The 57,671-nt window shown below is 33.0% G+C and carries 49 protein-coding genes, 1 tRNA gene and 1 pseudogene (1 of these 51 cut by a window edge); 15 read left to right on the top strand and 36 right to left on the bottom strand.

The window, feature by feature from the left end; all coding sequences use genetic code 11:
* Positions 1-11: 11 nt before the first annotated feature.
* On the bottom strand, positions 12-176 hold the full coding sequence (locus AB8P06_RS04875) for a hypothetical protein (RefSeq protein WP_369838662.1): 165 nt from the start codon (positions 174-176) through the stop codon (positions 12-14).
* 242 nt (positions 177-418) lie between these two features.
* Between AB8P06_RS04875 and AB8P06_RS04880 the strand changes: the two genes are divergently transcribed.
* Positions 419-6,454 (top strand): NACHT domain-containing protein, encoded by a 6,036-nt coding sequence (locus tag AB8P06_RS04880; RefSeq protein WP_369838665.1) that lies wholly within the window; start codon positions 419-421, stop codon positions 6,452-6,454.
* A 187-nt stretch (positions 6,455-6,641) separates the two neighbouring features.
* On the opposite strand, the gene AB8P06_RS04885 is transcribed toward AB8P06_RS04880, so the two are convergent.
* The gene (locus tag AB8P06_RS04885) at positions 6,642-7,250 is read right to left on the bottom strand and encodes a type I phosphoribosyltransferase (RefSeq protein WP_369838668.1); all 609 of its coding nucleotides are present in this window, start codon (positions 7,248-7,250) and stop codon (positions 6,642-6,644) included.
* On the bottom strand, positions 7,240-7,914 hold the full coding sequence (locus AB8P06_RS04890; RefSeq protein WP_369838671.1) for a DNA-processing protein DprA: 675 nt from the start codon (positions 7,912-7,914) through the stop codon (positions 7,240-7,242). The genes AB8P06_RS04885 and AB8P06_RS04890 overlap by 11 nt, the downstream gene beginning before the upstream one ends.
* 629 nt (positions 7,915-8,543) lie before the next feature.
* On the opposite strand from AB8P06_RS04890, the gene AB8P06_RS04895 reads away from it, so the two are divergent.
* Both AB8P06_RS04895 and AB8P06_RS04900 read left to right on the top strand, forming a co-directional pair.
* Positions 8,544-9,617 carry a DUF932 domain-containing protein gene (locus AB8P06_RS04895; protein ID WP_369838674.1) on the top strand — a complete coding sequence of 358 codons (1,074 nt, stop codon included), beginning with the start codon at positions 8,544-8,546 and terminating at the stop codon, positions 9,615-9,617.
* 463 nt (positions 9,618-10,080) lie between these two features.
* Complete coding sequence (locus tag AB8P06_RS04900) at positions 10,081-11,127, top strand: PIN domain-containing protein (protein ID WP_369838677.1); 1,047 nt, start codon at positions 10,081-10,083, stop codon at positions 11,125-11,127.
* Positions 11,128-11,299: 172 nt separating this feature from the next.
* Here the strand turns inward: AB8P06_RS04900 and AB8P06_RS04905 are convergent, their stop codons facing one another.
* From AB8P06_RS04905 to AB8P06_RS20690, 4 genes and pseudogenes are all read right to left on the bottom strand, one after another.
* Complete coding sequence (locus AB8P06_RS04905) at positions 11,300-11,446, bottom strand: DUF4138 domain-containing protein (protein WP_369838679.1); 147 nt, start codon at positions 11,444-11,446, stop codon at positions 11,300-11,302.
* The gene (locus tag AB8P06_RS04910; RefSeq protein WP_369838682.1) at positions 11,410-11,949 is read right to left on the bottom strand and encodes a hypothetical protein; all 540 of its coding nucleotides are present in this window, start codon (positions 11,947-11,949) and stop codon (positions 11,410-11,412) included. The genes AB8P06_RS04905 and AB8P06_RS04910 overlap by 37 nt, the downstream gene beginning before the upstream one ends.
* Entirely contained in the window at positions 11,942-12,730 is a 789-nt protein-coding gene (locus AB8P06_RS20665; RefSeq protein ID WP_440132423.1) for an AAA family ATPase, read from the bottom strand. The genes AB8P06_RS04910 and AB8P06_RS20665 overlap by 8 nt, the downstream gene beginning before the upstream one ends.
* 789 nt (positions 12,731-13,519) lie before the next feature.
* A pseudogene (locus AB8P06_RS20690) lies at positions 13,520-13,891 on the bottom strand (AbiJ-related protein); the annotation flags it as partial.
* Between the two features lie 624 nt (positions 13,892-14,515).
* Here AB8P06_RS20690 and AB8P06_RS04920 point away from each other — a divergent pair.
* The 6 genes from AB8P06_RS04920 to AB8P06_RS04945 all read left to right on the top strand — a co-directional run bounded on the left by AB8P06_RS04920 (position 14,516) and on the right by AB8P06_RS04945 (position 19,624).
* Positions 14,516-14,878 carry a DUF1304 domain-containing protein gene (locus tag AB8P06_RS04920; RefSeq protein WP_369838687.1) on the top strand — a complete coding sequence of 121 codons (363 nt, stop codon included), beginning with the start codon at positions 14,516-14,518 and terminating at the stop codon, positions 14,876-14,878.
* Positions 14,879-14,960: 82 nt separating this feature from the next.
* Positions 14,961-15,803, top strand: a complete 843-nt coding sequence (locus AB8P06_RS04925) for a DUF5777 family beta-barrel protein (protein ID WP_369838690.1) — start codon at positions 14,961-14,963, stop codon at positions 15,801-15,803.
* A gap of 1 nt (position 15,804) precedes the next feature.
* Positions 15,805-16,146 (top strand): c-type cytochrome, encoded by a 342-nt coding sequence (locus tag AB8P06_RS04930; RefSeq protein ID WP_369838692.1) that lies wholly within the window; start codon positions 15,805-15,807, stop codon positions 16,144-16,146.
* A 12-nt stretch (positions 16,147-16,158) separates the two neighbouring features.
* Positions 16,159-16,701 carry a YceI family protein gene (locus AB8P06_RS04935; RefSeq protein ID WP_369838695.1) on the top strand — a complete coding sequence of 181 codons (543 nt, stop codon included), beginning with the start codon at positions 16,159-16,161 and terminating at the stop codon, positions 16,699-16,701.
* Positions 16,702-16,716: 15 nt separating this feature from the next.
* The gene (locus AB8P06_RS04940) at positions 16,717-17,469 is read left to right on the top strand and encodes a T9SS type A sorting domain-containing protein (protein ID WP_369838698.1); all 753 of its coding nucleotides are present in this window, start codon (positions 16,717-16,719) and stop codon (positions 17,467-17,469) included.
* A 40-nt stretch (positions 17,470-17,509) separates the two neighbouring features.
* Positions 17,510-19,624, top strand: a complete 2,115-nt coding sequence (locus AB8P06_RS04945; protein ID WP_369838700.1) for a S8 family peptidase — start codon at positions 17,510-17,512, stop codon at positions 19,622-19,624.
* Positions 19,625-20,009: 385 nt separating this feature from the next.
* Here AB8P06_RS04945 and AB8P06_RS04950 read toward each other — a convergent pair whose 3' ends face one another.
* The 3 genes from AB8P06_RS04950 to AB8P06_RS04960 all read right to left on the bottom strand — a co-directional run bounded on the left by AB8P06_RS04950 (position 20,010) and on the right by AB8P06_RS04960 (position 23,351).
* Entirely contained in the window at positions 20,010-20,822 is an 813-nt protein-coding gene (locus tag AB8P06_RS04950) for a hypothetical protein (RefSeq protein WP_369838703.1), read from the bottom strand.
* A 246-nt stretch (positions 20,823-21,068) separates the two neighbouring features.
* On the bottom strand, positions 21,069-22,163 hold the full coding sequence (locus AB8P06_RS04955; RefSeq protein ID WP_369838706.1) for an alkene reductase: 1,095 nt from the start codon (positions 22,161-22,163) through the stop codon (positions 21,069-21,071).
* Positions 22,164-22,244: 81 nt separating this feature from the next.
* Entirely contained in the window at positions 22,245-23,351 is a 1,107-nt protein-coding gene (locus tag AB8P06_RS04960; RefSeq protein ID WP_369838708.1) for an alkene reductase, read from the bottom strand.
* 194 nt (positions 23,352-23,545) lie between these two features.
* Here AB8P06_RS04960 and AB8P06_RS04965 point away from each other — a divergent pair, with 194 nt between their 5' ends.
* Positions 23,546-23,812, top strand: a complete 267-nt coding sequence (locus tag AB8P06_RS04965; RefSeq protein WP_369838710.1) for a SemiSWEET family sugar transporter — start codon at positions 23,546-23,548, stop codon at positions 23,810-23,812.
* A gap of 174 nt (positions 23,813-23,986) precedes the next feature.
* Here AB8P06_RS04965 and AB8P06_RS04970 read toward each other — a convergent pair whose 3' ends face one another.
* The 15 genes from AB8P06_RS04970 to AB8P06_RS05040 all read right to left on the bottom strand — a co-directional run bounded on the left by AB8P06_RS04970 (position 23,987) and on the right by AB8P06_RS05040 (position 38,204).
* Positions 23,987-24,754, bottom strand: coding sequence for a type 1 glutamine amidotransferase domain-containing protein (locus tag AB8P06_RS04970; protein WP_369838712.1), 768 nt, complete (start codon positions 24,752-24,754; stop codon positions 23,987-23,989).
* 33 nt (positions 24,755-24,787) lie between these two features.
* Positions 24,788-25,576, bottom strand: a complete 789-nt coding sequence (locus AB8P06_RS04975) for a type 1 glutamine amidotransferase domain-containing protein (protein ID WP_369838714.1) — start codon at positions 25,574-25,576, stop codon at positions 24,788-24,790.
* 158 nt (positions 25,577-25,734) lie between these two features.
* Positions 25,735-26,901 carry an MFS transporter gene (locus AB8P06_RS04980; protein ID WP_369838717.1) on the bottom strand — a complete coding sequence of 389 codons (1,167 nt, stop codon included), beginning with the start codon at positions 26,899-26,901 and terminating at the stop codon, positions 25,735-25,737.
* A 46-nt stretch (positions 26,902-26,947) separates the two neighbouring features.
* Positions 26,948-27,421, bottom strand: coding sequence for a hypothetical protein (locus tag AB8P06_RS04985; protein ID WP_369838720.1), 474 nt, complete (start codon positions 27,419-27,421; stop codon positions 26,948-26,950).
* A 50-nt stretch (positions 27,422-27,471) separates the two neighbouring features.
* Positions 27,472-28,590, bottom strand: a complete 1,119-nt coding sequence (locus AB8P06_RS04990) for an L-dopachrome tautomerase-related protein (protein ID WP_369838722.1) — start codon at positions 28,588-28,590, stop codon at positions 27,472-27,474.
* A gap of 122 nt (positions 28,591-28,712) precedes the next feature.
* A complete protein-coding gene (locus AB8P06_RS04995; protein WP_369840031.1) occupies positions 28,713-29,156 on the bottom strand; it encodes a Rossmann-fold NAD(P)-binding domain-containing protein in 444 nt (147 codons plus the stop codon).
* Between the two features lie 14 nt (positions 29,157-29,170).
* Positions 29,171-29,623 (bottom strand): NAD(P)H-binding protein, encoded by a 453-nt coding sequence (locus AB8P06_RS05000; protein WP_369838725.1) that lies wholly within the window; start codon positions 29,621-29,623, stop codon positions 29,171-29,173.
* A 79-nt stretch (positions 29,624-29,702) separates the two neighbouring features.
* Positions 29,703-30,863, bottom strand: a complete 1,161-nt coding sequence (locus AB8P06_RS05005) for an iron-containing alcohol dehydrogenase (RefSeq protein ID WP_369838728.1) — start codon at positions 30,861-30,863, stop codon at positions 29,703-29,705.
* A gap of 112 nt (positions 30,864-30,975) precedes the next feature.
* Positions 30,976-31,281 carry a putative quinol monooxygenase gene (locus tag AB8P06_RS05010; RefSeq protein ID WP_369838731.1) on the bottom strand — a complete coding sequence of 102 codons (306 nt, stop codon included), beginning with the start codon at positions 31,279-31,281 and terminating at the stop codon, positions 30,976-30,978.
* A gap of 87 nt (positions 31,282-31,368) precedes the next feature.
* A complete protein-coding gene (locus AB8P06_RS05015; protein ID WP_369838734.1) occupies positions 31,369-31,932 on the bottom strand; it encodes a Crp/Fnr family transcriptional regulator in 564 nt (187 codons plus the stop codon).
* A gap of 62 nt (positions 31,933-31,994) precedes the next feature.
* Positions 31,995-32,558 (bottom strand): SRPBCC family protein, encoded by a 564-nt coding sequence (locus AB8P06_RS05020; RefSeq protein ID WP_369838737.1) that lies wholly within the window; start codon positions 32,556-32,558, stop codon positions 31,995-31,997.
* 96 nt (positions 32,559-32,654) lie between these two features.
* Positions 32,655-33,539: a T9SS type A sorting domain-containing protein gene (locus AB8P06_RS05025; RefSeq protein ID WP_369838740.1), complete on the bottom strand. Its 885-nt coding sequence runs from the start codon at positions 33,537-33,539 to the stop codon at positions 32,655-32,657.
* 822 nt (positions 33,540-34,361) lie between these two features.
* On the bottom strand, positions 34,362-35,507 hold the full coding sequence (locus tag AB8P06_RS05030; RefSeq protein WP_369838743.1) for a T9SS type A sorting domain-containing protein: 1,146 nt from the start codon (positions 35,505-35,507) through the stop codon (positions 34,362-34,364).
* Positions 35,508-36,150: 643 nt separating this feature from the next.
* Entirely contained in the window at positions 36,151-36,966 is an 816-nt protein-coding gene (locus AB8P06_RS05035; protein ID WP_369838746.1) for a helix-turn-helix domain-containing protein, read from the bottom strand.
* A gap of 215 nt (positions 36,967-37,181) precedes the next feature.
* On the bottom strand, positions 37,182-38,204 hold the full coding sequence (locus AB8P06_RS05040; protein WP_369838749.1) for a glycosyl hydrolase family 18 protein: 1,023 nt from the start codon (positions 38,202-38,204) through the stop codon (positions 37,182-37,184).
* A gap of 325 nt (positions 38,205-38,529) precedes the next feature.
* On the opposite strand from AB8P06_RS05040, the gene AB8P06_RS05045 reads away from it, so the two are divergent.
* On the top strand, positions 38,530-39,447 hold the full coding sequence (locus tag AB8P06_RS05045; protein WP_369838752.1) for a carbohydrate kinase family protein: 918 nt from the start codon (positions 38,530-38,532) through the stop codon (positions 39,445-39,447).
* A 139-nt stretch (positions 39,448-39,586) separates the two neighbouring features.
* On the opposite strand, the gene AB8P06_RS05050 is transcribed toward AB8P06_RS05045, so the two are convergent.
* From AB8P06_RS05050 to AB8P06_RS05065, 4 genes are all read right to left on the bottom strand, one after another.
* The gene (locus AB8P06_RS05050) at positions 39,587-40,114 is read right to left on the bottom strand and encodes an SRPBCC family protein (protein ID WP_369838754.1); all 528 of its coding nucleotides are present in this window, start codon (positions 40,112-40,114) and stop codon (positions 39,587-39,589) included.
* Between the two features lie 26 nt (positions 40,115-40,140).
* Positions 40,141-41,010 (bottom strand): SDR family oxidoreductase, encoded by an 870-nt coding sequence (locus tag AB8P06_RS05055; RefSeq protein ID WP_369838757.1) that lies wholly within the window; start codon positions 41,008-41,010, stop codon positions 40,141-40,143.
* Between the two features lie 166 nt (positions 41,011-41,176).
* Positions 41,177-41,986 carry an AraC family transcriptional regulator gene (locus tag AB8P06_RS05060; protein WP_369838760.1) on the bottom strand — a complete coding sequence of 270 codons (810 nt, stop codon included), beginning with the start codon at positions 41,984-41,986 and terminating at the stop codon, positions 41,177-41,179.
* Between the two features lie 269 nt (positions 41,987-42,255).
* On the bottom strand, positions 42,256-42,891 hold the full coding sequence (locus tag AB8P06_RS05065; protein WP_369838763.1) for a DUF2652 domain-containing protein: 636 nt from the start codon (positions 42,889-42,891) through the stop codon (positions 42,256-42,258).
* A 188-nt stretch (positions 42,892-43,079) separates the two neighbouring features.
* On the opposite strand from AB8P06_RS05065, the gene AB8P06_RS05070 reads away from it, so the two are divergent.
* From AB8P06_RS05070 to avs2, 3 genes are all read left to right on the top strand, one after another.
* On the top strand, positions 43,080-43,877 hold the full coding sequence (locus AB8P06_RS05070; RefSeq protein WP_369838766.1) for a DUF2971 domain-containing protein: 798 nt from the start codon (positions 43,080-43,082) through the stop codon (positions 43,875-43,877).
* 186 nt (positions 43,878-44,063) lie between these two features.
* The gene (locus AB8P06_RS05075; protein ID WP_369838769.1) at positions 44,064-44,984 is read left to right on the top strand and encodes a hypothetical protein; all 921 of its coding nucleotides are present in this window, start codon (positions 44,064-44,066) and stop codon (positions 44,982-44,984) included.
* Positions 44,985-45,149: 165 nt separating this feature from the next.
* Complete coding sequence (avs2, locus tag AB8P06_RS05080) at positions 45,150-49,397, top strand: AVAST type 2 anti-phage system protein Avs2 (RefSeq protein WP_369838771.1); 4,248 nt, start codon at positions 45,150-45,152, stop codon at positions 49,395-49,397.
* Between the two features lie 44 nt (positions 49,398-49,441).
* Here the strand turns inward: avs2 and AB8P06_RS05085 are convergent, their stop codons facing one another.
* The 6 genes from AB8P06_RS05085 to AB8P06_RS05110 form a co-directional block, all read right to left on the bottom strand.
* On the bottom strand, positions 49,442-49,669 hold the full coding sequence (locus AB8P06_RS05085; RefSeq protein ID WP_369840034.1) for a topoisomerase C-terminal repeat-containing protein: 228 nt from the start codon (positions 49,667-49,669) through the stop codon (positions 49,442-49,444).
* A gap of 1,543 nt (positions 49,670-51,212) precedes the next feature.
* Complete coding sequence (locus AB8P06_RS05090; RefSeq protein WP_369838774.1) at positions 51,213-52,343, bottom strand: hypothetical protein; 1,131 nt, start codon at positions 52,341-52,343, stop codon at positions 51,213-51,215.
* 256 nt (positions 52,344-52,599) lie between these two features.
* Positions 52,600-53,877, bottom strand: coding sequence for a phage integrase SAM-like domain-containing protein (locus AB8P06_RS05095; RefSeq protein ID WP_369838777.1), 1,278 nt, complete (start codon positions 53,875-53,877; stop codon positions 52,600-52,602).
* A 272-nt stretch (positions 53,878-54,149) separates the two neighbouring features.
* Positions 54,150-54,234 (bottom strand) — tRNA-Ser (locus AB8P06_RS05100).
* A 195-nt stretch (positions 54,235-54,429) separates the two neighbouring features.
* Entirely contained in the window at positions 54,430-55,488 is a 1,059-nt protein-coding gene (locus AB8P06_RS05105) for a 3-oxoacyl-ACP synthase III family protein (RefSeq protein WP_369838780.1), read from the bottom strand.
* A 222-nt stretch (positions 55,489-55,710) separates the two neighbouring features.
* The gene (locus tag AB8P06_RS05110) at positions 55,711-56,058 is read right to left on the bottom strand and encodes a winged helix-turn-helix transcriptional regulator (protein WP_369838782.1); all 348 of its coding nucleotides are present in this window, start codon (positions 56,056-56,058) and stop codon (positions 55,711-55,713) included.
* 133 nt (positions 56,059-56,191) lie between these two features.
* Here AB8P06_RS05110 and AB8P06_RS05115 point away from each other — a divergent pair, with 133 nt between their 5' ends.
* Complete coding sequence (locus AB8P06_RS05115) at positions 56,192-57,253, top strand: NADH:flavin oxidoreductase (RefSeq protein WP_369838785.1); 1,062 nt, start codon at positions 56,192-56,194, stop codon at positions 57,251-57,253.
* A gap of 85 nt (positions 57,254-57,338) precedes the next feature.
* On the opposite strand, the gene AB8P06_RS05120 is transcribed toward AB8P06_RS05115, so the two are convergent.
* Positions 57,339-57,671 carry the 3' portion of a helix-turn-helix domain-containing protein gene (locus AB8P06_RS05120; protein WP_369838788.1) on the bottom strand. The gene runs 9 nt beyond the window's last position, so the window shows 333 of its 342 coding nt (coding positions 10-342); its start codon lies beyond the right edge, outside the window; its stop codon occupies positions 57,339-57,341.

The following is a 57,671-nucleotide window of genomic DNA, read 5'->3' on the forward strand; positions in this document are numbered from 1 at the left end:
TGTAAGGTTTTTTATTCTATTTGTATTTCAATTTTTCTACAAATAGTTTCAAGCCGGTCAGCAAAAATCTTGTCCAACCCTTTCTCATATTTATCAAGTTCCTTCATTGCAATAACAAGACCTTGCAGAATATCAGAGAATTCCTGATATGTAAGCGTAATTGTTTTTTGTTCCATAATCAAATATAATAACCCACGCCAGTAACTGTCTACGGTTTTCCGTAATAATACCTTAAAAATATTTAATACATTTAAATTATGTAAGTAGATTAAATATGATAGTCACCATCAAAGAATCTTTATTTGGTAAAAATATATTTATTAAATCAATAAAATTTTCACTATCTGTTCTGCGATTTTTCACTACCATTTGAACCTTTTTTACTTATTCTTATTATTTTTGTTAGATAACTATTAGTATGGAAGGAAATCAAATTTCAGCAAAAGGAGAACGAGCTGCAATTGGTGGATATTTACCACAATTTGACGAATTTGCAAGATTTGTTTACATTAATTTATTCAACAAAACACTATCATGGATTCGAGTTGCTGATCCTGAAGCTGAAAAATTAGATGACATTCTCTATTCTACAAATACTGAAGTTCACGCCTACCAGATAAAATGGACAATTGCTGATAGTGTCATTACTTTCAAACAGTTTATGAATCTTTTTCCAAAAATTTTTGAAAGCTGGAAAAAATTAAAAGAAAAATACACCGGAAAAACTGTAGTTCCACATCTTATTACCAATAAGATAGCATCAGTTAACGATCAAATCAAATTGCAGGACGGGACCAGCGATAATTTCACTGGTTTTATAACATGTGTCCTGAACAAAATAAGGCAAGAAATACAACCTGATAAAAAATGGAATAACATTATTAAATTAATGCAAGACTGCTGTACCACCGAAATTGAATTTTGGGAATTCATAAAAGTATTTGATTTTCAGCATAACTATCAGCAGAAAAATTTTAGTATTCAAAATAGTAGATATGATAAAGAAGAACAAGATTTAACTGATTTAAGCAGGTTTATTATTGAAAAAGTTGCAAACCCTGATCGTCTTGTTGAGTTCTCTAGTTCTCAAATTATTAATGGGTTGGGTTGGGGAGACAGATTCAGAACCATGTTTAATCATGAACTTATCTATACAAATTCTGCCTATCAACCCATCAAAGCTACGATAGATGAGCTTGACCGAAAATTTTCTGAAGTAACCCAAGGATATCTGTATCTTATTGGTGGACCTGGATCAGGAAAATCTACGCTTCTTAACCAATGGTCTAAAACCATAAGTGAAAAGGTTGTTAAATATTATGCTTTTGACTTCTTACAGCCATCTTCTCCTAAAAATTTCTATGAAAGAGGAAATGCTGTAAATCTTTTTTATGATCTTGTATTACAACTGAAGGACGCAGGAATCTACAGTAGTGAAATTCTTCCTTATAAAGATATTATCTTTCTCAAAGATATATTTATCAAACAACTGGGGCTACTTAATGAAAAATTCAAAACAAACGGACAGAAAACAGTAATATTAATAGACGGACTTGATCATGTGCCTCGAGAATATCAGGAGGTAGCAAATACTTTTTTGAAAGAGCTACCTGTGCCAGACGCTATTCCGGACGGTGTTATATTTATCCTAGGCAGCCAATCATTTGAGCTGCGTGATATTCCGCAAGAGATAAAAAAGGTCTTTCAATCAGGTGAAAGGACAGTTCAAATGAGTAGTTTAACGAAGGAAGATGTTTATCAATATATTGAAGCTCTGCACCTTCCTATTAAATTTGGAAAAATTGAAAAGGATCTGATCTTTGAGAAGTCACAGGGGCACCCACTTTATCTCACCTATATTGCAGGATGGTTGGATAAGGGAGAATCCGTAAGCAATACTCTCGCTAAACTACCAGAAATTGATGGCAATATTGAAAATTATTACCAAAAATTGTGGGATCCGATCAGCAATAATTCGGAACTAATTGATTTAATGGGATTAATAGCTAGGATTAACGGTAGTATAAATACCAATTTTCTGCAGGAATGGAACTTTGCGCAAAGTGTTTATAAGGAATTTAGAGATAAGGCAAAGGCTTTATTTAATGAAGAAAATCAATCTCTTTACTTTTTCCACAATTCTTTTCGACAATTTCTTATCACTGAAACCGCTTTAAACTATTTTTCTAATCAGTTAGATCCCACTAGTGACAGCAATTATCATCTTAAACTTGCAGAACTATATTTAAAATCTCAAAAAGAAAAGTCTTGGAAAGCAAATTATCACCTATTCTATGCAGGAGACTATAATAAATTCCAAGCAATTGTTAATTCAGAGCATCTTACCGATCAGCTGCTGAACTTCAGACCAACAGAAGAAGTTCAACAGGATGCTAAATATGGAATTGAAATAGCGAGAAGAACTAAGAATATTAGTTTGTTACTAAGATATTTATTCTGTTTATCCGAAATTCGAAGCAGACTTTTCACATACAACCCGTCATCATTTGTCGAAGAACTTTTAGCATTAAATAATGTGGAGGAAGCTGTTGGAATTCTACGAAACGGTACATTTCTTAAGGTTGACAACTCAATAATACTAAAAGAATGTAGGTCTTTCATCGAAAGAGAACTTATATCCGAAGCTCAATTACTTTATAATTTAGCACAACCAGATTCTATAGTTGGACAATCAATCACTTTAGAGGATGACCACCTTTATGAGGAGGATAAAAATTCATTAGAAGAATGGGTGGAAACTGCAACCTACTTTGAGGACACCACCAAAATTGTCAATATAATAAGTCATATTATGTTGGCGAAAGATTACAATACTTATGCAACAGATGAACCAGCAGAGGATCTTACTAATTCATTATTCTTACAAATGGGAAGGAGTATTGTCTCACAAAGTAAATGGGAAGATTTTGAAATTATAATTACCAAACTTACAGATAGTAATATCACGAAAGAAAGTATCCTACTGCAGCTTCTTAAGGACGCTATCTTAAAATGTCTAGATGACAATGATAATAACCGTGCATTTTACTTTTTAGCGATTATAAAAAAAAGGTTTCCGATCGATAATGTCACGAATGATTATTGGCGAACCTACATTGCAGATCTTATTTACAGAGTGACAGCAGATTTACATGAAACCTTTTTGTGGATAGAACAGGTAAGTTACCCAACAACAGAAGAAATTTCAAAAAATCTTGGATATGACGATTCACTTTATGAATTTGAACATCAAATCAGACTTAACAAGTTACTTAATCTATGTCAAAAAAATAAAGTACTAACTCACGCAATACCCGATTCAGAAGGCGATAAGGAAATCTTAGTAAAATTTCAAAGAATATTATTTTTGATTACTAAGATTGAGACAGATATCATTGTAAACAAAGACATCGACCGCCTCAAAGATCGAATTTTACCAATAATCAAATTTTATTATAGAAATTTTCATCCTCGAAATGAATTTTCGTACAAACTTGGTAAAACTCGAAATGAAACACTTAAGTATCTCATTGATTCTATTAGCCCATTGGGTCAGGATGCTATTACTGAAACCGCAAAATTATTCTTTGATGAGTTCGTCAAAGAACCTTTATATTGGAGTTCAGATGCTAAACGAAATGTTATAAACTGTTTATTGATCAATGGTCTTACGCATGAATTGGCTCACGAGCAACTTAAAAAAATAGAAATCGATATGTTGGATAGTCTCGATCTGGAGGCTAGATTTCAGGAATGCCTCTCACAAGCAAGAGTGTACCAACTTATCAACAACTTAGAAAAATCTGAATATTGGCTACAACAAAGCTGCTTACAGTCTTTCGGTGTAGGTTACCGAAAAGACTATCAATACAGTAATTGGATAGACTGGCTTAAAGAAATTAACAGGGCTGAGCCTCAAGGTGCAGTTCAAAGACTATCATGGTTTTTAGGCAATTTACAACATCTAAAAGATACAACAGAAGGAAGAGCATATTGGAAGGCAACAGAAGATATTCTAGAAGCTGGCCTGCAATACGATTTACATACAGGATTACAAATTTTGACTTGGCAATTAGAAAACGGACTAATTGGCTTTATTGAATCCCTTCGACTGTTGATTAAAGCACTTTTACAAGATTGTCACTCTAAAGCCGATTACAATATGGTAATGCTTTTCTATAGTACCCTATTTTTAACAGTAGCCAAAGAAGAAACACCGGAACTTCTTAAAATAATACTAGAAAAAGGTTACAAAATATTAGGAGAAGAGCTTTTTGATATCCATTTAGAAGACTTAGTACATAAGATTAGGGCCAAATCTTTCGAAGCCGACCGACATGATTTCATTCAATGCATCAAAAAGTTTATTGATGAGAACAATATTAACCAAGCTAAAATAAAAGTTGATCTTGAGGTTCCGCCACTGGTAGGAAGAAGAGCCGATCACAGCTCTACAAATAATATTGTATTGAAAAATCCATATAGGAATTTTGATGAAAAAACAATCATATCATTAGTAAGTGATTATAAGTCATTACAAGAAATAGGGATGCAGGAAGATCATTCGAATTCGTATTTCGACTGGTCCAATGTAATTAATAATGTTGCTCCAAAACTAACCATAGAAGAGATTAAAGAAATTTCAGTCTCTGCCAAGGTAAGAAAGAGAGAATCAGGTTTTTATTCTAACCTAAGCACAGCCGCTTTGAATAAAGGTGATAAGATCTTAGCATATGAATTAGCTGAAAAAAGTCTAGAACTATCAGGAGAGTCCGGCTGGAGTGTTGGTTACGACGGAGGCAGCAGAATAAATGCATTCAAAGCCTTAAGAAAAATTAATCCGAAACAAGCCTCTGACAAAGCTTTTGAAATATTTTGTCAAGATGTGCTTGCAAGCACCTACCCAACATTTTTTGTTAGTGAGCTAAGCAATATTGTTCCTTTGTTAAGTGAGAATATCGTGCTAAGTAACATCTGGAACGAAGTATTTGATTATGTTAAGAGGTTGATGATAAACAGCAAAGTATCTAGTAATATTCCTAAATTCGATGACACAAAAATTGATATCAGCCAAACAATGGTTGATTATCTTTTGTATATAATATCTTTACCGATTCCATTTCTTCAGGAAAGTATTAAAATTTTACTCGCTGAATATATTCATCAAAAAAACAGTTATACTATAAAGATATTTAAAGATAAAAAAGTTGATCTTACTATTCTTTTTGATGTTATACAGCTTTTATTTGAACAAAATTCACCCACTTTAACTCTATTTATTGAAGAACTTAAATCTTATTGTCTTTCATCAAATTTAGAACATAGAATCATTGCAAGAAGAATACTTATTAAAATAGGAGAAAATATTCCAATACCTCCTGCTATTGCTATTCCAGGTATCTATTCATTACACCTAATTCATAATCCAAATGCAAGTATATATAGAAACGAAGCTGCTTACAATCCGGAAGAAGATTTATTTAGGCCCTTTAATTATCTTATTCGCATATTAGCCTCTACATCACAACTACCTGAGCAAAACATAAAAGCACGTATCGTTTCGATTAAAAAGGAAAATGCTACGAAAAGTAATCGTCAATATAAGCTTTCCGAAATAAAAAATCTACTAAACGACCTTGAACTTAACTACGCATTTATAAACCCTGAATTATCTGCAATTCGCAATGCCGTTATGATAACAGCGGGTGAATTAATAGACTGTCAATTGATAGATGAAAAAGAAATATCAAAATATTTTGAACTTGCAGATACTACACTTTCTTACTTTCCTGAAGAGGTAAAACCTAAATTCATTCATAGTACAAAGGAAGATGAGTATGGTGGTGTAAAAAATAAGTGGATTGAACGTTTGTCAGAAACATCCAGATTAAATGAAACAATCGCGAGTATCGATCAGAATTTTATATTGGCTGCTGAACATTCAGTATTAAAAAATTTAGGTTGGGATGTCCCAACAGAAATCTTTATGAGTCAGATATCTCATCAGCAAGATTCTTATAATTTTGGAACTGGTAATATCTATGAAACAATGATTGTTAACAATAGCAACGACTATTTTAATCTTACTGATTGCGGAAACTCAATCATTATCAAAAGAGCTCCCACTTTAAATTTTAGCACCAATAAAGCTAATTGGATAGCAGTTAATCCCTCCTTAGCAAAAAAACTGGGTTGGCGACCGGCCAAGCAACTTTTTAGCTGGGAAAACAAGAATAAAGAAATTATAGCAAAATCTGTCTATTGGATTGACGGCAATGTGGAAATGAGTTCAAGATATGATGGAGAAGTTGGAGATGGATGGTATGTTTGCTTTACAGCAAATGCACTAGAGCAATTAAAAAAGGAATATCCTCAGCTCTTTATACAGAAAAAAATAATTCGATTTAGTAATAAAGATATTGATGAGATAGAGATTACAAAGAAACTATTTTAAAGTATACTAAATCTATCATTTTCAATTTATATTTAAACTTGAGCAAATAATGAGAAGATTACTTAAACATAACAAAAGTTTGCATTCGCATTATAGTTCAAATTGTATGAGTTTCTAAATATATTACTGACAAAATATGGAACTAACCGTAGAATTAATTCAGTGAGAGTTAAAAGATAGGATTGTATTAGTCAGGCAATTGAACACCACCGTTGCTTGTAAGATACATACGTCCTTTACTTATATCTATAATATTTTCCAGGATTTTCCAACCTCTTGTTCTTACTGCGCAAAATATTTTGATTTCCTTGTCAGGATAAACTTTCTGAAGTTTTAAAACTGAAGCCATAGATGTTCTACCTAATGTTAGGATGTCATCAACAACAATAATTGTTGGCTCAGTGATTAATACTGGAGTTACTAGCAAACTGTCTTGATGTGTTTGTACAGTATTTCTTGTGTCAGCGTGAAATTCTCCACTTGATTTAGGTATTGCATATGCCCGGCTTAAACAATCAGCAACATTCTCTCCTAATCCGTTGTACACAAGTGTTTCACAGATTATTTTTGCCGGAAAAACGGCTCCCTCAACAAGAGGTGTACTTCTTGGAATTGGCACTAAAACTGCGTTTGTAAAATAATCCGATAAATCATTTTCTTTTATTCTTTGACTTAATCTTGTACTAAAGCTGACTTCACCATTTTTACAGGCACCAGCAACCGTACGTGAAGCAATTTCTATTTCAGACTTACCTCTTGGAGAATAGGCCAAAAAAGTAAGAAACTCAAAAGACATATTCTCTTTTTGTTGTCAAGAATGGAATACTTTCAATAAGGTATTCAAAATTTTCATGAGTTAAAACCTGTGCTCCATAACTTAGCATTTCCTCAGCCCAGGAAATCTTATCATTAAGAATATTTTCCATAATGAGAACTTGTCTTCCTAATCTTAGAGCCTCCCATCCTTGGTGCTTTGTTCCGCTTTTCTCACTCGCTTCAATGATGATGGTAGCATCACTGATCAATGCCATTGTTCGATTTCTGATGGGAAAGCTTTTAGGTGTTACGGGATAATTCGAAGGAAACTGTGAAATCAATAAGTGGTTTTCACCAATTAAATCCTGCAGATCTTTATTTTCTACCGGAAAATATTTATCAATAGGTGTTCCAATTACCCCTATTGTGTGACCTTGAAATTCGATGGCTGTCTTATGAGCAATGGTATCAACGCCAGCAGCTAATCCACTAACCACAGTAATATCATTTTGTACTAAAATTCTTGTAATCTTTCTTGCTCTTCGCACTCCTAGTTCGGATACTTTTCGTGAACCAACAACCGCTACTCTTCTCCCGTTTTCCAATAAAGAAAAGTCCCCCTTATAAAATAATTCTTTAGGACTATTTTTTTTCTCGACGGTTGTCAGTTTATCGTAGTAATCAATGAAAGTATTGATAGGCATAGGTAATTCAAGATTTAAATGAACATTGTAAATATAGTGTATTTACAACGTAAATACAAATGGAGATACTTAAAAAATCATGATATATATATATACATAGTTACCTTAAATTTTTTCATAATAAACCGGTAAAAAGGCAGCTAAGGTATTGTTGTCAGCCGCCTGCTTATCCTACCAAAAGACTACGGCATAAACGGTTTCCTCCCTAAAGGTACCCTCCAATTATTCCGTTTCCTTTTGGTTTTTATTCTTTGTCAACACTTCATATCTGCTTTCTTTTTTCCGGTTTTTCTTTTGAAAAATATCCAGCGAAGCCAAACGAGGCTTTTAGAGAGAAAACTAAGAAAAGATTGAAAACAAAACAAAATGTATAATCTTAAAAAAAGCAGTTATGAACATTATCGGAAGACTGGTAAGAGAGGCGAAGGTTCGCAACATGTCAAACAAAAAAAATAGCCATTTTTTCAATTGTAAAGCATGACATCTATCGCAACAAACAAGACGAACTAATAAAACAAACCACCTATTTTGATTATGCTTATAGGATTTCTTGAAAAGAATCTGAAAGCATAATGATCTTCCATTTTAAACCTATCAAAGAAAATATTTAACATTTAAAATTTACAATCATGGCACATCATTTAAATTTCAATGACAGAACAGGAAAATATTCATTTTTCAGTGTGAAAGAAAAAGCATGGCACAACTTGGGACAAATCGTACATGAACATCCAAAGAGTGAAGAAGCCATCAAATTTGCCGGTCTTGATTACGAGGTAGAAAAATCTCCACTTTTTACTAAAGGCTCTCGTATTATCGAAAATGAGAACGGAATAGAAATTACCAATTCTGAATTGGATGTACCCAACTACTTTGCTAATATTCGTACAGATAACAATACCGTTTTAGGCGTAGTCGGCAAAGATTACCATATTGTGCAAAATAGAGAAGCTTTTTCATTTTTTGATTCTATTGTAGGTGGTGGAAATGGTATTTTGTACGAAACCGCAGGAGCATTGGGGAATGGGGAAAGAATTTTTATTACCGCAAAACTTCCTGACTATATCCGTGTGGGAAATGGTGATGATATTACAGAAAAATATATTTTCCTTACTACCTCACACGATGGAAGCGGAAGCATTACAGCCGCATTTACTCCAGTGCGAATTGTTTATCAAAATACTTTAAATGCTTCACTTAAAAATATGAGCAATGTTGTAAGGATCAGACATACCTCAGGAGCAAAACAACGTCTAGAAGATGCCCATAAAGTAATGGGATTGGCTAATAAATTGAGCAATGAATTTGAAACCATTTTTAATCAGTGGGCAAAAATAACAGTTAACGACAATGAAATCAAAAAATTAATTCAATTGGCTTTGTGTCCAAACAAGGAGACCTTGCAACATCTACTGAAAGGAAATTTGGATGAGATCTCCACAGTATTTAAAAATACAGTTGATGATGCTTTTGCGTATGCAATGATGAATGACACCCAGCAAATGGCAACAACCAAAGGTACTCTATTCGGAGCATATAATGCGGTGACTGGTTATTATCAAAATGTAAGAACCTATAAAGACCAAGAAGCCAAATTACAATCCATTGTATTGGGTGGTACCGCTCAAATCAAATCTCAAAAAGCTTTCGATTTATGTGCTGCTTTTGCAAAAGAGGGAGAAAATGCTTTCAGTTTTAATTAATGGTATAAAGGCAACCTCTTTAGAAGGTTGCCTTTAATCTGTTGCTAAATTAATAGAGATAGAAATCTGAAGATATTTGCCATTTTTCTCTTATGGACCAGTCTGAGAAAATTGTGCAAAAAAACATTCCCGACTAATGGCCGGGAATGTCTTTTTGCACGATTAGTAGATCCATTTCTGTAACCAGCTCCTTCACTTCAATAAAGTATTGAATAATACTCTTTATCTTTGAAGAAATGCGGTATAAAAAGATAATTTCTCCCTACGATCGAAAATATCTTTTTTATCAGTACGGAAGCAACCTATTTGAATGCAAAATCGCTTTCCTCCTCGTCAAAAAAGTTGCTGCTAATTGTTAATAAGATAATAGATCCAATGAATATGATTTTAAGAAAATTATTTATAAAATTTCAGAATCCTACAGAATAATTACTTATTTTTCGATCTATAAAAACCGATAACAATGAACATTTTTTTAGATTCAAATATATTATATCACGACTATTTTTTTGAAAATAAATCCAACAGAAAATTATTGGAATATTGTAAAGAAGGACTTATCAATCTCTACATGGCCGAGATTGTAAAATTGGAATTAAGGAGGCAATTCATGAAAGAAATAGAAGAGATCAATACCGAAATAAAGAGAATAAAAAAAGATGCTTCCAGACTTAGGATTGAAAATGAACCGGCGATTATTCCAATCGATGCCCAATTAAAAAAATTCGATGACTTTTATAAGAAACTCCCACAAAATGAAAATTACCAAATTCTGCCTTATAGTAATGATTTTCTACCTGATATAATCAACCGTGCAGTTTATAGAAAAAAGCCCTTCACTGAAGAAAAATCAGAATTGAAGGATGCTCTGATTTGGAAGACATACTATGAATTTGTTGAAACTAACGTTATGTCTAACTGTATCTTACTTACGGATAATACTTCAGACTTTTGTTCGAAAAAAGATAGCTCTAAAATCCATTCTGAACTTCTGGCAGATACAAATAGGTTTACTGTAATCAACAAATCTTTTGAATTCGTTAAACTTCATGGACCTCATCTGGAAAGCCCTGAAAATAAATTCCAGATTTACTTCAACACAATTGAGATTAATGAAGAATTTGTTATCACAATTTTAATTGAAAATTTTAAAAAACTGATTGAAAGTAGTATTCATAAAAAAATTGATACTATGCACCCAAGTGATATTCTTTCCAACGAATACATTTTTGATGGCCAACTAGTGGGACATGGTTGTGAAATTTTAGATTGTGATTTTATTGAATATGAAGTGATTGGAGATAGAGCTCTTATTTCAGGGACTGTATTTGCAGCAGCCGAAGTAGAAGTCTGGCAATACAATCCAGCCCGAGACCCTGGTGAGGATCGCTATTCAACCATTGCCGAACGAGACGTTGTTTTTAGAATACAATTCAATTTTGATATGAGAATGGAAGAAGCGTACTCAGATTTTGAAATTACGGACATTAATGTCAATTCTATCCATTAATGTTGTAATAAGAGTTATAAAACCCCACTTATTTTTATTTTAAGTGGGGTCATCTTGTCAATTTGAAATCTCAAATCAATGTTTAATTTTACGCTCATTTCCGAAATTATCAGAAATCCAACTTTGAACTGATGGGATGCATAACTATATCATCATAAATAACTTGATTTTATCAATTGAGTTTCACAAGAATTTGATCAATCACTTTCGCTTTGACCAATTCCCTATTACTCAATTCAAGCTTTTGATTTCTACCTCCGTTATTTTCAAAAAGCTCAATTTCTAAAATCTGATCGTCCAACAAGGTAAACTGATCCAAAAGGAAAAATACTGTTCTTTCGGAAGAATATCTTTATATAGATTTAAAAACAATAACTTGCCGTCGTCTCTCCATTTATGATTCTTTAAAGAATTACATTCCGGGCAACAACAAAGTAAATTTTTTGGATGAATAGCAAATTCAGCAAACTCTCCTTTCGGAACAAAATGATCAAATGTATGTACTTTATTTAATGTACAATACTGACACACAACCATTCTCCCACTTTTTGTTGTTGTAAGTTCTGTTCGAAGATCCACAAAAGTCTTTGCAGAGTATTTATACAAATCTTGCAAATGAGTACAGATATCAGCTGAAAAATCGGTCTTCACTAAATTTGCTAATGAATTCTTATCAAAATTATCATCATATGATTTATATAAAACCTCTATTTCATCAGATACAGGAGTTAGAACACCTTTAGCTACTTTATCTCTTTTTCGGGCAAAAACTTTTTTATAAAAGTCAAAAGTAACACCAGTAAATTGTTTATAATTATTCATTATTGCTCTTAATAATATGTTTTAAATAAATGCGAGTATTCAGACTTAAAGGCATTTCATCAAACTCCAGAATACTTATAATCTCATCAAAACTTTTTCCATCTTCGACAAGCTTTGACAAAATTTTCTTATATTGTTTGGGAACTCCTCGATCACCAAAAACTTCTTCCGTCAAGACTCCTAAATTTTCTCCAAAACTTTCAATACCAATTCGTCTAATTACCGGGATATTATCTTCACGCTCCAATATATAAACATTTTTTGAAAACAACTCCCTAATTACAATAGGTGAATGTGTTGCAATAATGCAGAAAGATTCAAATTCATTGACGAGATCATAAAGGGTATTCATTAATTCTACTACTGCATTGGGATGCAAATGTGTTTCAGGCTCATCATAAAGAATCAGGGAATCAAATCTAATATTTGCAACTACCTGCGTAATAATATAAAGTAAAATACTTTGTCCAGAGCTAAGTCTATTCTTTACTTTATTAAATTCATCAACACTTACTGCCGGGATGTTTTCATCATATAAATAATCATCAACAATAAATTGGTCAATAATTTCACCATCTATAAAATTTAGTAAAATTCGTTTCCACTTTTTTATCCGATCCTGATCCTGGATTCTTTTCCAATTATGATGAAAACTTACAACAAGTCCCTTATTCGACCTTATGTCACCATCTGCATCTTTTAAACCACAATAAACATAATTGAGATTAACATTTTTTTGTGGTAAAGTAAAATTATCAAAAACACTATAAGAAATAGCAATGACTTTGCTGAATGAAGGTAATCTATTATCAAATTCCTCAAGCTTTTTTACAGATAGACTGTGAGGTAAATTATTTAACAATTGAGTTTTACCCGTTCCATTCTTTCCTATTATTGCAAAAATCCTATCTGCAATAGGCTCTTGGTTATTAAACCCAAAGCTGACTCTTGTTTTTTGTGTACTATATGCTGGTTTAAAATTATATTCAAAAGAGTAAAAATTATCCATATCAGCTCCATTAAGCAACGGGCGAACCTCTCTTAGATATCGTTCTGCTCTATCGGATCGGATCAAAGATTTGCTAAAATTATAAGTCTTTTCAAATTTTTCTTGAATATCTGAAAAGTAAGCAGCATCTTGAAGTGCAAAAAGTATAGAAATAGTATTATCAATTTTGAATCTATCAAGAAAGTTCACATAGAAATCATTAGTGTAACCTAATGAACAGAAATCATTACTCAATCGATCAAATTTATCTGGTATCTTTTCCCAAGTAATTAATTCTTCCTTATGAATGATACGCATCCCACCAATACCAGTGCTCTTTTGCCCAAAATCATAGTAATATGTCAAACTAAATGTTGATACAACACTGTAATCATTCCAACGCTTATTTGGTGTTAACACAAAATATTCACTTTCTTCCGCATCAATGTCACTATTTTTATCTACATAAAATGGTATATTATTTACTTTTACATTTTTAGGTAAATCCTGGAAATTTTTTACCTCATCAACAACCTGTATTGGAAAATCAAGTTCATCATAATCTATTATTACTATCCGCAGATTTTCTTTTAAAAGTTCATAATCAAGTAAGCTACTAAAAGCATATAGACTATCAGCATCATTAAAATTTCTGGGATTCAGTATTGCTTCTACAAATATTTTAATACTACTATATTCAAGAGAATATACCTTTAATACTTCTTCAAATAAATAGCTTGTTTCATAATCATTATTTCGTACGTAATGCTGTAATAGATCTTCTTTAACATCTTCAAATTTTCTCCCTAATAAAGAATCAGAAATATTGCTCCATACACTTTCTATAATATTAAATGCTTCATCAATATTTTCGTTTGCCAATAGCTCCCAACGTGGAATTAACAAGCTAAAAATTCTGCGAATTATTGTTTTAGATAAGTTGCTATTACTCATAAGTATCTTTGCTACATCTCAAATATAAAAATAATATATAAAATGCTTCTAGTTGATTATACTGACATTATTGAAAAAGAATAATAAAGCATTATATAATAAAAAACAACATACAAATGGTTTTTCAACTGTACATTAGTAGAAATCTAATGCTATACTTGGCTTTTCATTCAACATAAGCTTTAACGATCTCATTTCACACGTTTTTTCGCTGAAAATTAAATTCTACTACCCTATTAGAACATTTGAATTTTAGTATTTCTTCTTTTTAAATCTCTAATAATTCAAGAATCTCTAACAACAAGCTCTAATAAGATATGTATTTAGAATGAACGTATTTTAAAGACAATCTAACAAGAAGCAAATTCTATTAGTTAATTCGGAAAATTCATAAGTCTATTCAGGTAATTTGAAACAGTAATAAAAAAACGACCGCTAATTTAGCATCAGCAAAATGAGAAAAAAAAGAAGCTCAAATTAGAAAGAAAGTTGAAAGTAGTAATTGAGCAATTTATTATTCGCACGATTCAAGTCTTATCTGATAATATTATTACCACTTCTTTCTTTATAAACGCAATGTGTACAGCTCATCTGCACATATTCATTCAATTTTAATTTATTAATATGAATACACTAGCATTTTTTCTTACAGCATTCGTATCTCTTGAACATTTGTACATATTCGCCATGGAAGTGTTTGCTTGGGAAACTCTTGGAAAGAAGACATTTAAAACCTTACCTGAAGAGCTATTTGAACCTTCTAAAAAATTAGCCGCCAATCAAGGGGTATATAACGGTTTCCTTTCCATCGGACTTGCTTGGTCATGTTTTATCGATGATCCAATATGGTCAGAGAATATTGGAATCTTCTTTTTAAGCTGTGTGATAGTAGCCGGTATTTTTGGTGCCTGGACAATCACAAGTAAAATATTTTTCACACAGGCAGTTCCTGCAATCATTGCATTAACGGCTGTTTTAATCTCCTAATTGAGGAATATCATAATTCTTTAGAAAAATCAAATCTCTTCGGTTGGATTGGTTAATAATACCTTAAAATTCAAATCTTATCATGAAAAAACATCTACTTCTGCTATTTATTATTTTTTCAAGTTGTTTATATTCTCAGGAAGATTTACTGAAAGAGATTGATAGCATTCCGACAAAAACCGAGTATCAGGAACCCACTTTTAAAGCCCTTCAGATTGTAAGTGGACAGTCAACCAAATTAGCTTCAAAAAATGAATGGTACATTGTTGTATCACATCGTTTCGGAGACATTAGTACTGGTTTCAAAAATTTCCTTGGTCTAGATGATGCGTCCACAAAGCTGGGTGCAATATATGGTGTTACAGATAAAATTTCACTTAGCCTTTCTAGAGAAACCAATATGAAAACTTTTGAAGGGGGTATTAAATTCCAATTGATTCATCAAAAAGAGAATATACCGGTTAGCATTGTTGGATACCATGTAATAGCAATCAATACGGATCTGGAAAAAGACAATTATCCTCACCTACAATTCGTAGATAGAATTTCTTACCTAAGTCAGGCTTTAATTTCAAGAAGATTTAATGATAAGCTCTCTTTACAGCTTACTCCCTCTTATGTACACAAAAACCTTTACGATCCAAATATTGAAAATAAAAACATGTTCATAACAGGACTTGGGAGCCGATATAAGATTTCCAAAAGAGTCTCCATTAATGCAGAGTATTTTGTGAATTTTGACAATCACAGTTTTTATAAAAATCCTTTATCATTAGGGATAGATATAGAGACAGGAGGGCACATTTTTCAACTTTTATTCACCAACTCTCAACTCAATTCAGACATCGGTTATCTTACCAATGCTACGGGAAAATGGCAGAAGGGACAAATTTTCTTTGGGTTTAATCTTTATAGAGTTTTTTAATATGAAAAAAATAGTTTACACATTATTATCAGCAATTTTAACAATTGCCTGTAGCAGCAGAACCTATGACGATATTTCAGAGGACACACCCATTGCTGATCAGGTTAAATATGCAGCAAACGTAAAAGTTATTCTAGATAACAATTGTGTTTCATGTCATTCTGCGGGTAGTTTTAAACCTTTGACCACTTATAATGATGTACGAAATAATATAGATGCAATCATTAACAGGATACAAAGACCTAATGGAGACCCTTTAAAAATGCCACCGGGAGGCTCTCTATCTCAAACACAGATCAATACTTTCATTAAATGGAAAACCGACGGTTTTGTTGAACAATAAAAAATTGATTAAATGAGAGGTTTAGCAATATTTGGACTATTTTTTTTAAGCAACCTGGCTTTAGCCCAAAAGTATAGTTCTCAAACTGGTACAGTAAAGTTTGAAGCATCGGTTCCTTTATTTGAAGACATCTTTGCTCAGGACAACAAAAATACAGTGATTTTAAATACGGAAACCGGAGATTTAGCTTCGATCTCAGGAGTTAAAAACTTTCATTTTAAAACAAAATTAATGGAAGAGCACTTTAATGAAAGCTATGCGGAAACATTAAAGTACCCAAAAGCAACTTTCACAGGGAAAATCATAAATTTTGATAAAACAAAGCTCACTGCTGCGCCACAAAAATATACCACTCAGGGAAAACTTAATTTTCACGGTGTGGACAAAATGATTTCTTCTTCAGCTACCATATATTCAAAAGATGGTAAAATATTCCTACAAGGTACTTTTATCATAAAACCAGCGGATTTTAAGGTTACTGTTCCAAAAATGGTTATGCAGAAAATTTCTGAAAATGTAAAGGTTGAATACCAGTACATCCTCGTCAAACAATAAGAAAATATATATTCTATGAGAAAAACTATCCTGATGCTAAGTTTGGCTCTTGCAAACTTAGTTAATGCACAATTTAGTTCTGGCATTATCAATCTCCCCAACTCAGCTATGACTATAAAACTAGATACTAATCCAACCACTGTAACCCTGACATTAACTGGTGATAGCAACTCCATGTTAGCAATTGGTTTTGGGAGTAATGGTTCAAACGGCATGACAGCCGGATTAGACGGGTTTATTTACAATTCATCTGCTAGCAGAGATTATACATTTGCAGGATTTACAGCTCCTTTTGCAGATGCAGCTCAAAACTGGACAGTAACATCGAATACAGTCTCAGGAAATATAAGAACAGTCATTGCTACAAGAACCTTGGCTGGAGGTTCTGAAGATTTTGCATTTACTAATACATCAGCAAATGTTAATATTTTTTATGCCAAAAGAGCAGGGAATCAAGCTATTGGATATCATGGCGCAAGTTATGGATATGCTACATTAAACATGGCAGGGCAACTGAGCCTGAATGAGACCACAGCTGAAGATCTAAAAGTCCTACTCTATCCCAATCCAGCGAAACAAACCCTAAGCCTTAAAAATAGAGATAAGGTAAAGTTGATTGATATCTATGAAGTAAGTGGAAGAAAAGTAAAATCTGCTGTAATTGAAAGAGATCAAATTGATATCTCCGATTTAAGACCAGGAAATTATTATGTAGAGATCACTCTGAAAGACGGAGATCTATTATATGAGAAACTGATTAAAGAATAACCTAAATAATTTATACTGATAATACAAAAAACTACCGTTTATGAAGAAACATTTACTTTTAATAAGCTCTCTTGCTGTTGCTTTGGTTAGTGCACAGAATAATGATGCTTTAAAAAAAGAGTTTGCAAGACAAAACAAAGAGAATAACGAAAAGTTTGATGCCTATGTTGCAAGAGTATATGGAACAAACATTAATCCTGAAAAGCAAAAAGAGATCGAAAGACTAAGATCCTCTTTATCAGGATTTAATTTTGGTATTCCCTACTTTTTGAAACAACATGATACCCGACAATTACTCAATTCAAATTCCGACTTGTTAAATACCACTGGAAATATTACTGGATTGACTGGTGCTTTTAATGGCGAAAATATTAAATACACAATATTTGATGGAGGACGAGTTTATGCATCGCATGTTGCTTTCAGTAACGCTATCGGAAGAATTACCAATAAAGAATCTTCAACAGAAAGTTTATCAGATCATGCTACAGGTGTAGCTGGCTTTATTGGTGCAAGAGATGCACCGCTTACGAGCAATGGTATAGCTGTGGGAAATGCTAAAGGGGTTGCCAGCAACTCAACAATAGATAGCTACATGTTTGACACGACTCTACTACCTGGTAATACTTCAACGAGTACCGTATTTGAAAAAATCCTTATCGCTCAACCTAATATATCTAACCATTCTTACGGAATTGATACAGGCTGGATTGAAGACTACGATGCCAACGGAAATGTCGATTCTTTTTTATACAATGGTTTTAAATCCGGCAATACATTTTATGATTATCAAGGAACCTACAATACTGAGGATCGTAACTATGATATGCTTGTTTACAATAATCCATCGTATATCATTGTAAAATCTGCTGGCAACTCTTTTGGAACGGGACCAAACGGAACAACCTCTAACGTACCTAAATATTACAGAACTTCGACCGGGACTGGTTTAACTCCATTTATTGCCACTGATACCTTACCTCCCAACAACTGTTCTTTAGGCTACGACTGTATTGGCTCTGGTTCATTGGCCAAAAATATTATCATTGTTGGCGCAACAGATATAATAACAACCAATAACAATCGTTACAATGCATCAAACGATGTTGTGCACTCCAGCTATAGTAGTGCTGGTCCTAGAGATGATGGAGGAATAAAGCCGGATATTTCAACAGTCGGAACCAATGTCCTCTTTGCAGGACCTATTAATAGTGCAGGAAATTCAACTTGGGGAATAGGAAGTGGAACATCTTTCTCTGGTCCTATTGTTACAGGTATTATAGGTCTGTGGACACAAATCAATAAACAGCTATTCAGTAATGCACTATTAAATGCTTCTTCAGCAAAAGTACTTACTATTCATTCAGCATCTGAAGCCGGAAATATTGGTCCAGACCCTCATTTTGGATGGGGCTTTATTAATGCAAAAAAAGGAGCCGAACTTTTGGTGGGAAAATCGAACAATACTGTAATCTTCAAAGATGAAACTTTGACAAGTGGTATAAAAAATTCTAAAACAGTTACAGCTTCAGGTTCAGAACCTTTAAAAGTTACTATCAGTTGGACTGATCCCCAATATAACACTAACTTTCAATTTGTAACAGATGTTTTCAATAATAGAACGTCAAAACTTATTAATGATCTTGATCTAAGAATCATCGATACTACTAACAATACCGTTTACTATCCCTGGAAGCTTAATGCCAATAGTCCAATGACGCCAGCTACAAAAGCAGACAACACTGTTGATAATGTTGAACAAGTTGTACTTGATGCACCGGTCGCAGGTAGGAATTATAGAATAGAGATCACCAACAAAGGAACATTAATAAATAATACTGGAACTTCTGCTCCACAAAATTATTCAATAATCGTTACAGGATTCAGTCAAGAAGTCCTTAGCACTACAGATATAGCAAGTTCCAACAACGATATTATTATCGCTCCAACACTTACTAAAGATATTGTTAAAATCATAAAAGCTCCTAAAAAAGCTACTTTTACAATATATGATCTCTCAGGTAAGAAACTACAAAGTGGACTAATCAACAATGACCAGGAATCTTTAAATATAGCATCTTATATAAAAGGAATTTATATCGTTGAGGTGAAAACTGATAAACAAATAATTTCTAAAAAAATTATTAAGGAATAGTAATCAAAAAAATCTTGTATAAAATACTAGCAATGCTAGTATTTTATACATAAACAATACAAAAAAACTTCCTATTATTTCTTTATGTGATCCATTTACAATTGTAAGAAAATAATAAACAGTTATTCCTCTCTAGATTAAGTATATTTATACTTAGGGTTTAATATAAGTACAACTATTCAATACTTCATAGCAAGCATTTAAGTGCCAGCAAAAGATAGTATAAAAAAAAAGATGGGTAAACCCATCTCATGATAATAGAAATAATAAGTAAGAAAAAAATATGCCGAAGTCAAATCTTCGTATTAATAAAATTGTTACTTGTTTCAGGACTAAATTTTACCAAATTTATGCACTAAATCTGTCTAAACATTCTTGATAATTCTTAATCGGAAATTTTATAAATATTCACCGAAACCTTACCATCTGTTAGTAAACCAAGATTTACTCCCCCAGTTTCAATTGCAAAAGTCAGCGTTTCCCCTGCGTTAAGTTTTACCATTGTATTTAATGTAGTTGAAGTGACAGGAATTGATGCGAGAGTTATATTTAAAAGTGACACCCTCACCGCATCAAAAATTTTACGATCAAAAACGGTCGTCCCATTTTTTAAAATCCCTAAACTTTTACCTCCTAAAAGACTTAAATCTACTCCACCTTCTAGCTGTACCTCATACATAATTTGATATAATCCGGATTTTGGAGCAGTATAAACACCATTATTAAATAATGATGGGACACCAGTTATTATATTGGAAGAATCAAGACTTATCTTATTCCAGTTAGTTCCCGGAATTCCTAAATTAATTAATGACCAAGCACCATCTGCACTAGCGTAGAAAGCTGTCCCATTACCACTAGCTTGCGAATTATTATTTAAAGCCATCCAAACACCACCGACAGCATCATAATAATAAATACCAGGAGTATTAACATGTATAGTCTTAGCGGTTATTGTTGTTACGGGCGTGGTAACATATACAAGTACACCATTCTGAGCCATGGTATAAATCCCATCTTTAGATTGTAATTGATCTCCGGAAAGGCGTGGAGGTATAATACCATCTACTGCAGTTACGATAGTTGGTTTACCTACTACGTCCAATGTTGCTGATGGCAAGGATGTATTCACACCAATCTGTGCACTTATTATTGTAGTATAGAATAAAGAACCAATAAGCAAAATTTTTATTTTCATAGTGAATCGTCATTAGAAGTTTGGTGATGAAATGTTATATAGACCTACTGAGAATTTAAGTAGAACATTTCTTCGAATTATTATTCACAATAATAGCTTATCATCAGCTTAAAAAAAAGGTAATCAATCACAAAATAACTGTGATTCTAAGCACAATAAGAAAGGTCAAATTGCATTTTTACTATTAAACTTTGACCCTTCTTATTTAAAATACTTTATTTCGAATATTTATTAAGATCTTATATTTTATGTATACCGCTCCCAATTGATATAGCCATCAAGAGTTAATCCATAATGTAATTCTCTTTTTGGGGGTGTTAATGACCAATTGTTTTGTAAACGTTCTACAAGATCCGGGTTTGAAATAAAAGGTTCTCCAAATGCAGCGATATCAATCAACCCTTCATTGATTAATTTTTCAGATTTTTCCCTATTCATACCCCCTGCAAGAATAATTATCCCATTATACCAGCTTCGGAAACGTTTAAGAAAATCTTCAGGTAGTGCAAAACTGCCTCTCGACTGTTGATCCATTATATGAATAAAGGCAATTTTTCGTAGGGAAAGCTCTTTAGCCAAATATGCATAAGTAGCTTCAATCTCATCATAATGTGGTAACTCATGAAGTCCTCCGTATGGTGTCAGTCGAATGGCAACTTTTTCAGCACCGATAGCATCTATACATGCATCAATTGTTTCCAATAGAAAACGACTACGGTTTTCAATACTACCCCCATACTCATCATGCCTATTATTAATGAATGGATTTAAAAATTGTTCAATTAAATAACCATTGGCTCCATGCAGTTCTATTCCGTCAAAACCTGCACTAATAGCATTTTTAGCTGCTTCAGCAAAATCTTTGCTTACCTTTCTTACCTCATCTGATGATAGTGCTCTTGGCTTAGAACAAATGACAAAGCCTTCTTTTCCGTTTTCGTCATACCCCCAAGCTGTAGAATTTTCTGCCTGAATATCTGATGCCCCCACCGGAGATATACCACCAGGCTGGATAGAAGTGTGTGAGACCCTTCCTACATGCCACAGCTGTGTAAATATTTTACTACCTCTATCATGAACAGCCTGGGTAACTTTTTTCCACCCATTAATTTGTTCTTGTGAATATAATCCGGGGATATATAACACTCCTTTTGAAGTTTCTGAAATCGCAGTCCCCTCTGTGATAATAAGCCCTGCATCAGCTCGCTGGCTATAATATAATGCATTATTCTCATTAGGAATACCATCTTCATTTCTGGCTCTTGTCATGGGAGCCATCGCAATACGATTTTTTAGATCAAGACTGCCTATTTGTACCGGTTTAAAAATATCAATATTCATTTTTCCAATTTTTATTTTAAAATCTATTTTATATTTGTTATTACGTTTCAGGAATTTAATTCAAACTGCGCTCATAAGAATTTATGCATGGTGATAAAAAGGATAATCGGTATATCCAGAGCTTCCGCCTCCAAAAAACTTCTCTTTTATTGGAGTATTTAGAGCAAGTCCATTTTTTAATCTAAAAGGTAAATCAGGATTTGCTATAAATGGACGCCCAAAACCAATAAGATCTGCCCAGCCATTTTGTAGAGCCTCTTCAGCTCGCTCGCTGGTATATTTACCTGAATAAATTAAAGTTCCATTGAAAGCTTTTCGATAGGCTTCTTTAAATTCAATAGACATTTCTGGAGCATTATCCCAGTCTGCTTCAGCAATGTGAATGTAAGCAATACCAATGCTGTTTAGCAAGGTAGCAGCTGCGATGTAAGTTTCTTCGGGGTTGTCATCCATAGCACCCATCAATGTGGTTAGAGGAGCTTGACGAACTCCGACCTTATCACCCCCAATAGCATTAGCCACAGCTGTTGTCACTTCTTTTAGAAAGCGTAGTCTATTGGTAAGGTTACCTCCATATTCATCAGTACGCTTGTTAGTTTGTGAATCAATAAATTGTTCGATTAAATATCCGTTGGCACCATGCAACTCTACTCCATCGAACCCCGCTTCAATAGCATTTTGTGCTGCCTGCTTATAATCTTCTACAATATGCTGTATTTCCGGTTTTGTAAGTTCTCGCGGCATGGAATGTTGTTCCAAATAACCTTCACCTGAAACCGCTTCTCGCCCTTCTTTTGCGAGGAAAACCTGTACACCTTCCGCAATAATAGCTGAAGGGGCCACTGGAGCTTGCCCATTCTCCTGAAGAGAAGTATGAGAAACTCTACCTACATGCCATAACTGTGCAAAAATTTTACCTCCTTTTTGGTGAACAGCTTCAGTAACTTTTTTCCAACCTATAATTTGTTCTTTAGTATAGATTCCAGGGGTCCAAGCATACCCTTGTCCCTGTCTACTAATCTGTGTTCCTTCTGAAATAATTAATCCCGCAGTGGATCTCTGTCCATAATATTCTGCCATGAGATCAGTAGGTGCCTCTCCCTTTGCTGATCTGGATCGTGTCATAGGGGGCATCACTATTCTATTTTTAAGGGATAGGCCCTTTAAGTGATAAGATGAAAATAACATAAAAATAATTTGTATTTAATTTGATGAAACAAAATTCGTAATTCGTAAACTATTATAAAAATAATTTAAATAATATTAAACCATCATAATTATAATAGATGGATTTACTATTACTTTTCATATACATGAAAAGATTGTAAACTGCTTAATTTGGTTTTCATATATTGGAATACTTAACCCCAAAACAGCTGAACATGAACTTAGAAACTTTAATTGGAATATTGGGTGCAGTACTGTCTTCCGTTTCATTTCTTCCCCAGGTAATCAAAATTTGGAAAACCAAATCTGCTGCAGATTTATCATTACCTACCATTTTGTTGCTATCTGCGAATGCAGCAACTTGGTTAATTTATGGTGTCATAAAAGATGCAGCACCATTAGCTATCACCAACGCAATTATGCTTACCATGTTATTGATAATAATTTTTTTTAAAATCAGATATCGACACAATCACAAATAATCCGATCTAATTGACATTACATTAAAAAGCCCAGCATTTTCTGGGCTTCAATTTTAAAGACATTACAAGTATAGCTGTGAATAACCCTTTTTTCTTACAAAGAATAGATTATTGTCTTCAACAACTTGCGTTTTGTACTATAATTAGCTTACGGGATAATCTGCTTAATCAAGATTATTGCTTTTTAAGCTCTGCAAGAACGGCCTCTCCAACGGCTTTCGCTGATTGTGGATTCTGTCCGGTAACAAGTCTTTGATCAGTTACCACATGAACTTCCCATAATCCAGACTTTTCAAAAATAGCACCACGTTCTTTTAATTTATCTTCTAATAAAAATGGCACCACTTTATCGAGCTTAACAGCTACTTCTTCTTCATCGGTAAAACCATTCACTTTTTTACCGTCCACCAAATAGTTACCATTGTTCAGTTTAATATTTACTAAACCTGCCGGACCATGGCAGACAGCACTGACCACACCTCCATTTTCGTAAATTTTGCTTGCAATTGCAGCTATCGCTTCATTATCTGCAAAATCCCACATGGCTCCATGTCCTCCCGCAAAATGAATAGCCTGATAATCATTGGGATTAATTTGGGATGGCTTTTTAGTATGCTCTACTTTATTGCGATAAACTTTATCATTCCAGAACTCTGCATTCACCTTATCCTTTAAATCAAAACCATCTACAGGTGCTTTGCCACCTTTTGGACTAACAAAATCAATTTCGTAACCTGCTTTTTTCAAAACTTCCCAAGGATGAGAAACTTCTCCCAAATAATAGCCTGTAGGTTCGCCAGTATCTCCTTTTTTATCATGACTGGTTACCACAAAAAGAATTTTCTTTTTGGTTTTTGTCTGTGCTGTCATCATATTGACAGAGAATGCCATTGCTATAACAGCAAATAACATCTTCATTACGTGATTTTTCGTCTTCTTCATACTTATAAATTTTAAAAAGATATAGTTAACTATTTACTTATTGAGGTTACTAATCAATTGTTTCGCCACTAATTCTGCAGATGCAGGATTCTGACCCGTAATCAATTGTCCATCTTGTACTGAATAGGCCTTCCAGTCTTCACCTTTAACATATTTCGCTCCTTTTTCTTTTAACATATCTTCTAGGGAAAAAGGAACCATATCCAATGTTTGTCCAGTAGACTCTTCAGTATTCGTATAAGCTGAAATTTTTCTATCCTTTACCAGAGATACTCCATTTTTATCAATCACATTTTTCAATGCCGCCGGACCATGACAAACGAAAGCAATTGGCTTACCTGCCTCATAGAATGCTTTAATCAATGCGATGGACAATGGATTATCCGGAAGATCCCACATAGGTCCATGCCCACCAGGATAAAAAACAGCATCATAATCCTCTGCTTTTATATCCTTAAGAGCAACTGTTTGGGCAAGTTTCTTTTGTGCTACTGGATCACTATAAAACTTTTTAACATATTCCGTTGAATATTCAGGCTGAGTACTTTTAGGATCAATAGGTGCATTTCCTCCATTGGGAGTAGCTACGGTAATTTCGACTCCTTCCAGGGCAAGTGTATAATAAGGTGTTGCGAATTCCTCAATCCAAAGCCCTGTTTTTTTCCCATTAGCTTTTACCTGATCAAATGAGGTGGTTACAAATAACACTTTTTTTGGTTTCATAATTTCTTTTGGTTTAGTTGGTTTATTTTCACTTTTAGCACATGCTACAATAATTGTAGATAATAATAAAATCAATAAATATTTCGTGTATTTTTTCATAGTATTTATATTATAATGAGACAGTATTTAGATTTTTGTTATTTAAAATAACTCTACAAAATTAACTCAAAGTCGATGTACAGCTGTGTGATTACACGCACAAAATAAAGTTGTAAACAATCCTTTATTTTAGTTTTTGACACCCGTATAATTAGTGGTTATACTCTTTCTCTTCTATATAAAATGGTAAATAATGCAAGCATGCTTAGCAATAACATTTGTACAATTACTGCTGACCATCCACCATATTGATAGGATAACAACGCTAGATAGCCACCTAATGAACCTCCCAAAAAGTAAGAGGTCATATATACAGTATTAATTCGACTTCCCGCCTTATCGTCGAATGTATAAATTAGTGATATATTGGTTACTTGTGCTGCCTGAACACCTAAATCTAACAATAAAACACCAATAGCTAATATCCAGATTGAAAATGGAAAAAATATAAAAAGAAGTTCACTGATCAATATGAGTATTACCGCAAAAACGAGAGATAGTACAATACGATTATTTTTATCAGAATTCTTCCCAAAGATGGGTGCCATTAAAGCACCTGCTACAGCCAGTAAACCAAACAATCCTATTTTATCACTAGATAGATTCATAGGATTCTCACTTAAATGGAAAGTAAATACGGTCCAGAATGAACTCAAAGTTCCAAAAATCAAGGCGCCGGTCAAGGAAGTTCGTCGGAGCATTGAAAATCTCTTTAATTGATAGACTGTTGATTTCAGTAAATTAAAGTAACTTTTTTTATAACTCCCCTTTAAAGAAGCAAAGTTGAACTGGATACACAATGCAGAGGCTAGAACCATTGCTGAGGAAATAACATACACACATCTCCATTTAAACCACTCTCCAATAAAACCACTGAAAACCCTCGCAGATAAAACTCCGATTAGCAAGCCTGTGAATATCTGGCCTACAATTTTGCCTCGGTTTTCCGATACCATACTTGCAGCCATCGGTAAAATAACCTGTGCAACTATAGCAAACAGCCCGATGGTGAAACTATAAAGATAAAGCTGTGCTAAAGTATGGGCGGCGGCTATTCCGATAAGGGAAACAAAGAGCAGTCCCTGTAAAGCTAAAATTAATTTTTTACGATCAATTTTATCTCCTAGTGGCGTTATAAAAAACAATCCCAGTCCATATCCCACTTGAGAAAAAACTGAAATAAGACCAACCTCTTTATTTGAAATCCCAATATCTTTTGCAATATCCGGAAGCAACGGCTGGTTGTAATACACATTGGCAATACATATCCCACAGGTAGCCGCCATGATCAGGATTTGTCTCCTTTTTAATACCATATTTTCCATATATCCTTACTATAAACCATTTTATATTATGATTACTCTAGTAGAGTTAAGGGATAACTACAGGAGAAATTTTATATTTTTCTAGTTTTCCCTTCCCTTTTAGAATACGCTCTTTAAGCAACTTAATATCATCATTCAAATTATTGAGTTCGTTCTTTGCATTTCTTGCATCTTTAGAACTACCCCTGACATCACTGGATAGATGATCTACCTTTCGCGCCAACTTTTTGTCTTGAGGATTTTGGCTTAACTTTTTAGCTAATTCGCTATTTTGATCGGCAAGACGTTGAGCTTCTATACTTGCTCTTTCTTTATTTTGACTTTTTAAAGTAAGTTTGCTTTCTAACTCCAATAACTTTAATGAATCTTTACTGATTTGCTTCACCAGGTCCAGTGAGTCTTTATTCATCTTATTTATGACATTTTCACTGTCTACATTTTGAGCCTTGAGACATGCTGGAATGCATAGAATCATTGTAAACGCGAGAATATACCCCCAATATGCTATCTTATTATTCATCCTAAAATATTTTTTGTTTGTTTTAAAATACGGTCACGTGTAAATCAGTATTATTGTATTTTGATCCGAAGTACATAATAAGGAGGTTTGCTAACATTCTGGTTATTGTTCCACCATGGTTTATTTTGAAGCTGATCAGATACGACATAAACATAACCGTTTAGTGATATGGCTACACCATCCGGCCATGAAAATAATGTATTGTCCTGAGCAAGGATTGTATATTTACCAGGAGTAGAAACGCCAATTGCATTATGTTCTACATCAGTTACATAGATCTGTCCGTGAGAACCAACTTTGAAGCCATCTGATTTAGGCTTTGGAGCATAATATTCAACTCTCTTTTCCAGGTCTGTACTTTGAAGTTCTTCATTAGCAACAGCATCTGCTTCAATACGATAAATCTTTTCTCCTCCAAGTGCCCCATAGTAAATCCAGTTTCTTTCCGGATCAATCGAAATAGGATTAAGAGGATATCTTGGTTCATATTTTTTACCATCTGCAAACTGATGACTTAGTGCCCTTCCATTCACTATCACAGGTTCATCTACAGGCTGAAATGACGTATGATTCTCTAAAACCCTTCTGCTGTAACCTGTTTTTAAATCAACCACAACAAATGCCGGGGTTGCAGGAAGAATCATTCCTCCCATAGTCATATCAGCAATAACTGCAGTATGATGTTTCTCATCAATTACAAAGTCTTGTAAAAATGAGGATGGCCGAAGCACCGCATCCGGTAATGGATATACATGAACCAACTTTCTGCTTTTGATATCCCAGCCGATTAGCTTTGGAGCTTGTTTAGGATTTGCACTAGCATTCCCCATATCCAATACCCAAAGGATATTATCTGAAGATACTTGGATACCAATCGCTGAATTAATTCCCTTAATTGAATTTCCTACAGGTCTTTTAATCCATTCTTCGTCCGGGAAATTAATTATTTTACCATCCGGAAGAATTTCTCTGACCAGAAACTCAGTTTTTCCTTCAGCACTCATCGTAACAAATATTCTACCTTCAGGGGAAATAGCTATATTACTTGGACGCTCATCAGTAAAAGTGGATACTATTTCAATGTCCGCTTTTGTTTTTGACTGGGCAGAAACAAAAACACTGGTCTGCGGTACAAAATAAACTACCGCTGCTAAAATTATTTTTTTCATAGGTTAAACCTTTTTGATTATAGTTATAATGCTATTAAATGTAAATGATAGATGATTACCTTAAAAGAAGGCAGGAAATATCCTGCCCGTTTCTTTTCTTAATTATAAAAATGCATTGAATACTATTTAATGGTAGCATATTTATTTTTTGATATCCATTCTGAAACAGATTCTCTTTTAGGATTCCAACCCAAAATATCACGTGCGTTGACCGCTTTCACCCTACTGTTAGAGCCTAACGCATAACGTGCAAGACCACCTATTTCGGCAAGAGCCTCTTCAGCATTCCAACTTTCCGTTTCTCCACCATAACCTAACGCCTTACTGATATAACCTGCAAGATCTTTAAATGATTCCTCACCATTTTCTACATAAAAATAGGAGCCTGCAGGGGCATGATCTAAAGCTAAAAGGTACAAATCAGCTACATCAGCAATATGAACATTAGACCATCTGTTAATTCCTTTTCCGATATAAATTCCTTTTCCTTTCTCAATTGACTTACGATATACCACTGGTAATTGAACACTTTCGACATCAAGACCTAAACTATCGCCATAAATCATTGAGGGAACGACCACTACAGTTCTGATGTTTCTTTCAGCCCAGCATGCTTCATGATCTGGTTAATAACTACACCCTGCTCTCTTGCTTCCAACGGAGAAAACTCGCTGATCTCATCAAATACTTTAGGATTTTCAAAATCTCCCAAAACATCATCAGCAACTACACTAGATCCTGAGGTATGTATAAACGGCTTCCCACTTCCTTCCAATGCATCTAAAATGGTTTCCACACTTTTCAAATGCTCAGAATCAGCAGCATGAATGACAGCATCCGATTTTTCAGCATATTCAGTGAGCAGACCACTATCTTCAAGAGACCCTACTACCGGAATAATCCCAAGACCTCTTACCTCTCCTGATTTTGAAGCATCACGGATTAAGCCATACACAATATGTCCCTGATCAACCAGTACTTTACCTATTGAACTCCCTATATATCCGTTAGCACCTGTTAAAAAAATTTTCATTATTGTTTATTTTATTGGTTTAAGACCAGAACACATTATTGCTCCTGATCGATTTTTTATTTTATAGTCTGAAGAAAGTCTAGTAACTCAATTCAATAATTTCTTTTACTTTATCTGGTGTTACATTCTGTAATTCACCTAGTGCAGTCCATCCTCGTTGTTCAAAACGATTCACAATAAGACTGGCTGTATTTTTATAATCATCAGTATAATACGATAATCCGGTCTCCATTCCCATTGTATGAAGAAACTCTATCGTTTTGTTTATAGCTAGCTTTGCAACGATCTCTTCATCCAAATTGTCGATTCCCCAAACTCTTCTTCCATACTGAGCTAATTTTTGTTTTTTACTTTCAAACATTACCTTATATAGACTTGGAGCTATAACGGCTAAGGTTCTTGCATGATCTATCCCATACAATGCTGTTAGTTCATGCCCTATTAGATGCGTTACCCAATCTGCAGGAACCCCCTTTTGAATTAATCCGTTTAGTGCCATAGTGCAACTCCACATGAAGTTTGAAGCAAGAGTATAATCAGTTGGTCTTTTAACCACCTCTGGCCCAACTTCGATGAGTGTCTGCAATATTCCCTCTGCAATTCTATCCTGTAAAAAGGCATTTGAAGGATAGGTAAGATACTGTTCCATCACATGGGTAAAAGCATCGACCACACCGTTCTGAAGTTGTCGCTCCGGTAACGAAGCAATCACCTGGGGATCACAAATCGAAAACTGTGGAAAAACAGCAGGATCATCAAAAAATAATTTTTCATCAGTAGCCTCAATAGTAATGACTGAACCTGAATTCATTTCACTTCCCGTTGCTGGAAGGGTAAGTACCGTACCCAGAGGAATTACCTTGTTTTTTATTTTATCCTGTCCTTTGAGAATATCTAACGAATCTCCGTCATACGTAGCTGCCGCTGAGATAAATTTTGCACCATCTATTACAGACCCTCCACCTACAGCTAAAATAAAATCAATATTTTTGTCCCTAATAATCTTTACTGCCTTAAGCAAGGTTTCATAATGCGGATTTGGCTCTATACCCCCAAACTCTGTAATCTCATAATTACTCAAAGAATCAACAACCTGCTGGTAAATACCATTATTAAATATACTGCCACCGCCATATACAAGAATGATTTTTGCATTTATAGGAATCAGATCTGGAAGTTTTGCCATTTGTCCCCTCCCAAAAACAAGATGGGTTGGATTATAATATTCAAAGTTTAGCATATTTGATTTTTATATTTGTTCTGTTTATTTATTTGCTCACTATATTATCGTTCAACAAACAAGAGGAAATACATAGTTTAGCTTTTGTTTCAAATAAGCATTACAGAAAAGATCACAGTATTGGAGTAAATAAGGAAACTTTTCTTGATCCCAGAAGCGGAATAATTTGTAAAAGAACTATTTGTTTAAAGTAATCACTTTGACGATGCTGCTCCAGAGCATCGTCATCTTTATAAATTTCATAAAGTATAATTCTTTCAGGGTCTTCAGCAGATTGATACGCTGTATATTGAAGACAACCAGGTTCCTGAACTGTAAATTCAGCAACTTGCTTTAAAAAGTTTAATACTTCAGAAAGTTTATTTGCTTTTATTTGGTATTCGGCAATAAGAATAATATTCCCTCTTTTATGTATCATATCTCTGTTTATTGATACACAAAATTGGGATTATTTAAAGAGGAGGAAAAGGAGAAAACTCACAAAATACATGTGAATTCAATCACACTAAGGGTGACTTAAGCGACTTAAGGTCTCCCTTGATACACCTAAGTATGCCGCAAGTAAAGTTTTAGGAAGCCTCTGTAAAAGTTGAGGAGTGAGCTGATACAATCTATTATATCGCTCCTGTGGATTTTTCTCCAGTAACATCAAAATACGTTGTTGAAGAGCAACATAGCCAATATTAGATTTTTTCCTAAAAAAGTTGGCAATAGTGTGCATTTCACTACATAGTTTTTCTTTATTCTCTCGTGAAATTACAAGAAGCTCTGAATCTTCTATACAATCTATAGCAATAGTAGCAAGTGTTTTATTATTGTAAGCCTGATAGTCGGATATCCACCAATCTTCCATTGCAAACTGTAGGATATGCATTTTTCCATCTTCATTGATGTGATATGCCTTAAGTAATCCCTTAATTACCCAATAATCATTGGCAACTTCATGATCTTCCTGCACAAGATATTGATGTTTACGAAGTTTCTTAGTTGTGAACATAGAAGAAATATAGTCAAATTCTTCATCAGTTAACGGAGTGATTTGCTCTATATGCTGTCTAAATTTATTCATGATATATTATTTATTAGTCAGATTCCATTACAAAATACAAGTTATTGCATGAGAATATTTGTCTACTTCGTCGATGATTTTTTATAGCCCTCTGCCCGTGTTTTTTCAGCTTCGGTTTTTAAATTTTTCAACCATATGCGTGTAGATCTCTCCGAGTCTTTCTGAAATTTACTGCACCTTAGGAAAACCAACCATCCCTCCGTACTTTCTTCCACTTTTATAGTAGTATAATCTCCATATGAAGTAAACGACCAACTATTAATAGCAAATACTCCACAGGCTTTACTACACCATCCAATCTTCTTTCCTGGAATTATATTGCTAATGATTGAATGCATACTTACCCCTTCATTTTTCCAGTCAAAACTATTCCCTTCTTCGAATGAACCATTTAGTTTTGGGTCGATAACATCATTGTTCAATTCTTCCCAATGATTAATATCACTGATCATCTGATACACTTTTTGTGAAGGAGCATGTATTGTTATTTCCTGACAGATCTTTACTGGCGCATCATTATTGATCGATTTCAGCCCCGTATCAGTTGTAAAAACTACTTCCAACAAAATAACGGCAACTGCAATCAAACCAAACATCATCAGTACACAATACAAAATTAATTTCATTTTTATCAATTTTTGTTTTTTTAGCTAAAAAATTTGCTAATCCTTGCAATAAAAGGGCGGGATGTACCCGCCCTACTAATCAAAGTCCAAAGGAAACTATTTCTTAACAAACTTTACAGTTTGGTTTTTAATTCCATCATTCAATTTGAGGATGTATGGACCAGGTACTAAAAAGGCAATGGCAACCACTCCATCAACTACCTCTTTATTAGATTGTACCAGTTTCCCTGTAATGTCATATATAGAAATGCTTCCTTTATAATTTGCAATATGGATATAGTCATCAACAGGATTAGGATACACTACGATGGAATTTTTCAACTCATTCTCATGAACTCCCAATGAAGTTGTTGTCAAAGAAAGATTATCAACTGTAAAATAGGAAGTCGTTCCATCTCCTGCTTGATAAATATATTCTACATTAGGATCTCGTCTAACAAGTGAGGGATCTAATGTAATAGTTACGTTATTAGGAATATCATTACTTAGATAAGTCACAGGTACAGTAAATTCCGTATAGCTATTAGTTCCTGATAAATTAATGGTTCCGCTTCCTATTGTAATCGTTTGATTATTTACGTTTTTAGTAAGTAAAATCGTAACTACTGCAATATCGTTTACTATAGCTCCATTCTGACTATGTATTATATTATGCTCATATTTATAATATCCTTTTAAAGCGGTAGGTCGGTAATTGATATTGGCAGTTTGAATGGCCGCATCTTTATCATTCGTATACCATACTCCCAATTTCAGTGCATAATTGCCCGAATGAGCGTCAGCAGTTGGTGGAAAATTAAACATCTGTGAAGGATGAATCGCAGTTGAATTAGACCGAATCCAACCCGTGGGACGATTATCAAAACCACCTGCATTTACATCAATAAGATTATCCCATTGTTCAAAGTTTAAATTCTGAAGTTGAGCCAAAATCAAATTCGGAACTAAAACAACAGTAAGGAAGTAGATTATTTTTCTCATATATTACCTATTTATAATGCTAATTTAGAGGCTTTCTTTTACATAATATTTCAAATTACCCGGACAGATTTACAAATTCGCAGAATTATTTAATTATATTACATTTTCAAATTGGAAATAGATGTCTTTTTGCTAATACTTTAAAAACAAAAGACGGGATAAAACCCGTCTCATGACTAATAAAAAAAATTATAAGAATTTCTTCTTTATAGCTTTCCAATTTATACTCTAAGTATTTAATCAAAAAATACGGCCTTCTATTAGATCCGTTAAGATTTGTTTATAAGAATATAATTTGCCCGTATTACTATAAAGGGAAATTTTTATTTTTTGCTTGGATATAAATACAGGATGAAACCTACAATTAATATATCTTAATAATCTATTTACTTTTCTCTATTTATATACCAATTAAAAAAACTATCGACAGTAAGTATGAAATCCTACATCTGTGGTTGTTATGTGCCGATTTTGACATCGGCTTTACAAGTAGTGGATTAGTTGAAATTGACAGGAGACGATAAACCACTTGTTATATAATAACTCTGACATAAACTTACTCTATACATACTGTCTGATAGGTCCTCTCATATGAATATCTTAATTACCTAGCTAAATTAATGGTCATTTTTTTATTACAATTTCAAATTCCCGGAACAGATTTATTTATTTACCGAATTATTAGCTTATTTTTTCTAAATCAATACCTCTAAATCATTTGATAATAAAAACAAAGAGTCTCATATGCTGAGAACTCTTTGCCACATTTTCATCTTCATGGTTTCAAGAATCAATATCTTAGAGAATTATAATAAAGAATAATTATTTTTTTATGGTTTTAATAGTCCTTGTACTTCCATCATTCATTTTTAGTGTAATATAATAAATACCATGTTGTAAGTCACCTAAATATAGCGGAGATATAAGCTGTTTAATTTGCTTAACTAGCCTCCCAGAGACATCAGTAATAGAAATAGATTTCACGCGATCAATATGAGAGATGGTTAGTTGATCAATAAATGGATTAGGGAATGCGTCAATTTTTTCTTGATGAACGGAAACTTCATTTGTAGATAATACGCTATTATCAAAAGCTGAAATCTGAAACTCACCATTATCAGTTAGGACACTACTGTATTTCCATACACTTACATATAATGTGGTACCTGGGGTCTGACCTGTTAAAGAAACTAATGAAAAAGAATCTATCAGATTTCCATCGTCATTACATGCAATTTGTGTTAAAGATCCGCAAGTACCACTATACACTGTAATAACAGAGTCATCAAATAAAGAATTGACAGCTTCTCGTGTTTCTATTTTCAAATTTCCACTTGCAGGAACAATGACCTTAAACCAAACATTATCAACAGCTGCAGCTCTGCAAGAAGGAGCTGAACCATCGGTCGTAGCGCCAACATTAGTTGCTGTAATGGCACTGGTAGTAAAATCCGTTCCTACTGTTAATGATACTGCTTGTGTACAATTATCATTGGCTACGGGAAAAGGGTCATAAGCGGAAACTCTAAACTGGCCACTATCAATACTTGAATCATATTTCCATACACTAATGTACAAAGTAGCTCCTGGGGTCTGACCTGTTAAAGAAACTAATGAAAAAGCACCCTGCCCATCATCATCATCGCAACCAATTTGTGTTAAAGAACCGCAAGCACCACTATAAACGGTAAGTACGGAATCATCAAATAAAGAACCTGTCTGTTGTCGGGTCTCAACTGTCAATTTTCCACTTGGAGGAACAACTACTGAAAACCAAACATTTTCTGATGCATCAGTCTGGCAAGAAGGTACAGAGCCATCAGTAGTAGCAGCAACATTAGTAGAAGTAATTGCTCCAGTAGCAAAATTAGTTCCTAATGTAAGTGCTACAGCTCCAGAACAATTGTTATTCTGCGCATTAACAACATTGACGGCAAGTAAAAAGAAATAAAATAGAATTTTTTTCATGGGTAAAATAAGTTTAATTAAATTTTTACATACAAAAGCTTACGTGAAGATTAGAAATTATTTCTTAGCTCCTTATTACTATTGAAAAATGAAACTTTAAAATAGCAATCCAACAGTATGATATTCAAGACAATGGATTTATAACGAAACTACAATTACTTTTTCTAGTATAGTTTTAAATTTGACGAGCAGATTTACATATTTGACGAATTCTCTGAAAAGAACATTAAACTAAAAAGACGGGATGATCCCGTCTCGTGTTTAACTTAATCTAAAAATCTACTGCTTACAATCTTACAACTATGTCATCTTCTCCAGTTAATTGCATAAAAAGGCAAAATGTGATCGGTAATTTCTCTTTACACATGTTAACACTTGAAAACATACTTTTCTACTTCATGTTAAAGATTTTTATTTTGGTTTCTGAAATGAGTATATTAGTCAGCAGCATTGAATAAACTGCTTTAGTACACGACTACTTCTACTCAATTTCAATCCCTATAGTAAGGGAGAGATCATCAATGGCAAATTATTTTTTCATAGCCCCGCTCTTGTTTAGTTTAGTACAACAAAATTACTTTCAATTTCCCCATAACAGTTTCAAATTCACCGAACAGATTTATTAATTTACCGAATTATATAGTCATATTATATTTTTAATATCCAAATTCAATTGTTTTGGTGTTTTTCCTGTGTTCTTTTTAATAAAAGAACTAAAATTAGATGGACTGTTAAAATTCAATTCATATGCTATTTCTATAATGGAATGGGTCCCCAACAACATTAACCTTTTTGTTTCTTTAACCACTTCTTCATTAATTAAATTCAATGGGGTCTTTCCAAAATTTAACTTACAATGCTGGTTTAAGGTATCAGCGCTTACATACAACATAGTAGCGTAATCCACTACATTTTTTTTATCTTTTATATGCAAGCTTAACAGTTCTAAAAAGCGTGTTGCCAAACTGCTATTTTTTGTTTGCATTACGCAATGTTTTTCAATCAGATGTATTAAGATAATCTGGAGATAACTGTAAGATTTGAAGATCGCTAAACTAGAAGGTTCATCTTGCTTCATAATTTTACTGATATGTTCTGTCAAAGAATACAAATGAAAAAAATCCATTTCTGAAACCACAATTTTAGGTTGCTTAAACAAAAGATGATGGAACTCCACAGGAAATAGATGAGCAAATATATCTTTCCCAAACTGAATGATCCGTCCTTCTGCAGTCTCCCTATTCAATAAATGAACTTGCCCGGGATGTATAACAAATATGGAACGATCTTCCAGATTAAAATTTTGATCATCTATTAATTGAGAGCCCCCTCCTTTTTGTATGAAAAGGATCTCGAAATAGTCATGTTTATGTATTTTAGTAAAATCATAAGGATTATTATAATCCAATGATTCCACAAATAATACTCTACTGGGGTGGTCTAGGGATACAATCTTCATAATGTGTAATCATTAGTAATAAGCAATATTAATATCCTGAGTACTACAAAAATTGTAAGAAAACGAAACTTGATGGTGAGATTGCCCAAGTCTATGTAATGAAATACAATTTAATTAATCACTATCAACTCAATGATTTGTAGTTTTTTTAACAGGATTAAACGCAAGAGTTTTAAACTCATCAGTTCAACAGTCTATTTTATTAATTTAACTTTTTAGTTTCCACAAAGACCTGTCGTTGTATATCCTAGACTAGAATATTTTTTATGAATAACATCTAATAATGAATACGTGCTAAAAGAATCTTGTGAAATCTCCCAAATCATAATTCCACCAGTATTTTGAGATGCATATTCAACTTTTTTAGAAATGGTAGGTCTTCCATTATAATAAAGCTGTCCTACTTGATCAAGATCAGCATGTTGAACTCCAGACTCAACAATCTGTCCAAACGTAGAACTTGAAACAGGTGAGTCAACAAAATTATATCCGTAAAAAGGCACTCCCAACGTTAATTTGCTTGTTGGAATATGCTGTTGTTGATGCCAAAAATCTACTCCATTTTGAGCATTTAAAATTGAACTGTGTTGTCCTGGCTGATTAGGTGTCCATGGCCCGGTACTGTCATAAGACATAATGTTTATAAAATCGAATGCATTAAGTGCGGGATCACTAATGTTTTGAAAACGAAAATTATTAGGTAAAGCAGCGGTCAATAGTTTATCATTTTTTGCAAGAGCCGTTTTTAGCTCTAAAATAAAACCGCTATAACCAGATGTCACAGCATCCCACTCCAGATCAACATCTACTCCATCTAAATGATAACGGTTTACAAAAGCGACGATGTTGCGAATTAATATAGGTCTGTTTGAAGAATTATCAATGTATAAAGACCAGTTTGTAGCCTGTTCTTGAGTAATAGCACCTCCCGCAAGAGATATACTTATCTTAATATTCGGATTTACAGATTTTACATATTGAATGACAGCATCTATACTTCCCTGGAAATGAATACTGCCATCAGCATTTGGATTCGCAAACGCAAGGTTTAAGTGAGTGAGTTTACAAAATTGTATAGATCCGATTTTACTAAAATTGTCTGAAGACAAGTAACCAATAACTTTTGCCGATTTAGTTTGTGTAGGTTCTGTCCCGGAACCATAATCTGTTGTACAACTCAATGGAAAGAAAAGAAGACTTGTGTAAAACACGCTTAATAATGTTTTGCTTTTTATCATAATCTTTATTTTAAAACGGTACTTTAATCGCGAGTAAAATTGCGATATGATTCTTTCGAAATAGTGTTCGAACAAAAAAATAATAATTTCAAAAAAAAAGAAAGGGTTAAAATCACAAAATAACTGTGATTTGAATCACAAAACAATGGACAGTCATGAATAAAGTAGATAAGTTTATGAATTATACTTAACTTTCACAGACTATTAAAATATAAATGTTTCATCTTCTTTCTCTTCCAATATTATCTGCACATATAATTTAATTTTTTTTAAAATCGTTTAGCAGCGTTTATGCTAATATTATAATAAAAAGCCCTAAATAATAATGTTTAAAAATACCAATCTTAAAGTAGTAAGCTTCGGAGAAATTTTGTTCGATGTTTTTAGAGAAGAAAAAATAGTAGGCGGTGCCCCCCTTAACCTGGCATTAAGGACCCGGTCATTTGGATTTCCGGTAACCATGATCAGTGCCGTAGGAAATGATGAAAATGGAAATGATCTAAAAGAGTATATCTTAAAAAATGGAGTTGAATGCAATACCATCATTACCCATCAAGAGCATGAAACAGGGATTGTTCAGGTTTATCTTAATGAAAGAGGTTCTGCTACTTACGAAATTAAGTTTCCTTCAGCGTGGGATTATATTGGAATAAATGCAGATGTAAAAAAAGCAGTATGGCAAACCGATATTTTCTTTTTTGGAAGCTTGGTCTGCAGAAACGATATATCCAAAAATACTCTTTTTGAACTTCTTCAGAGTAATCCGACAATGTATAAAGTCTTTGATGTTAATCTTAGAGCTCCACATTATACTATTGAAACAGTGACACAGTTAATGAATAAGGCTGACTTTATTAAATTCAATGATGATGAAATTATTGAAATAGCATCCAAACTTGGCTTTTGGTCAAATTCATTGGAAGAAAACATCAAATTTATTGCCAATAGGACTCAGACAAAATCCATCTGTGTAACCCGAGGAAAACATGGTTCTATACTGCTATGGGAAAATATGTTATACTACCACAATGGCTTTGTAGTTACAGTAGTTGATACGGTGGGGGCAGGAGATTCTTTCTTAGCCGCCCTTATTACAAAACTTGTAAGTGACAAAAATCCTCAAAATGCCCTAGATTTCGCCAGTGCAGTAGGAGCTCTTGTTGCCAGCCGCGCAGGAGGTAATCCGAAAATTAAAAATCTTGAGATCGAGGATTTTCTCTCAAAAGCAACCTCTGATCACTGATCATATTGAAGTAAGTTGTTCCTTTATTAAAATAAACAATTCATTATCAATTAATTTTACAATTTGAATCCGGAAGAGTTGTACGCTCTCCGGATTCTTATTGATCAAATTATTTAAAAACAAATAACTACTTTAAAATCTACTTTTTCTCTGCTTTAACCTTAAGATTCTTTAGCCAGATTTGCAGTGAATTTTCTAAGCCTTTCTGAAATGTTTTGCTCATTAGGGATACTAGCCATCCTTCCATACTTTCTTCAACTTTTACCGTTGTTTTTCCATCGTGCTCTGTAAATGACCAATTGTGAATGGCAAATGCTCCGAAAGCTTTACCTGACCAACCGATTTTATGCCCTGGCTGTACGGTATGCAAAGTAGAATGAATGGTTAATCCACCACTTTTCCAATCAAAAGAGCTTCCTTTTTTGAATTGTCCATTTAATTTAGGATCTTCAACATCACTGTGCCAATCCGTCCAATGATCTATATCACTCATAATCTGATAAACTTTTTGTGCAGGAGCATTTATTGTAATTTCCTGATAGGTTTTTACAGGAGCTTCTTTATTGATAGATTCTGACACCGAGTATGAAGTGAATACTTCAAGACAAGTAATGGTTATTGCAAGTAGCCCCACTATTAAAAGCAAACCATAAACTAACTTTTTCATTGTATATTATTTTTAAGATTATTAAATTATTTGAAAAACTTTAAATGATCATAAACAAACTGTTCGAAGTCGATTGCCGGTTTTCCCGTTACATCATGGACAGTATTAAAAATTTCAGAGGCCTCACCTCTTGCATAATGAGCATAATCTTCAATAAGACCACCTATTTGCCATTCCGGAAATCCAGCCACAGTTAATGCTCCCTGCATTTGTTCGGAATTTAAATCTACATAGGTAATTTCAGTGTCTAAAACGCGAGAAAGCGTTTCTGCCATTTGAAAATGTGTGATAGATTCCTTTCCCGTTATATTGTAGATTTTGTTTTCATGCCCATTCTCTGTTAATATTCTCGCCGCAACTCCTGCTATATCTCTAATGTCAACAGCACTAACAGTAGCATTTCCCAACGAACCATAAAATTTCCCTTCATATTTAATGGAATGTCCAAAGGCTATAAGACCTTGCATAAACAAATTGGGGCGTAAAAATGTGTAATTCATTCCCAACTCTTTGATTCTATCTTCAACAATAGCATGGTATCTGAGAAAACGAACTGGAGAAGTTTGGTCTGCAGCCAGCTGAGATAATTTTACAATATGTTTTACACCTGCTTTATGTGCTGCATTAACAAAGTTCAGTTGAAGCTTTTCAGAGTACTCTGATGAGTTGGTAAGCAAAAATGCTTTCTCGATTCCATGCAATGCCTGAACAAGGCTCTCACTATCCGACAGATCACCAACGACTATTTCTACCTGTGGCAAATTAGTCATCAGGTCTCCCTGATCATTGTTGCGAACAAGTGCTCTAAAAGAGACATTCATGTTAACCAATTTCTTAACGAGTTGCGTACCTACACTTCCCGTTGCTCCTGTAATTAGAAGATTTGTCTGTTTCATAAAAACTGTTTTTTAATACCTCAAAATTCGGTCTATTACAGTCTCTAAAATTGTAAGAAAACGAAGTCTTCTTTTACCTACTTGTATGATTAAAAAAACATAGATAAACTCAACCAATCATAACATTGATTGGTATATAATACATATAAAAAAAACAAAAATTCAATTAATTCTTAGGATCACATATTGATTCCTGAAATTTCAGGTATTTTGAAGGACTGAGATGAATATAATATTTAAAGTCTTTAATAAGTTGACTTTGATCGTAATAGCCACATTGATTGATGATATCAAACCAATCTATTTTACTACTTTGGCAAGAAATGGTCTGGATAATTTGAATAGCTTTTAAAAAACGTTGATATCGATAAATCTCCTTTGAGGTATAGCCAAAATGTTTTTTGTGATTGGTCTGTAGTGATCTTTCCGATAATTTGTTCTTTTTAGAGATTTCCTTTATTGGGCTAAAGGTAGTCCGATCAAAGGTAGCAATCTGCTCTGCGATTCTGTTACGATCCCGTAAATAGGGTTGACAGAAATCTAACACAGCCTGAACTCGATTTTCATTAGAATCAATCTTTTTTAATTCAGACCAAAGTGTTGTAAAACAATTTTGATCAAGTAATTCATCCGGGTGCGTAGCCAGACCTTCAGTCAAATCTGTATTTCCAAAAAATCTGAAAAAAGCATCATCTTTAAAATTGCAAACCAAAATCTCCGCCCCTTCAGGCAAAATATAGTTAAAAGCATGTTTTATAGGTCCCAACACAATACATTTTTCAACCTTAATTTCTTCTTTGTTTTTAGAAATAAACGATGCAGGAGTACCAAAACTAAAAATCATGATCGTCTGATACGAAGGTAAAAGTGTTTTTTCTACAGTTTCCTTAGATCTATTCTCAGCATAATAAAAATGTGAAAAAATATCTTTAAATTCTGTAGGTGCAGATATTCGGTAACTATTATAATCTTTCATATTTCCAACTTTTAGAATTAAAACCGTTAGCACTTTAAAGTAAAACTAATTCATTTTGTTTTGCTTCTATAGATTCTTAGCCTAAACAAATGTATTTAAAATTTCACAATGCTGATGAACAATAAAAAGCCGCTGATGAATTATTGTCATCAACGGCGGACAGTTACGCAATGAGAAATTAATCCCAAGCCATAAAGCCTTCGTAGGCAAAATAAATTAAAGCTATGTAAAAGCTATACTTAATTAGTTTTTTAGTTGCCTTATAGCTTTTAAACAATACCGGATTGTAAGCTGATTGGTCGAATGTTGTTTTTGTTGTTTGTTCCATTTCTTTCCTTTTTTATGGTTGTTATAAAATTGTTCTCTAATTGATAATTGACAAAAAAATATTCCTTTTCTATCGATTCCTTAGAAGCAATAGCATTGGTCATCAATATATAAGTTTTACTTTTTATCGTGTTTTTTAAAAGGGCATGCGCCTTAACAATTGGTTCCCCATAAAGTTTTTTAAAAGTTCCAATAGTATATTCTGAGAAAGTCCCATAATGGGCTACTAATTTTAGTGACAGACCTAAGTCATACCCAATGATAGATTCAATTTCCTTAAGTTTTATCGTAAAGCTTTTTAGCATTGATTCATACAGTTTTAAGATTTTCTGTACTGGGGGCTTCTTAGCAAATTTGTAAAATAATATCGCATCACCTTCGATTTCTGATACGTTCATCCCAATGTTATTGGCTTGCAAAATTGTAGAAAGTAGTTCTCTGGTAATATAACGGCCAGCTTCAATGCATATACTATTGACAAAATCTGTATAACCACTAATATCAGGAATGATGATAATCCCTTCTTCAACTCGGATATTCTTATTTTCTGACAAATATTGTTTGTATAAATATTCCATGATAGCGCATTTTTTAGTTTTTCCTATGACAAATTTAGATACATCCATGAAGCAGAAATTGTAAGAAAACGAAAGTTGATAAACGTAAAAAGTTATTGTTTTGTGTAGAATCTATAAAAAATTGTTACTTCCTGAGATATTACAATTCTTATGTGTTTATTATCTTAGTTTAAAAATATTAACTACTTATGAAACCACAACTCAATTTTGGCACTTTAGACGACATAGAATTTCCAGAAGTACTTTATAAATATCGTGATTGGGAAAACCCATACAACCGTAGATTTATTGAAAATAAAGAAATATACTTATCCTCTCCTGATCAATTTGAAGATAAACTTGATTGCAAAATTCCTATAAGGTATGATCTGATGTCTGAAAAGCAAGCCTATCAATTTTACGAAAGACTTGTAAATGAATCAGAACCAAATCTCAGTAGGAGGCAGAAAAGAGACAAAATAAGGGCTTTGGTTAAAGCCAAAGAATATAAAAGCAAAAAAATAAATGCCGAACATGAAAAAAAATATTTTCAAGAGTACTTTAAAAGAATTGGTATTTTGTGCTTAACTGCTGAGAACAAACTAGAAAGAATGTGGCAAAAATATGCAAATAATCATACCGGTTTTTGCATCGGTTATAATTCAAGAATTTTATTTGAATCACTAGGCGGCGGTGGAAAGGTTGAGTATGTTGAGAGTCTACCTATAATAATGCCAGATCCAATTATGGACAGAGAAACTCAAAGATATAAACAAATTTATCATAAACTCAAAGAATGGGAATTTGAAAAAGAATACAGAACACAAAAATTTTGGTTTGATGGCGTTTCATTAGATAAAAGGCAAATTGAAATTCCGACAAAAGCTTTTCATCATGTTATATTAGGTAAAAACATCACAGATAATAATAAACTGGAAATTGCAAATGCGGTGAAAAACAATATTGGTGATCATGTGCAAGTAATCGAGTATAAGGATATGCTATAGCTGCTAAATAAAACTCTCCCGCTTTACGGAAAACCGTAATTTATCTGATTACTTTGATAGTAACTTTATAGCTACTAATGTTTAGCCATCTTTACAAAACTATTTCAAACAGATCTTTTTATAATTGCTATTTCAAAATAAACTTTCATTATGATAATATACTTTGATTTAAACATCTTTGATAGATTGGAAAAAATTGATTTACTGCAAGGAAATCAAAAGGATGAATATCTTGCATTATTAAATTTTGTTTCTAACAACAACATTGATGTTCCCTACTCCAATGCACATCTAAATGATTTATTACGAGGTTGGAAAAAGAATCCTACATATATTGATGGACATCTAAAAAACATACAGAAACTAACAAAAGATTTGTGCATTTGTCAGTACTGGGGAGAAAGGAATGTATGGTGGCATAAAAGAGATATTTTTGAATTTTTCAATTCGAAAAAAGATGAATTAGATATTTTTGATGAAACCTTAGATGAACTTTTCGATTTTGGTTTAGGTGATAAAAGTCCTATCCATTTAACGAAAAACATTCCTCTACCTTATGAGTGGGTGTCTAAAATCGGTAAAGATAAATTTGCTCAATTGATGTTTCCAACAACAATTCAAGAAAATTCATTGTACAGCTTGTTTGCTGACTTATATAGTTTTCAAATAAAGCTTAAGTCAGACTACAGCTTTTATAAAATTTTTAAGGCTCAATTATCCAAAAACATTTCTTCCTTAAAAGGGAATAAAGATGTCGTTAACTACATGAGGAACAATGATCAAATTCCTAAACATTTGAAAAACGGTTTTTTCTCAATTGCTGAAACCTACAAACCAAAATTTGAAATTAAAGAGAATGACAATGAATCCTACTATAAAGTAATTGAAACATTTTACACGTTTGATTTGCAAGGATATAAAAGTGACGCCAATTTTAATAATATGTTTGATGATGGGCTTCATACATTCTATGCCTCACATTGTGATGTATTTATAACAAATGATGACAGGTGTAAATATAAGGCTGAAAAAACATTTGAAAAATTAAAAATAAAAACTTTAGTAATAAAATCTAATGAAATTGATCAAATTGGTAGCCACACATGAGTACATTTAAAAACTTTCAGCGAGTGTAGAATTGAAAACAAATTTTTTTGTTTTCAACTGTTTTAATTTTACATTTTAGTAATTTAGTTATTAGCCAATCTTTGTAGTTCAATGCTTTCGTAAAATAAACAGCAAAAAACTATCATTAAATTATTTAACATTATTATGGAGCCCGTATCAGTAACAATAATTTCATATATAGCATTGAAGTTTATCGACCAATTTCTAAAAGAAGAAGGATATGGAAGATTTAAAAAATGGTTTTTCCCTGAAACAAAATATAAAAATCAACTTATCAAAGTAATATACAGTACGATTGAAGAATATAATGGTTTATATCCAGATAAAATACCCGGTGATAAATTTCCTTTTTTTCATTCTCAAGTTATGTTTGAAGAGCTCAATAAATACTTACTATTTAAAGAGGAACTACCACAAAAAGATTATTTAATTGAAAAATTTAAAGAAAATCCAAGAATAAAAGTTCCAACAACGGAGGAACTAAATAGCTTCTATACATTGTTTTCTTCCAAAGTAAAAGCGGATAAAAAACTCAAATCTATTTTTATAAATGAGAATTATAAATCCAAAATTTATGAAATAGCTGAAAGTTTAAATATAATTGAAAATAAGATTGACAAAGTTGGATTAAATGTTGCAATAATACAGTCGGCTCTTACTTTTAATCCGGATGACAATTGGTTTAGAAATCATTGTAAACAATCCATTGTTGACTTAGGAAAAAGGTATACACCTGAATTAAATTTTGAACTTGAAATAACAAAAATATTTGAGGGGCTTGGAAGAACTTATGACTTCAAAAATCTAATTACTAAACAATATGATGACTTACTCATTAAAGGCAAAAAAGTATTAAGTAAAAATGAAGAAACGAAAGAACAAATCCAATTGTTGGAAAAACAGCTTGATAATCTATTTAAAATTTGTTCACAAATTGATTATGACAGTAGTTTAGAAATTAACTTCGAAGAAATTGAATCTAATCTACTATCAATTGAAAAATTAATTCGGGAAATAGAAAATTATTATATAAATGAAGAGAGAAAGATACAAGAAGAAAAGAAGGATTACAAGTTCTATCACAAATATGGATATGAGTTAAGACATATTAGGGAATTTGAAAATTCTATAGATAGTTTCAAAAGTTTCATCAATAGTACAATATGTAAATTAGCAAACAATCCTTATTTAGTGTTGGATGGAGAGGCAGGAATTGGCAAATCCCATATGTTTGGAGATATAGTTTCCAAAAGAATTGAAAATAATTATGAAAGTATTTTTCTTCTAGGTCAACATTTTACATCAGACGAAAGTCCATGGGTTCAAATATTTAAGAAATTACAAATTAACAGTTCATCTAAAGATTTCTTAAAAACGCTTGATGACCGAGCTAGAGATCGTCAAAAAAAAATAATAATATTTATTGATGCAATAAATGAAGGTAGAGGAAAATATTTTTGGAGCGATAATATTAAAAGCTTTATTCAGGAAATAAAAGAGCACAAACATTTAGGCCTAGCATTAAGCATTCGCTCTTCGTATAAAAATCTGATCTTTCCCAAGGATGAAATAAAAGCGCTGCATGTTATAGAACATAGATTATATGGATTCCGAAGTAACGAATATGAAGCAAGTAAATTATTTTTTACCAATTACAACATACAACTCCCTAATGTTCCTCTTTTACACCCAGAATTTCAAAATCCATTATTTCTAAAGCTCTTTTGTGAGGGAATATATAAGTCAGGGCAAAATAAAATCCCCGATGGAATTCAAGGTATTACTTCAATAATCGATTTTTTTGTAAAAAATGTAAATGAAGTACTAGCAACACCAAAAAGGTTTGAGTATTCAAATGGACTAAATTTAGTTGATAAATCAATTTCTGCAATTATTCAATATAAAATTGAAAATGATGTAAAATATATAGTTTACGAGAAGGCAATTGAATTAATTGAGGACACGGTATCGAAATATGTATCAAAAAGAGGAACCTTCCTTGATGAACTCATTTCCGAAGGCATATTTTCTAAAAATTTATTTTGGAAACAAAAAGGTGAATACGAGGAGGGTATTTACTTAGCTTACGAAAGATTTGAAGACCATTTACTTTGTAAGTATTTACTTACAAAATATCCTGATTTAGAATTAGAATTTAAAGACGGAGGAAACCTTTTTAAGTATGTTAAAGACGAAAATGATTTGTATTATAATCAAGGTCTGATAGACGCTTTCTCAATACAGATACCCGAAAAAACAGGAAAGGAATTTTATGAACTTGTTCCTCATTTAAAAGATAATTATTCAATCATTGAATCTTTTGTAGAGAGTCTATTATGGAGAAAAGTGAATACTATTGACGAACGATCTAGAGATTATGTAAATAATTTTGTTTTTAATTATGAAGGTACTTCTGACTTATTTTGGGAAACTATTTTATCCGTATCTTCTATACCCGAACACTATTTCAATGCCTACTCACTGCACGAACATTTAATGAGCTTTTCAATGGCAGACAGAGATGCACAGTGGACTGAGATTTTAAAATATAAATATGATGATGATTCGGCAGTAAAAAGGTTAATTGATTGGGCTTGGAACGAAACTGATAGAGATTATATTTCAGATGAATCTATTAAATTAGCTGGCATAACATTAGCTTGGTTTCACACATCAACTAATAGACAATTGAGAGATTGTGCTACAAAAGCATTAGTAAGTTTGTTACAAAACAGATTGCAGGTTTTGTTAGAAATCTTAAAGATGTTTGAAAAAGTAAACGACCCTTCGGTTTATGAAAGGCTTTTTGCGGTTGCATATGGTTGCGCACTAAGAACGAATCAAAAAGAAATTCTTAAGGAATTAAGTGAATATATATTTGAAACAATCTTTAATAAAGATGGAGAAATATACCCCCATGTATTATTAAGGGACTATGCACGAGGAGTTATAGAATATACTCTCCATCATGAACCTAATCCCCATATTAATATTAACAAAATAAGACCTCCTTACCAAAGTGATTTTGAAGAGGAGCTTCCGACAGATGAATCAATAGATGAGGAATTTGATCCTAAAGAAGATGGTTATTGGGGAAAAGAAAAATGGGGTATTACTGCCATTTTGATGTCAATGGGTGTTGAACATGGTAGACGTTCTTACGGTGACTTTGGACGCTATACTTTTCAAAGTGCCTTACGCAGTTGGAACGTTAGTTCAAATGCCTTAAGCAATTTAGCAATCAAATGGATCTTCGAAAAATACGGATACGATCCAAAAAAACATGGAGAATTTGATAGTGAAATTGGATCCGGCAGAGGAAGAGACTCAATTCCAAATGAAAGAATTGGTAAAAAATACCAATGGTTGGCATTATATGAAATGATTGCACGGGTTTCTGATAATTTTAAAAAGTATGAGGAATGGGGATTTGACACTGATAGTGAAGAACCATACCAAGGTCCTTGGAATCCATATATTAGAGATATTGATCCAACAATTCTTATAAAAGAAACAGCGTCTTTTGATGAAGATATCGTGTCAGATTTTTGGTGGTCTAGCAAAAATGAATTCAACTGGAGTTACTCTAATGTGGACTGGGTTAAAACAAATGATGATTTGCCAGCTGGAGAAAATATGATATGTGTTGTTGATAGTGATAATGAAGAATGGTTAGTTCTTGAAGGATATCCCGAATGGGCAGAACCAAAAAAAATTGGAGAAGAAAAATGGAATTATGCTCATAAACGTTTGTGGTTTCAAATAAGAAGTTATATTGTTAAAGAAGAGGAATTTGACAATTTTCAACATTGGTCTGAAAAACAAAACTTTATGGGCAGATGGATGCCTGAAAGCAGAGATAGATATGAGATTTTTAATCGCGAATATTATTGGTCACCAGCCTATGAATATTTCAGAACCGAATATTATGGAGGAGAACAGGAGAGATATGTCAATGATAAAAAAACAGGAGAGTTCATTACATCGGTAATTGTTCCAGTTGAAAATTACAGATGGGAGGAAGAGTTTGATAAATCAAAAGAAAATACAATCAGTTTCTTAAAACCAAGCATTCAATTGTTTAATGGAATGAAGTTACAATATTCAGACAGAGAAGGTGTATTTACAGGTGTGAAAAATGAATTAGTCTGTTTCGACACTAATGTATACCATGATAATTCAAGATCATTTTTTTTAATTAAAAAGAACGCATTTTTAGAATATCTGCGTGAAAATAAACTGAAGATATTATGGACTGTACTTGGTGAAAAACAAATTATTGGAGGAAGAACATTTAGAGAAGACTATGTCGGAATGCTGGAAATTAGTGGATCATATTTTATTTCTAGCGAGAACAGAATAATTGGGGATTTAAAAACCAAACTATGTTAAATAAACTATTCTAAAGAATATGATCTGTACTGATGGCATAAATTTTAGGTATCAGGAAATTCAAATATTGTTTTGCAATCATCTTTCAGTACCATAAATGCACTGAAGTTTTTACCGTTCTTAGCTTTCATATTTTTGATGATTGGAGTTTTTCTGTTTTTAATAAGTGAAGTTATCTGCATAATATTGAGTTTTACACCACAAACATTTCTATACTGAAACCAGTTGCAATTCTCATCAGGACATTTAATGATCTTGTCTCTAATGATCAGGTATTTTCATGGTTAAATTTGAATTATTAGTTTATCAATAGCATTATTATTTTGCGAACACAAACATTAGTATTCAGCGAACTAGTAAAAATAGCAAAAAGAAAAGCAATAACTAAAACGGTTTTCCGTAACTACTAATTCATATAATTTCTTCTTAACTTTTCATTAAGACAATAGTTATAAAGTCTAAGAATACTACATAATTGGCAATACAAATAAAATGTACTATTTGTAGAAATTTAAGGATCTCATCTACTAACTTTGAAATTCTTTGTAAATCACCTAGAAAACATTATAACACACTACACATAAAACACTTATGACTATTAGAGACAAATCTTACCTTAACAATCCAAACCATATTTTATTGTTGATCTATAACTATTTTTAATCCTATAATTAAAAGTAGAATATTATGGACTTCATTACAAAAAGAGACTTAGAATTATTCCGCACTCAACTAATGTCCGATCTTAACTATTTATTTGAAAATAAACTGACAAAAAAAGCAGAACCACAGCTAGATTGGTTAAGAAGTAAGACCATCCGAAAAATGTTGAATATTTCACCTGCAACCTTGCAAAATCTAAGGATTAAGGGTAATGTGAGATATAAAAAAATAATGGGCTCATATTACTATAATAGATTTGATATCCAAAACCTTTTTGAAAATGAATATTGATGCATCAAAAAAAGGTATTTTTTATCTTGAGATTGTTATTACTACAGACCCACGGCTTAATGTATGGCATATTAGTCTACTTATAGCAATAATTCTGTTAGCATATAGACAGAGTGAAAAGAAGGTAATTAGAGTCAGCCGAAACAAATTAATGTCCTTATCACATATAGATACAATCCCGACATATCATAAATATTTTAAACAGCTGCAAGAGTTCAAATATATAAAATATACACCATCTTATCATCCTGGATACAAAAGTACAATTGAAATTTTGGACCCATTATTTTGTAAACAAGGTAAAAACTAAAAACTCAATATGTTTAGAATATTGAGTTTTAAGATTTCTAATTACACATCACATTTAAGGTTAAAAGCACTTAAATTTTAAAAGATCTATAGCAATATAGGAAAACGGAACGGTCTACCAACCCAACCCCTCCACTTGGAAAGAGAGATTAAGACATCATCCTTTAAAATATTAATGGAATTATTTCCTTATTTATAAAAATCAAGTCGATATACCTCTTCGAACGCCAACACGTTTGATAGTTTCTTAAGCTTTTCAAAACGCTGTTTGTTGATTGGAATATTCATATTTTCAAGTTTGTCTTTTTTATCTTTATATTTAATTTTTATATTAAAGTTTATCAAAGCGTCCGAAAGCTCACCAGCCTTAACAAAATAACTTTCTGTTGTATTTATAATGATAACCTCCTCCGCATCAAACGAAAAAGTTCTATACTCTATAAGATACAAATTCAAGCGATCAATTAAATTTCACTTTACAAATCTTTATTACAAGGAAATTTTCAAAGTGTTTTAACATTACTTGGAAAAATTAGTTTATCAACTACAACCTTAGTCCTCGATTTTAGAATTATTTATGTTTTTATTTTTTTCCATAAATAATTTCCTTGCATTTTCTGTTGTTTGATAACCTAAGACTTTCTCAATAATTTCATTATCTGGAATATTACGCCAACCATCAAACAGCTCCGAGTTTAAAATCATACTTTTATTAACAGATAAACTATTTCTAAAGATGGGCACTATTAACTTAATTACATCTGGCCCAACCAATGTCTTTAATAAATTTATAATAGCTGATAGTAAACCAATAGCAATTTCCTTATTTGCAGATTTGCCTTCGTGAACAAGTTTATTCCTTACTTTTCTTGCATTAAATAAATTTTCAAATGTATTTTTATCAATCAAACCAGTTTGAAATAATAATTCCAATTTGACGGATGAACTCCATGTCCTGTTATCATCTCTCAGTGATTGTTTTCTTCCCGAAATAGGCGAATTAGAGTCCTTATCAATGTTTATTAAAAATTTGGAATGCCATAAAAAATCAACTAATTGTTCAGAAGAAATCCATAGGTTAGAAAGAACAAGATCCCAATTACCATATTTAATTTCCGTAAGTCCAATGTTTAAAAATTTTGGCGATAAATTTGGAATACTTTCTAATACATTTAGTCCCAATTTTAATAACCCTTTAAATTCATTTACAGTTAGTATTCTAGGATTGTCAAGATAGATACTATCCATATTACTGCCTACACGCCATCTATTTTTGGAATGCAGATGGGACAATGCACTACCACCCATTTCGCTATTGCTAATCTTCCAACCATCTTCAAACGCTCCTGATAAAACGTCTCTATGATCAACATATTCTACGGAGAATCCAATTAGATTTAAAGCAAGAAGAATTTTATTAAAATAGTTAATAGCATGATTTTTTTCTTGAAATTTGCCATGTTGAGCTAATCCAATAGTTCCATCATAACAAATCAAAGAATCCAGTTGATTTTCCTCCGTTTGCAATTTTGTTACAACTCTAAGTAAATTACTATGATTATAGGAAACATCATTAATTTCTTTCAAGGGAATTGTCCACGGATTCTCCCCATCAGGTACAATAAATGTATATGGATGGATATATGTTATCCAACATGGAATTTCTTTGTATTCATGTATCATTGTGCGTAAAATAACAGTTTTAAAGTTAAAAATAAAGTAAGTTAACACAAAAAGTTTCTTTAATACACTAAGTTACTAACATATCAAAATTCTGATCCAGATCAAACTCTAATATTTATAGTATAAATATTACAACTCCTAATTTATTAAAATTTTTCTTCAGTACTTTTAGCCATATTCAATATAAATTCTAACAACTTATAAGTATTTAAATCATTTACATTCTTCGAGTTTTGCTCTGTATTATTTATAACTTCTATTTTTTTTGAAGAGTAGAAAGAAGAATTTTTAAATTATCAGATGACTTCACACTTTTATCATTGAGCTTTGACTCCAATTTTTTCATCTCTCTGGCTATTGCTTCTTGTTCAGTAATAGCATATTCTTCAGTCTGTTTTACTGAAGAATGTCCAAGCATTTCTTTAACAACATGAATTGAAACGCCATTGTTTAAAGTAATTGTACTTGCAAAAGTACGACGGGCTTTATGAGTATTAAGTGTTTCAAAAACATCACATAAGTCTGCAATTTCCTTTAAATATTCATTCATTTTTTGATTTGAGCGACCAGGAAGAACAGCCCCTCTCCTTATACAATCCAGATCATTGTTATACTTTGCAATAATCTCAATAGCTTTCGGTAACAAAGGAATATCAGTACCTGATTTTGATTTTTGCCTACTGGACATAATCCACATACTTCCATCTTCCGCCACTTTAATATCCTGCCATTTTAATTGAAAAGCGTCAATATAAGATAACCCTGTATAGCATTGGAAAACGAATATATCCCTAACTACCGTTAATCTATTAGATGAGAACTCTTTTTCTTCAATTCTGTGCAATTCGACTTTTGTCAACGGTCTCTTTTTAATCTTTGTTTTTTTACTTGTAAAAAGCTTAAATGGGTCTTTAGGAATAATCTCTTTTGCAACCGCGCGGAGTACTATCTTTTTAAAATTACTGATATATTTAAGAGAAGTATTATTTGAACACTTTCTAACAGTTTTTAGGTACAATTCATAATTCTTTACAAATTCATAGTTCAATGCAGAAAACGAAAGATCTTTACGCCCATATTTGTAGTTGATAAATTCTTGAACATGTGATCTAGCAGTAACATATCTTTCGCGAGTTCCATCCGAATATTCTCCAGTTCTAACTAAAGCGGATATCTCATCATTATGTTCCTGAAATTCTTCTAATACAGAATTCTGACACTTGTACTTGCCATTTACAAAATCTATAAGATCAACTGCTGTAATAGGCTTATCATTATTCAAAAGTTCTGTCCTATGGCTGTTAATCTTTGTTCTTAAAGAATCTAAAAAGAAATTCAATTCTTTAGCGTCTTCTTTTGTACCAATGGCTTTCTCTTCCTTTTGGTTCCATCTTATAACATCCCATTTTCTTTTTGTAGAAATTTCTTTTGGAATGCCATCAACTGTAATCCGTAGATAAATAAAGCGGATTGATTTGTTCTTTACATTTGAGCTCTTTAAAAAGAAAGAAAGCCCATAACTTTGTTCTAACATAATTAAACATTTTAAAGTTTATAAATATCGAACCAAAGCCTCTTAAAGTCAAGTCGTTAAGCAAATTTACATGTTGATTTTCAAGAGTTTAAACCAAATTCTGTGGCAAGTTTTTTAAATTTCTAATATTGCCACGATTTTGCCACAAACTTTTGGAGTGTTTTTGAAAATTCTAGCAATTGTTATAAATATAAAAATCCTGCAAATCATTGATTTTGCAGGATTTATCTATTTTTTGATGCTTTTTGAAAACTTTTAATTTTCGCATCTTGCGGAGAGTGAGGGATTCGAACCCCCGGACCTGTTACAGTCAACAGTTTTCAAGACTGCCGCAATCGACCACTCTGCCAACTCTCCCTGAACTCCGGCTATGCCTTCGTTTTCAGTGGTGCAAATATAAAGCGTTTTTTGTTTCTGGCAAAATATTTTTGTATATCTGTGGAAAAGGATTGAAATTTCAAATTAATCTACAAGATAAAATACTTGCAGTCAGAACTATAGGATTTTAATTAAATCAGTTTTAACCGAAAATTTTCCGTTTTGACGTTAGAATCAGAATTTATATACAAATGCATTAACGTTCATCCCCGCTCCTACTGAAGCAAATAATACCACATCTCCTTTATCAATATGATGCGTTGGCAATTCACCGTTTAAAATCATGGTAAGCAAAGACGGAATGGTAGCAACGCTACTGTTACCCAACTTATTAATCACCATTGGCATTATATTTTCCGGCATGGGTGTATCATAGAGCTGATAGAATCGTTTTACAATCGCTTCATCCATTTTTTCATTAGCCTGATGAATGATGATCTTATCCAGCTGACCAATTTCATATCCGCTGTCATCCAGGCATTTCTTCATGGCATCCGGTACATTGGAAAGGGCAAATTCATAGATTTTCCGGCCTTCCATCTTGATGTATTTGGTATCCGGGCACTTTTCATTGTTATAGGATTTTCCGAAAAACAGATAATCTTTTTCCTTTAGAGTAAAAGATGCCGAAACATGCGACTGTATACCGGATTCATCGTTGCTGATCTCTAAAATGGCTGCTCCTGCTCCGTCAGCATAAATCATACTGTCCCTGTCATGAATATCCACTACTCTGGACAGCGTTTCTGCCCCAATTACCAGACATCTTCCTGCGATTCCTGATTTGATAAAGGCATTGGCCTGTATGACTCCTTCAATCCATCCCGGACATCCGAATAATACGTCGTAAGCAACACAAAAATTATTTTTGATTTTTAAAAGATGTTTAACTCTTGAAGCAAGACTTGGCACGGTATCCGATTGCACAGTACCGAAACGCACATCTCCGAAATTATGGGCAAATATGATATAATCTAAAGTTTCCGGATCGATTCCGGCGTCATCAATTGCTGCCTGTGCAGCGATCAGACCTAGGTCAGAAGTCACCTGTTCATTACTTGCATACCTTCTTTCTTCAATACCGGTAATCTCTTTCAGCTTACTGGCGATAATGGCATTACTTTCTGTTAATAATTCTCCGCTTTTATTGATAAAATTATGCTTGTCAAAGAATAAATTTGTGATAGTTTCGGGAGGAATATAGTTTCCTACTCCAATGATTTTACTCGTCATTTAAAAAATTATGGTCTGTTAATTCAGCTTTTATTTTTGTGAATTAAATATTATTTAGGTAAATATAACGACTAATATCAATTAATCGTACTTCTCTAAAAAAAATTATCTTTTTTTTAATAAAAAATCTCAAACTGTGAAAACCGTAAAAAGCTCAAATATATGATGCAGGGCCTGTATTTAACCTGTTTTATGGTTTCGGTAATCAGTATGCTTTGCATTTTAATTATCACTTACGGCCATCATCCCGCTTATCGCAAATTTTGCTTCCCATTCTTCCAATAAATGCAGAATAGGCAGAAGGGCAATTCCCTTTTCCGTAAGAGAATATTCTACCCTTGGCGGAAGCTCCTTAAATTCTTCCCTTATAAGCAGACCGTCTTCTTCCATTTCCCTTAACTGATCGGTAAGAACTTTACGGGAAATCACATGAATCCGTGCTGCAATTTCTCCGAAACGCAGCGTCCTGTCTCTGATCACCATTACAATAATCGGTTTCCATTTACTTCCTAAAGCTGACATGGCCTTGCCTAAAGGACAGCTGCATTGTGTCATTTTGTTTTGTCTCATCAGTTACTAATAAGTTACTATTATTTGTTACTACAAAGTTACTATATTTTTTCTCTCAATAGATACAAAAACAAATTATTATTAGTTACTTTGTGTAACAAAAACAATTTAAAAGTATTAAATTAATTCAAAAATGAGTACAGACGCATTATTCAGTCCATTTAGTTATAAAAAACTTCAGCTTAAAAACAGAGTGGTAATGGCTCCGATGACCAGAGCCCAGTCGGCTGATGGAGTTCCTACCCAACAGATTGCCGATTATTATGCCAGAAGAGCAGCTTCGGAAGTGGGTTTAATTCTTTCTGAAGGTACGGTAATCAACAGGCCGGGATCTAAAAACATGCAGAATATTCCAGATTTTTACGGAACAGAAGCCTTACAGGGCTGGAAAAACGTAATTGACCAGGTTCATCAGAATGGTGGAAAAATGGGGCCGCAGATATGGCATGTAGGAGATACAAGAACGTCGGAAGATTATCCTCTTACTCCAATGGAGAAAGCAGCAACAATGTCTCTGGAAGATATTGAAGATACCATCAGACAGTTTGCAGCATCAGCAAAAGCAGCAAAGGACCTTGGGTTTGACTGTATTGAAATTCATGGTGCTCATGGTTATCTTATCGATCAGTTTTTCTGGGAGGTTACCAATACCAGAACTGATGAATACGGCGGTAAGACCATAAAAGAAAGAAGCCGTTTTGCAATAGATGTAATCAAAGCCATAAGAGCTGCCGTAGGAGAAGATTTCACGATCATTATCCGGCTTTCCCAATGGAAGCAACAGGATTATAAAACCAGGCTTGCTGCAACATCTGCTGAAATGGAAGAATGGCTTCTGCCGATGAAAGAGGCCGGAGTTGATATTTTCCACTGTTCACAACGCAGATTCTGGGAACCTGAATTTGAAGGCTCAGACCTTAACTTTGCAGGATGGGCTAAAAAAATAACCGGGCAACCAACGATTACGGTAGGTTCTGTAGGTCTTAAAGGAGATGTTATGACAGCATTTGCCGGTGAAGGCTCGGAAACAACGGATCTTACGGAAGTTATACGCAGACTCGAGAGAGAAGATTTTGATCTTGTTGCCGTAGGACGTGCCCTGTTAAATGATTACCAGTGGGTAAAAAAAATAAAAGAAGGAAAAATTGATGAACTTTCAGGCTTTGCACCGGAAAGTTTAGGCGTTTTATATTAATTTTCTAAAAGCCGTTTCTCAATGAGAAACGGCTTTTTCAATAAACCATGAAAAAACGATTGATTCTGATCGTTTTAAAATATATTTAGACTAAAAATATTTTCTTCCATTTTGTTACTGTATTTCTGCTCATTTTAAAGTGCATTGCCAGCTGGGTATTGTTTAAATGGTTTTTCTTCTGATAATCCAGGATCTTCAGAATTGTAGACTTATTATAAAACCGGTGCTTCTGATTAAATTCTGAAACCTCTTTCGTACCATTCCCGAATATTAGATTATTGATATTGATCACATCCAGATGGGAAAGGACTTCTTTATTCAGAATATCTTTACATTCTTTTATTTTCTCAGGAAATCTTTTATTCAGAATATCCGTATAAATTTTCTTATAATCGGGGCTGTTGTTCTTTATATTAAC

Origin of the sequence: Chryseobacterium tongliaonense (assembly GCF_041224435.1) — a bacterium.
In the GTDB taxonomy this organism is placed as follows: domain Bacteria; phylum Bacteroidota; class Bacteroidia; order Flavobacteriales; family Weeksellaceae; genus Chryseobacterium; species Chryseobacterium tongliaoense.

Excerpts from the sequence above, each read along its gene's own strand:
- AB8P06_RS04955 (WP_369838706.1), bottom strand. The coding sequence starts at position 22,163 with ATGAATATTGATATTTTTAAACCGGTACAAATAGGCAGTCTTGATCTA.
- AB8P06_RS05095 (WP_369838777.1), bottom strand. The coding sequence starts at position 53,877 with ATGTTAGAACAAAGTTATGGGCTTTCTTTCTTTTTAAAGAGCTCAAAT.
- AB8P06_RS05115 (WP_369838785.1), top strand. The coding sequence starts at position 56,192 with ATGAGTACAGACGCATTATTCAGTCCATTTAGTTATAAAAAACTTCAG.
- AB8P06_RS05050 (WP_369838754.1), bottom strand. The coding sequence starts at position 40,114 with ATGAAAAAGTTAGTTTATGGTTTGCTTTTAATAGTGGGGCTACTTGCA.
- AB8P06_RS04880 (WP_369838665.1), top strand. The coding sequence starts at position 419 with ATGGAAGGAAATCAAATTTCAGCAAAAGGAGAACGAGCTGCAATTGGT.
- AB8P06_RS05110 (WP_369838782.1), bottom strand. The coding sequence starts at position 56,058 with ATGAGACAAAACAAAATGACACAATGCAGCTGTCCTTTAGGCAAGGCC.
- AB8P06_RS04985 (WP_369838720.1), bottom strand. The coding sequence starts at position 27,421 with ATGAATAATAAGATAGCATATTGGGGGTATATTCTCGCGTTTACAATG.
- AB8P06_RS04975 (WP_369838714.1), bottom strand. The coding sequence starts at position 25,576 with ATGAAAAAATACACGAAATATTTATTGATTTTATTATTATCTACAATT.
- AB8P06_RS04900 (WP_369838677.1), top strand. The coding sequence starts at position 10,081 with ATGAACATTTTTTTAGATTCAAATATATTATATCACGACTATTTTTTT.
- AB8P06_RS05030 (WP_369838743.1), bottom strand. The coding sequence starts at position 35,507 with ATGAAAAAAATTCTATTTTATTTCTTTTTACTTGCCGTCAATGTTGTT.
- AB8P06_RS04990 (WP_369838722.1), bottom strand. The coding sequence starts at position 28,590 with ATGAAAAAAATAATTTTAGCAGCGGTAGTTTATTTTGTACCGCAGACC.
- AB8P06_RS04965 (WP_369838710.1), top strand. The coding sequence starts at position 23,546 with ATGAACTTAGAAACTTTAATTGGAATATTGGGTGCAGTACTGTCTTCC.
- AB8P06_RS04950 (WP_369838703.1), bottom strand. The coding sequence starts at position 20,822 with ATGAAAATAAAAATTTTGCTTATTGGTTCTTTATTCTATACTACAATA.
- AB8P06_RS05020 (WP_369838737.1), bottom strand. The coding sequence starts at position 32,558 with ATGAAATTAATTTTGTATTGTGTACTGATGATGTTTGGTTTGATTGCA.
- AB8P06_RS05060 (WP_369838760.1), bottom strand. The coding sequence starts at position 41,986 with ATGAAAGATTATAATAGTTACCGAATATCTGCACCTACAGAATTTAAA.
- AB8P06_RS05065 (WP_369838763.1), bottom strand. The coding sequence starts at position 42,891 with ATGGAATATTTATACAAACAATATTTGTCAGAAAATAAGAATATCCGA.
- AB8P06_RS05025 (WP_369838740.1), bottom strand. The coding sequence starts at position 33,539 with ATGAGAAAAATAATCTACTTCCTTACTGTTGTTTTAGTTCCGAATTTG.
- AB8P06_RS05105 (WP_369838780.1), bottom strand. The coding sequence starts at position 55,488 with ATGACGAGTAAAATCATTGGAGTAGGAAACTATATTCCTCCCGAAACT.
- AB8P06_RS04935 (WP_369838695.1), top strand. The coding sequence starts at position 16,159 with ATGAGAGGTTTAGCAATATTTGGACTATTTTTTTTAAGCAACCTGGCT.
- AB8P06_RS05070 (WP_369838766.1), top strand. The coding sequence starts at position 43,080 with ATGAAACCACAACTCAATTTTGGCACTTTAGACGACATAGAATTTCCA.
- AB8P06_RS04875 (WP_369838662.1), bottom strand. The coding sequence starts at position 176 with ATGGAACAAAAAACAATTACGCTTACATATCAGGAATTCTCTGATATT.
- AB8P06_RS04940 (WP_369838698.1), top strand. The coding sequence starts at position 16,717 with ATGAGAAAAACTATCCTGATGCTAAGTTTGGCTCTTGCAAACTTAGTT.
- AB8P06_RS04910 (WP_369838682.1), bottom strand. The coding sequence starts at position 11,949 with ATGAATAATTATAAACAATTTACTGGTGTTACTTTTGACTTTTATAAA.
- AB8P06_RS04895 (WP_369838674.1), top strand. The coding sequence starts at position 8,544 with ATGGCACATCATTTAAATTTCAATGACAGAACAGGAAAATATTCATTT.
- AB8P06_RS04945 (WP_369838700.1), top strand. The coding sequence starts at position 17,510 with ATGAAGAAACATTTACTTTTAATAAGCTCTCTTGCTGTTGCTTTGGTT.
- AB8P06_RS05090 (WP_369838774.1), bottom strand. The coding sequence starts at position 52,343 with ATGATACATGAATACAAAGAAATTCCATGTTGGATAACATATATCCAT.
- AB8P06_RS05045 (WP_369838752.1), top strand. The coding sequence starts at position 38,530 with ATGTTTAAAAATACCAATCTTAAAGTAGTAAGCTTCGGAGAAATTTTG.
- AB8P06_RS05040 (WP_369838749.1), bottom strand. The coding sequence starts at position 38,204 with ATGATAAAAAGCAAAACATTATTAAGCGTGTTTTACACAAGTCTTCTT.
- AB8P06_RS04885 (WP_369838668.1), bottom strand. The coding sequence starts at position 7,250 with ATGTCTTTTGAGTTTCTTACTTTTTTGGCCTATTCTCCAAGAGGTAAG.
- AB8P06_RS04980 (WP_369838717.1), bottom strand. The coding sequence starts at position 26,901 with ATGGAAAATATGGTATTAAAAAGGAGACAAATCCTGATCATGGCGGCT.
- AB8P06_RS04925 (WP_369838690.1), top strand. The coding sequence starts at position 14,961 with ATGAAAAAACATCTACTTCTGCTATTTATTATTTTTTCAAGTTGTTTA.
- AB8P06_RS05035 (WP_369838746.1), bottom strand. The coding sequence starts at position 36,966 with ATGAAGATTGTATCCCTAGACCACCCCAGTAGAGTATTATTTGTGGAA.
- AB8P06_RS04960 (WP_369838708.1), bottom strand. The coding sequence starts at position 23,351 with ATGTTATTTTCATCTTATCACTTAAAGGGCCTATCCCTTAAAAATAGA.
- AB8P06_RS05015 (WP_369838734.1), bottom strand. The coding sequence starts at position 31,932 with ATGAATAAATTTAGACAGCATATAGAGCAAATCACTCCGTTAACTGAT.
- AB8P06_RS04970 (WP_369838712.1), bottom strand. The coding sequence starts at position 24,754 with ATGAAGAAGACGAAAAATCACGTAATGAAGATGTTATTTGCTGTTATA.
- AB8P06_RS05000 (WP_369838725.1), bottom strand. The coding sequence starts at position 29,623 with ATGAAAATTTTTTTAACAGGTGCTAACGGATATATAGGGAGTTCAATA.
- AB8P06_RS04930 (WP_369838692.1), top strand. The coding sequence starts at position 15,805 with ATGAAAAAAATAGTTTACACATTATTATCAGCAATTTTAACAATTGCC.
- AB8P06_RS05010 (WP_369838731.1), bottom strand. The coding sequence starts at position 31,281 with ATGATACATAAAAGAGGGAATATTATTCTTATTGCCGAATACCAAATA.
- AB8P06_RS04920 (WP_369838687.1), top strand. The coding sequence starts at position 14,516 with ATGAATACACTAGCATTTTTTCTTACAGCATTCGTATCTCTTGAACAT.
- AB8P06_RS05055 (WP_369838757.1), bottom strand. The coding sequence starts at position 41,010 with ATGAAACAGACAAATCTTCTAATTACAGGAGCAACGGGAAGTGTAGGT.
- AB8P06_RS05005 (WP_369838728.1), bottom strand. The coding sequence starts at position 30,863 with ATGCTAAACTTTGAATATTATAATCCAACCCATCTTGTTTTTGGGAGG.
- AB8P06_RS04995 (WP_369840031.1), bottom strand. The coding sequence starts at position 29,156 with ATGATTTATGGCGATAGTTTAGGTCTTGATGTCGAAAGTGTTCAATTA.
- avs2 (WP_369838771.1), top strand. The coding sequence starts at position 45,150 with ATGGAGCCCGTATCAGTAACAATAATTTCATATATAGCATTGAAGTTT.
- AB8P06_RS04890 (WP_369838671.1), bottom strand. The coding sequence starts at position 7,914 with ATGCCTATCAATACTTTCATTGATTACTACGATAAACTGACAACCGTC.